This is a genomic window from Xanthobacter sp. 91, from assembly GCF_000702385.1.
In the GTDB taxonomy this organism is placed as follows: Bacteria; Pseudomonadota; Alphaproteobacteria; order Rhizobiales; family Xanthobacteraceae; genus Xanthobacter; species Xanthobacter aminoxidans.
This window is the reverse complement of record NZ_JNIB01000001.1, coordinates 4,281,873-4,338,929: the sequence shown is the minus strand read 5'-3', so window position 1 is coordinate 4,338,929 and position 57,057 is coordinate 4,281,873. Positions and strand designations below refer to the sequence as shown.

The window sequence follows — 57,057 nt, the reverse complement described above, 5'->3', positions numbered from 1 at the left end:
GCAGAACGCGTCCACCTCCACGGTGCGCCTCGCAGGCTCTTCCGGCGCCAACCCCTTCGCCTGCATCGCCGCCGGCATCGCCTGCCTGTGGGGCCCCGCCCACGGCGGCGCCAACGAGGCGGCCCTCAAGATGCTGGCCGAGATCGGCTCCGTGGACCGCATCCCCGAATACATCAAGCGCTCGAAGGACAAGAACGATCCTTTCCGCCTGATGGGCTTCGGCCACCGGGTCTACAAGAACTACGACCCGCGCGCCAAGATCATGCAGCAGACCTGCCACGAAGTGCTGACCGAGCTCGGCATCAAGGACGATCCGCTGCTCGACGTGGCCGTGGAGCTGGAGCGCATCGCGCTTCACGACGACTACTTCATCGAGAAGAAGCTCTACCCGAACATCGACTTCTATTCGGGCATCACCCTCAAGGCGATGGGCTTCCCCACCACCATGTTCACCGTGCTGTTCGCCCTCGCCCGCACCGTGGGCTGGATCGGCCAGTGGAAGGAGATGATCGAGGACCCGAGCCAGCGCATCGGCCGTCCCCGCCAGCTCTACACCGGCGCCGCCCAGCGCGACTACGTGGCCATGTCCAAGCGCAAGTGATCTCCAAGCGCAAGTGAGCGCTGGAGATCGTCTGAAAAAGGAAAACGCGGCCTTCGGGCCGCGTTTTTCGTTTGAGGATCAGTGTGGCTGCACCAGCGCTTCAGCCCGGTGACGGCAGGGTGCCGGGGCGGCCGTCCCGCGCGAGGCGCAGTACCACCTTGGCCGCGCGCGCGCTGGGGCTTGGGCCGGCGATGCCGAAGATGTCGTCGAAGCTGGCGAACGCCGCCTCCTGCCGCTGCCGCGCCGGGCTGTCCTCCAGAAGACTGCCGAGGGCACCGACGAGCGCCGGCACCGTGCAATATTCCTGCAGGAACTCCGGCACCACATTCTCCCCCGCCACCAGATTGGCCAGGATCACCGTCGTGCCCTTCAGCACCCGCCGGCCGATCTGCGCCTCCAGCCAGCCGATGCGGTAGGCGGCAACGTGGGGAATGCCCGCCAGCGCCAGTTCCAGCGTCACCGTGCCGGAGGCGGCGAGCGCGGCGTGGGCGGAACGGAAGGCTTCCAGCTTCTCCGCCTCGTTCGTCACGATGCGCGGCTTCAGCGGCCAGCTGGCGATGGTCTCGCGCACCAGCCCCTCCAGCCGCGGCAGGGTGGGCAGCACCAGTTCCATCTCGTGGGCGCGACCGACCTCGGCCAGCGCCGCGCCGAAATCCGCGCCGATGCGCGAAATCTCCCGCCGCCGGCTGCCCGGCAACACCAGCACCAGCGGCGGCTTCGCCCGCCGCCGCTCGGCTTCCGCGGGCGACGGCCGCAATTCGTCCAGCCGCTGCAGCAGGGGATGGCCCACATAGAAGGTGGGCGGCCCACCCAGCTTGCGATGGACCTCGGGCTCGAACGGCAGCAGGGCCAGCAGCGCGTCCACATAGGGCCGCATGGCCGCCGCCCGCCCGGACCGCCAGATCCACACGGTGGGCGAGACATATTTGACGATGGGAATGTTCGGGTTGCGCGCCCGCACCCGCGCCGCCACGCGGTGGGTGAAGTCCGGCGCATCCACCAGCACCAGCACATCCGGCGGGTCGGCCAGCACAGCCTCCACCGTCTCCTTCAGACGCCTGAGGATGGTGGGGAGCTTCCCGACCACGGCGGCGATGCCGATGGCGGTCAGGTCCTCCATGGGATAGAGGCTTTCGAGCCCGCACGCGCCCATGCGCCGGCCGCCGACCCCCCGGAAGGATGCGCCCGGCGCGGCCTCAACCAGCGCTTCCATCAGCGCGCCGCCCAGCTGGTCCCCGGACTCCTCACCCGCGACGATGAAGACCTTCGGGGAGCGCGTGCCGTTCTGCGGGGTCACGCGGTGTGCCCTCCGATGCCGGCGACGAACAGGCCGGCCGCGTCTGCGGCCTCCACCAGCGCCTGCGCATCCGGCACGATGGCCCCGCCCGCCTCGAAAGCGATGCCGGCAAGGCCGACCTCCGCCGCGCGCGTCACGGTCTGCGGGCCGAGGGAGGGCAGATCCACCCGGCGGTCCTGCCCCGGCTTCGGCGCCTTCACCAGCACGCCCTTGCCGGCGGCGAAGCGCAGACGGCCGGAACGGCGCATCTCGCCGTAGCGCGCCAGCATCTGGTCGGTGCCCTCCGCGGCCTCGACCGCTGCCACCAGCCCGTCCACAACGATCACCCCCTGCCCCACGTCGAATGGGCCGAGGGCGCGGATGACATCCAGACCACGCGCGATATCCGCCTGCTGGGTCTCGCTGGGTGTGCGCGCGCCCAGCACGCCCTGCGGCAGCAGCAGGCGCGGGGCTACCTCGTGCGCGCCGACCAGGGTGAAGCCCTGTTCCGAAACCAGGCCCAGAACGCCCGAGAGGAGGTGATTGTCGCCGCCGCGGAACAGGCGTGCGATGCGCGGCAGCAACCGCAGCATGGTGAAATCGAAGCCGAGGTCGCGCAAACGCGGGCGGGTGAGCGCCCCCACCATCACCACCTCGCGCACCCCGCGCGCTCGCGCCCAGGCTGTGACGGAGCCAAGCGAGCCAAGCCGGAACCAGCGGTGCGGATAGCGCTCCAGCGCCGGATCGGCAAACCCCTGGATGAGGAGCAGCACGACCTCGCGGCCCTCTGCCCAGGCCGCTTCCGCAACCGCAGCAGGAAAGGCGCCGCTGCCGGCGACAATGCCGAGCGGGGTCCGCTTCTGCGCCGCACAGGGGCCGGACGCATCCGGGCGGCGCGCCGCCCCGGCACGCCCCTGCCCGTCTTCCCCCGGCAGGCCCACGGCTCAATCCTCCTTGATGACGCCCCGCGCGGGATGGCAGATCGGGCGCTTGCGGTCGGCATCGATGAAGGCCACCACGGCCGCCGCGAACGCCGATTCCCCGACCATCTGCCGCACCTTGTCGAGGCGCTGGTCGAACGTGCCCTCGCCAAAGAAGAGGTCGCGATAGACCGCGCGCGCCGCGTGCAGGTCGGACTTGGTGAAGCCGCGCCGCTTCATGCCCACCACGTTGAGGCCGACCAGCTTGCCGGCCTGCCCGAGCACGTTGGCGAAGGGGATCACGTCCTCGCGCACGCCGGTGAGGCCGGAAATCATGCACTGGGCGCCGATGCGGGTGAACTGGTGCACCGCGCACTGGCCGCCGAGGAAGGTGAAGTCCCCGACGCTCACATGGCCGCCGAGCACGGCATTGTTGGCGAAGATGACGCCGTTGCCGACCGTGCAGTCGTGGCCCACATGGGAGCCCGTCATCATCATCACGCCGTTGCCGATGCGCGTGATGCCGCCGCCGCCCACCGTGCCCGTGCTGGCGCTGGCGTGCTCGCGGAGCATGCAATCCGTGCCGATGACGAGCTTCGTCGGCTCGCCCTTGTAATGCACCGACTGGGGCGCGGAGCCGAGCGAGGCGAAGGGGAAGACCTGCGTGCGCGCACCGATGGTGGTGACGCCCTGGATGACCACATGGGCGTGCAGCTTCACGCCCGCTTCGAGCACCACATCGGGACCGAGGATGGCATAGGGACCGATCTCGACATCATCCGCGAGCCCCGCCGGGTTCTCCACCCGGGCGGTGGGATCGATCTTCGCCACTAGCTGTTCTCCACGATCATCGCGCCGACTTTGGCCTCGGCCACCAGCTCGCCGCGCACCTTGGCCTCGCCTCGGTACCACCACATGTTGCGGCGGCGGCTGATGCGGGTCATGTGGTATTCGAGCACATCTCCCGGCACCACGGGCCGGCGGAACTTCGCCTCGTCGATGGTCATGAAATAGACCAGCGAGGGCTTCTCCTTGTTTTCCTTGCCCAGCACGCAGACGACGCCCGCGGTCTGCGCCATGCCCTCGATGATGAGCACACCCGGCATCACCGGATTGCCCGGGAAGTGGCCAAGGAAGTGCGGCTCGTTGGCGGTGACGTTCTTGACGCCGATGCAGGAGAGATCGCCGTCGATCTGCTCCACGCGATCCACCATCAGGATGGGATAGCGGTGCGGCAGGCAGGCGAGCACCCTCTGGATGTCCGCGCTGCCGAGCACCTTAGGGGCTTCGGCCTGGGCCGCGCCGGCTTCGCCGGCTGCGCGCGTGGTGTCGTTCATTCCTGCGGTCCTTCCCCTTCCTCGTCGTCCTTGCCCCGGCGGGCGCCGGCGGCGGCGATGCGCCTGAGCGTCGCCACCTCGCGGAACCACTCACGCACAGGCTTAGCCGGCGAACCGCCCCAGCGCACGCCGGGGGGCACGTCACCCTTCACGTTGCTGGAAGCAGCGATCTGCGCGCCGGTGCCGATGGTGACATGGCCGACCACTCCCACCTGCCCGCCGAGCATCACGAAATCACCGAGCGTGGTGGAGCCCGAGATGCCGGTCTGGGACACCACGATGCAATGGCGGCCGATCACCACGTTGTGGGCAATCTGCACCAGATTGTCGATCTTGGTGCCCTCGCCGATCACCGTGTCGGTGATGGCGCCGCGATCGATGGTGGTGTTGGCGCCGATCTCGGCATTGTCCTGGACCACAACCCGGCCGAGCTGGGGCACCTTCACGTGGCCCGCAGGGCTCGGCTGGTAGCCGAAGCCGTCGGAGCCGATGCGCGCGCCGGCATGGATGATGACGCCGTTGCCCAGATAGGCGTGGATGACGCTGGCACCGGGTCCGATGGCGCAATTGCGGCCGATGCGCACGTTCGGACCGACAATGGCGCCGGCGCAGATGACGGTGCCCGCGCCGATCTCGGCGCCGGGGCCGATGACGGCGCCCGGATCGACCGTCACCCCATCCTCCAGCCGCGCCTTCGGATGCACCTGAGCGCCGGGCGCGACACCCTCATGGCCGAAGATCGGCAGCGGGCGGAGCGCGGCCGGAAACATGCGCCGCGACACGGCAAGGAAGGCGGCGGCCGGACGCGGGGCAATCAGCAGGGGCAGGCCGGCCGGCGCCTTGGGGGCAAAGCGATCGGAGGTGATGAGCGCGCCGGCGCGCACGCTGCCGAGCTTCTCCGCGAACAGGAAGGAATCGCAGAAGGCGAGTTCGTCCGGGCCGGCGGTTTCCAGCGTGCCGAGGCCGCTGATGCGCCGGGCACCGAGCTCAGCCTCCTCCGCGGGGCTCGAAGCGGCAAGCCGCGCTCCTGAGAGGGCTGCCACTTCCGCGAGGGTCAGCGGCTCCGGAAGCGGGAAGAAGAGGTCGTGACTCATGACGGATACGCCCAGACGCCGGAGGACGGAACAGGAGGTTTCACGTACGCGCCAAGGAGGCCTCCGGGCAAGCCCCAAGCACGCGCAAATCCCAGCCGCAGGTCGGCCTCAACCCCAGCGGGGGCGGCCGAGAGCAAGACATTCCATCGGGCCGGTGCCCAACTGCCGGCACCGCCCGGCAGTGCGGCATTCGCCCTTACGGATGATCGTGGGGTTGGCTCGCGCGGGATCAGCAAGGCGGAACGACGACCACGGCACCGTGACGCGGAAGACAGCGCGAGAAGGAAGGTCTCGCAGGAGAGGCGGTGCTGCAGGAGCTTGCTCGCGTGGCGGAAATGCGCCTCTCCCATAACGACACTGCCTCCCCGATGCAACGCACCGGAGAGGCAGGGAAGAGGTCTCATTCCGTTGGAGCTTCGGAAGCGAACGCCGCCGCAGCTCTTCCGTAGAGCCAGATCAGAAGCGGGTACCACCGGAGAAGCGGAACGCCTGGGTCTGGTCAAACTGGGCCTGCGAAAGCACCCAGGCATAATCGAAGCGCAGCGGGCCGAAGGGCGACTGCCAGATCAAGCTGACACCGACCGAGGAGCGGATCGCGTCGTCGTCATAGACGCAGACGTTGTTGTAGCCCCAAGTCTTGCCAATGCTCGGGCAGTTCACCAGGTTCGGCTTGCCGTAGAAGTTGCTGCCGTCCCAGTTGTACACACCAGGGAACTTCGTCGGGCCGCCGTAGTCGAACAGCGAGCCAGCGTCCGCGAAGATCGCGCCCTTCATGCCGATATCCTTGGGAAGGAAGGCGAAGGGGAACTGGATTTCCGCGGAGACACCCCAGTAGGTCGTGCCGCCGAGCGCGTTCAGCTGGTTGTTGTAGCAATTGTAGGAGAGCGGCGTGCCGGCGTTCGATGCCGCGCAGGGCGCGATATCGCGGGGGCCGATACCGGACGGCGCGAAACCGCGGACGAGGTTCGGACCCATGTAGAAGTTGTCCAGCACGTCCAGGTCCTGATTGCCCCAGGACGAGACATAGCCAGCCTGTGCGCGCAGGATGAGCACGCTGTCGTACGGCAGCGGGGTGTAGTGCCGGAAGTCACCCGTGGTGCGGATGAAGTTCACGTCGCCGCCCACGCCCGCCAGGTCCTGCTTCAGCTCGGCGTAGATGCCCTGGGTCGGGCTCTGATTGTTGTCGAGCGAATTGAACGACAGCGTGTAGCCCAGCGCCGAGGTGATGGTCGCGCCCTGAGCAGCTGCATCACGAATGGCCCAGGAGATGGACGTGGCGCAGTAGCTGTAGGGCAGGGTGCCGACATCGCCATAGTTGCTGCAGAGGTTGATCGAGCGCTGATAGAGGTTGTAGCGCAGGGCCAGCGTGATCTCGTCGGTGATGGGCAGGCCGAAGCGCAGGCCGCCACCGACCATGTTGGTGCCGTAAGGCGTGTAGCTCGTGGTCTCGGTGTTCTTCCAGTAGAGGTCGAAACCGGCCGCGAGGCGATAGCCGAGGAAGTAGGGCTCGGTGAAGGAGAATTCCGCACCCTGCGAGTACTGGCCCAGCGTGCCGGAGACCTTCACGTACTGGCCGCGGCCGAGGAAGTTCTTCTCGCCCAGCGAGACCTCGCCGATGATGCCGTCCGCAGTCGAGTAGCCGCCGGAGATGGAGAACTCGCCCGTGGGCTGGTCTTCCACGTCCACCGCGAGGATCACGCGATCAGGCGCGGAGCCGGGCTCGGTGGTGATCTTCACGTTCTTGAAGTAGCCGAGGTTGCGCAGCCGGCGCTCGGCCCGATCGACCAGCACGCGGTTGTAGGCATCGCCCTCGCCGATATCGAACTCACGCCGGATGACGTAGTCGCGGGTGCGGGTGTTGCCGCGGATCTCGATGCGCTCGATGTAGACCCGCGGGCCCTCCTCAAGCACGAACGCAACGTTGATGAGCTTGGCCTGGAAGTCGCGATCACCGCGCGGACGCACCTGGGCGAAGGCGTAGCCAGACTTGGACGCCTCAATCGTCAGGTTCTCGACCGACTTCTCGACGAGTTCGGCGTTGTAGATCTGGCCATCCTGCGCACGCACCACGCGCTTCAGGGAGTCCGCGGAGAGATCGCGGATGTTCGAGATCACGTCGACCTTACCGAAGCGGTACTGGTCGCCCTCCTCCAACGTGAACGTGAGGACATAGCCGCCGCCGGCGGGATCGAGCTCGGCGGTCGCGCCGATGATGCGGAAGTCGGCATAGCCGTTCTTCAGGTAGAAGCGGCGCAGCAACTCCTGGTCTGAGTTCACCCGGTCCGGATCATAGGCGTCGGTGGACTTCAGGAACGACAGCCAGTTGGTCTGGGTCGTGGAGATGACGTCCTTCAGCTTCCAGTCCGAGAAGGCCTTGTTGCCGACGAACTTGATGTCCTTGATGCCGGTCTTGTCGCCTTCCTTGATCTCGAAGACCAGATCGACACGGCCGTTGCCGCGGTCGATGGTGACCGGGTTCACGCGCACGTCGCTGCGGCCCGACCGGCGATAGATCTCGATGATGCGCTGGGTGTCAGCCTGAACGACCGACTTGTTGAACGGCCCACGGGGCTTGGACTGAACCTCGCCCTCCAGCACCTCGTCCTTGATCTTCTTGTTGCCCTCGAAGACGACGCGGTTGATCACTTCGTTCTCGGCCACCCGCACCACGATGCGGCCGCCGGACTGATTGATCTGCACGTCGGAGAACAGGCCCGTGGCGTAGAGCGCCTTCCAGGCCTCGTCGATCTTGGCGGCCGTATAGGGACCGGAGCCGAAATAGGAGCGGATGGTATCCGCATCCACACGGCGGTTGCCCTCAACCACGATGGAGCTGGACTGGGCTGCGGCGGGGGACGCCACGACGAGAGAACCGGCCACCGAACCCGCCGCAACGCAGGCGGCGAGACCAAAGGCGGCGGCCAGATTTCTCAGGACCCGGAGCTTAGCAGTCATATGGTGCGCAACCTTGAAATTTCGTTGTTCTCGAACCCGCCGCCTTCCCCGGACAAACGCACCGGGCACAGGGACGGATTCTCACCCTGCGTTGCCGCTTGTACAGGCTTTTACCGCAGGTGCAAACCAAGCCGCGGCTGAAGACTGCCCTTTTCCGGGGACCGTTGCGCGCTCGCCACGACCCCGGTGCGACAAATCAAAATCCCTTACATTGCAGCAATATGCAGCACGTCGTTCCAGGTGGCGAAGATCATCAGCATGAGCACCAGCGCAAGGCCGATACGGAAGCCGATATCCTGCGTCCGCGCACTCAGCGGGCGGCCACGGATCGCCTCGAAAGCGTAGAACAGAAGGTGTCCGCCATCCAACAGCGGGATGGGAAAGAGGTTAAGCAATCCGATAGACACGGACAGCACCGCCGCCAGGGAAAGGAGTGCTCCGATACCAAATGTCGCGACCTGCCCGGAGACCTGGGCGATGCGGATGGGTCCGCCGAGCTGATCGGCCGACTCGCGCCCGGCCACGAGGCCGCCGAGGTAATCGAAGGTGCGGGCCACCACGAACCAGGTTTCCTGCACGCCCATGCCGATGGCCTCGACCGGGCCGAACCGCTGAGTCGTCACGTCGCCCGCCGCCAGCGAGCGCGAGATTCCCAAAAGGCCGGTGCGATGACTGTTGCCGAAGGGATCCTTGACCTCCTTCAGCTCGGGCGTGGCCGTGAGCGTGACCTGCCGATCGCCGCGCTCGACGGTGAAGGCGAGCGGCTGGCCGGCGTGGGAGCCGACGATGCGCTGCATGTCGGAGAAGCTGTCCACCTTGGCGCCGTCGATCTCAAGAACGAGATCGCCGGGCTTGAACCCGGCCATTTCCGCGGCGCTGCCGGGGTTGATCTGGTCCACGCGCGGCGCCGTCACCTGCTTGCCGAACACCATGAAGACGATGGCGAAGATGGCGATCGCCAGCAGGAAGTTGGCGACGGGACCGGCGGCGACGATGGCCGCGCGCCAGGCGACCGGCTTGTAGAAGAAGCTTTCGTTGCGCTCGGCCGCGGTCATCTGGGAGAGGCGCGCGGCATCGGGCGTGGACGCCGCGTCTTCATCGCCGAAGAAACGCACATATCCGCCGAGGGGCACCGCGGCGATGCGCCAGCGGGTGCCGTGCCGGTCGTTGAAGCCGACGATCTCCGGTCCGAAGCCCAGCGAGAAGGTGACCACCCGGACGCCGGCGCGGCGCGCCACCCAGAAATGGCCGAGCTCGTGGAAGAACACCACCAGCGTCAGGACGAACAGGAAAGGGATGACGTAACCGAGAAGAGTGGAGGACAGCGTGCCAAGGTTCGCACCGAGACCGGAAATCACGTCCATCATCGTTCCTCTTCTCCCGGGCGCCCGCAGGCGGGCTAACCCTACACACTTATCCCGCGCTCGCCAGCCTCGGGACACCGGCCCCGCGCGGCCGAAGACCGCTCTTAGGACGCCTTTGCGGCAAACTTGGGCAGGAGTCCGGAGGCCGTGCGGCGCGCAAGCTGGTCTGCCTCCAGCGCATCGGCGATGCTCGAAGGTGCCGGACCACCATTGATGCGGTCGAGGGTCGCCCCGACGATATCGGTGATGCCGTAAAAGCCGATCCGCCCGTCCAGATAGGCCGCGACGGCGATTTCGTTCGCCGCATTGAGGACGGTGGCGGCCATGCCGCCCTGCTTCAGCACCTCGCGGGCGAGGGCCAGCGCCGGGAATCGAGTGACGTCGGGCGCTTCGAAGCTGAGGCGGCCGAGGGCCACGAGGTCGAGCTTGCGGCAGGAGGTGGCCACCCGCTCGGGATAGGCGAGGCAATGGGCGATGGGCACGCACATGTCGGGCAATGCCAGCCCTGCCGTAACAGAACCGTCGATGAAGGAGACGAGGCCGTGCACGACCGACTCGGCATGCACCACCGCGTCGAGCTGGTCGGCGGTGACGGAGAACAGGTGCTGGGCCTCGATCAGCTCCAGCCCCTTGTTCATGAGCGTCGCGGAATCGATGGTGACCTTGGCGCCCATGTTCCAGTTGGGATGCTTCAGCGCGTCCTGCGGCACGGCGCGGGCGATCTCCTCCCGGCTCTTGAGGCGGAAGGGACCGCCGGATGCCGTGAGCGTGATCTTCTCCACCGCCTTGTGGGGACCGGCCGCCAGCGCCTGGAAGATGGCGTTGTGCTCCGAATCCACCGGGAGGATTTCGGTTTCCAGCCGCGCCGCCTCGGCCATGAAGAAGGCGCCGGCGGCGACGAGGCATTCCTTGTTGGCAAGCGCGATGCGCCGGCCGGGCGCGAACGCGGCGACCGTCGGGGCAAGGCCGGCACAACCGACGATGGCGCTCACCACCACGTCGGTATCCCGCCGCGCGGCTTCCAGTACCGCCTCGGGGCCCGCGCCGCACGCGATGCCGCTGCCGGAAAGGGCATCCTTCAGCGCCGCGCCACCGGCGGGGTCCGCCAGCGCCGCGAAGCGGGCGCCCAGGGCTCGCGCGGTCTCGGCAAGGGCTGCGGCGTCGCGTCCGCCGGCCACGGCCTCGACCCGGTAGAGGTCCGGCGCATCCGCGAGGACCTTGCGGACACTATGGCCAATGGAGCCCGTGGCCCCGAGCACGGAGAGACGTTTCATGGGGAGCGTCCTACCACAAAAGCAGGCCAGTCGCCGGGTCGCCCGCATTGCGGAGCACCGCGACGACGACCGCCACCAGCGCGGCGGCCGCGAAGCCGTCCAGCCGGTCGAGCAGGCCGCCATGGCCGGGAATGAGCCGGCTCGCATCCTTCACGCCGAACAGGCGCTTGAACGCCGATTCCGCGAGGTCGCCGGCCTGGCTGACGATGCTGAGCAGGAGGGAAAGGCCGGTGAGCGGCAGCAAGGCCGGCGCGCCGGAGGCGTAGGCGACCGCGAGGCCGCAGACGGTGCCGAGCAGCGTTCCGCCGATGGCCCCCGACCACGTCTTGTTCGGCGACACCCGCGGCCACAGCTTCGGGCCCCCCAGCGCACGGCCGGTGAAATAGGCGAAGATGTCCGTCGCCCAGACGATAGCGTACAGATAGAGCACAGCGGAAAGGCCCAGCGGCGAGGTGCCGCGCAAGACCACCACCGGAAGGGCCGCGCTGGCCGCCGCGAGCACCCCGAGCATGGCCCACGCGCTCTGCCGCGGCACGGCAAGGCTGCAGGCTGCAGCCCCCAGCACGGCGACGCTGAAGGCCCAGGTGGGCTCGGCCATTACCGCCAGCACACCGCCGGCAACGATGCCGAGGCCGCCAAGGCCGAGATAGACCGGGCGATGATCGAGGCGCGCGATCACCGCCCATTCATTGAGAACGAGAAGGCCGGCCGCCACCCACAGCACGGCGAAGGGGATGCCGCCATACCAAGCGGTGGCGAGCACCACCGGCACGAGCACGAGGGCGGAAAGGGTGCGATGTCCGAGATCGGAGCCGAAATGCACGTGGGTCAGGGTCCGGGGCGAGGCGTCACGCCGCCGAACCGCCGGTCACGCCGGGCATATTCGTCGATGGCCGCGATGAGGGCGGCCTTGTCGAAGTCAGGCCAGTAGATGGGCAGGAACACGAATTCCGAATAGGCGGCCTGCCACAGCAGGAAATTCGACAGCCGCTGCTCGCCGGAGGTGCGCACGATGAGGTCGGGATCAGGGATGCCAGCGGTTTCGAGCCGCTGGGAGATCATCTCCACGTCCACGTCCTCGGGCTTCACCCGCCCGGCCGCCACATCCGCCGCGATGCGCGCCACGGCCGAGGCAATCTCCTGCCGCGCGCCGTAGTTGAAGGCGACGACCAGCGTCAGCCCGGTGTTGGTAGAGGTCAGCGCCTCGGCATCGTCCAGAAGCTGGCGGATGTCGGGGGCAAGGCCCGCCCGCTCGCCGATCACCTTCACCCGCACGTTGGCGGAATTGAGCTCGGCGAGATCGTGCCGCAGGAAGAACTTCAGCAGGCGCATCAGCTCCGTCACCTCGGTGACGGGACGCGACCAGTTCTCCGAGGAGAAGCTGTAGATGGTGAGGAAGCGGATGCCGATTTCACGAGCGGCGCGCACGCATCGGCGCAGCGCTTCGACGCCCCGGCGATGCCCTTCCACACGCGGCAGCTTGCGGGAGGTGGCCCAGCGGCCGTTGCCATCCATGATGACGCCGACGTGCACCGGGACGCACCGGGGCGCCGCGGCGGGCGTCGGCTGACCGGCCGCCACGGGGGCGGCCGGCGACGTCCGGCCGGGAACAGCGGCTTCGCTCGCGGCGCGCAGGGTCATGGCTTGCTCAGGGCTCACACCTTCGTCCTCAAACCGCGTTGGCTCTCAAACCGTCGCGGCCGACCGGCTCCGGTCAACCGCGTCCCTGGCCTCCCGCCGCCGCTGTCCCCGCTCAGACGGACAGGATTTCCTTTTCCTTCTGGGCGAGCGTCTGATCGATCTCGGCGATGGTCTCGTCGGTCGCCTTCTGGACGTCCTTGGACAGGCGGTCGAGTTCATCGGAACCCATCTCGCTGTCCTTTTCCAGCTTCTTCAGCAGGTCCATCCCGTCGCGACGCACATGACGTACCGCGACCCGGGCGGCCTCGGCATACTTGTGCGCAACCTTGACGAGTTCCTGCCGGCGCTCCTGGTTGAGTTCGGGGATGCGCAGGCGCAGCACCTGGCCTTCCGTCGCCGGATTGAGGCCGAGATTCGAATCGCGGATCGCCTTCTCGACGGCGTTCACCATGCCGCGGTCCCACACCTGCACGGAGAGCATGCGGGCCTCGGGCACGGACACGGTGGCAACCTGGTTCAGCGGCATCCGCGCGCCATAGGCCTCGATCGTGATCGGCTCGAGAAGGCTGGCCGAGGCACGGCCGGTGCGCAGGCCGCCCAGCTCGTCCCTGAGCACGCCGACCGCGCCATGCATGCGGCGCTTGAGATCGGCCATGTCGAAGGTCCCGGTGGTCATGACTATCCTCTGTCTTCAAGATCGCGGGCACGCTTCATTCGCACGGAAACGTTTCTGATTCCATGCGAACGCGCGGTTCCTGGCGGGAAAGGCGCGGCGGGAGGAGCCCTGGTCGAGGTTGCGGCTTGCCCGGACATGACAGGACGACACGGCAATTCGGTGGCCATGCCGCACGCGGCGCGACCAGGGCGATGCCCGGGCCCCAGCCTTCTGCCTGCATCCGTCGACAGCGCCCCCTGTCCTTCCGGAAAACTCAAGCCGCGATCCGTCTCGCCGGATCAGGGCGCGACGACCGTGACGCGCCCTTCTCCCATCGCCGCCGTGGCGATGGCGCCCGGCTCGCGGATGGAGAACACGATTATCGGCAACGCCGCTTCGCGGGCAAGCGCGAACGCGGCCGCATCCATCACCTTGAGGTCGCGGGACAGCGCCTCGTCGTGGGTGATGCGGTCGTAGCGGGTAGCCGACGGATCGAGCTTGGGATCGGCGGAATAGACGCCGTCCACATTGGTCGCCTTCAGCACCGCGTCGCAGTCGAGCTCGGCCGCGCGGAGCACGGCGCCGGTGTCGGTGGTGAAATAGGGATTTCCCGTTCCGCCGGTCAGCACCACGATGCGGCCGCGCCGCAGGTGCCGCATGGCCGGCTGGCGGGCGTAGGGCTCGCACACCGTCGGCATGGGAATGGCGGAAAGCGTGCGCGCGGGCGCGCCGGCGGCTTCGATGGCCCGTTCCAGCGCGAGGCCGTTCATGACGGTCGCCAGCATTCCCATATGGTCCGCGGTGGCGCGATCGAGATTCTCGTCCGCCACCCGCGCGCCGCGCAGGATGTTGCCGCCGCCGACGACCACCGCCACCTCGCACCCCGCCGCACGGGCGGCGACGAGGTCACGGGCGATGCGGGCGACGGTGGGGGGATGCAGGCCGAAGGGCTCGGCGCCCATCAGGGCCTCGCCCGAGACCTTCACCAGAATGCGGGGATAAGGCAGTCCCGGCGCCGCGAAGGGCGCCGGGGGTTCCGGATAGTCCGAGTCGTCGGAGATGGCGGTCATGGGAGCCCCCTCCCCGCCTGCGATCAGGACTGGCCGGCGGCGGCGGCCACCTCGGCCGCGAAGTCGGTCTCTTCCTTCTCGATGCCCTCGCCGAGCGCGTAGCGCACGAACGCGGTGAGCTTGACCGGAGCGCCGACCTGGCCCTCGGCCTCCTTCAGCACCTGCGCGACGGACTTGGAGCCGTCATGCACGAAGGGCTGGTCGAGGAGGGTGTTCTCCTTGAAGAAGCTCTTCATGCCGCTTTCGGCGATCTTGTCCTGCACGTTGGCGGGCTTGCCCTGGTGCTTCTCGAGCAGGATGGCCTTCTCGCGGGCGATGGTGGCCTCGTCGATGCCGGAGGCGTCGAGCGCCAGCGGGTTGAGGGCCGCCACGTGCATGGCGATCTGCCGGCCGAGGGTGGAGAGCTTCTCCACGTCGCCCTCGGACTCGAGCGCCACGAGCACGCCGATGCGGCCCTGGCCCTCGACCACGGCGCCGTGGACGTAGGACGCGATTACGCCCTTGGAGACCGTGAGCTTCACCGAACGGCGGAGCGTCATGTTCTCGCCGATGGTGGCGATGAGCGCCGTGAGGCGGTCGGCGACGGTGACGTCCTCGCCCGGGAACTTGGCGGCGGCGACGGCCTCCAGGGAGCCATCCGTGTTGAGGGCGACCTTGGCCACCTCACGCACGAACGCCTGGAAGTCGGGGTTGCGCGCCACGAAGTCGGTCTCGGCATTCACCTCGACGGCGGCGGCGTAGTGGCCGGAGGACTCGACCGCGACCAGACCCTCGGCGGCCACGCGGCCGGCCTTCTTGGCGGCCTTGGCGAGACCCTTCTTGCGCAGCCAGTCGATGGCAGCCTCGACGTCGCCGTTCGTCTCGGTGAGCGCGGACTTGCAGTCCATCATGCCTGCGCCGGTCTTGTCGCGCAGTTCCTTCACGAGCCCGGCGGTGATCGCAGCCATGTTCAATCCCTTCTTCTCGCGCCACGGCCGGCCACGGTGCGCCCGAGCCGGCCGTGGGGGCGCGGTGCGCCCCATTACTCTCGATTCGTTTTCAGATCTGCGACAAGGACGGTGACGGGTATCACTCGACCTCGGCAGACATCTCCTTGGCCTGGGCGATCCAGCCGTCCACGCGGCCAGGCAGACCCACTTCCTCGCCGATGCGGTGCGCATCGACGGCGTCGAGGCCGGCAATCTGGCCGAAGTGGAACACGCCGAGATCGTTGAGCTTCTGCTCGATCTCGGGGCTCACGCCGGTGAGCTTCTTCAGGTCGTCGGCAACGCCGCGCGGACCCGACAGGGGCTCGAAGGACGACCACACGCTGGTCTCGACCGGCAGGTCCTCGACAAGCGGAGCCTCTTCGGCGCCCACGTCGTAGCCGAGATCGCTGTGGCCGCGGCCGATGCCGTCGATGGCGGCGCGGGCGATCAGGTCGCAATAGAGCTGGATGGCGCGGCCGGCGTCATCGTTGCCCGGGACCGGATAGGCGATGCCGTCGGGATCGCAATTGGTGTCGAGGATGGCCGCCACCGGGATGCCGAGGCGCTGGGCCTCCTTCACGGCGATGTCTTCCTTGTTCGTGTCGATCACGAACAGCAGGTCCGGCAGGCCGCCCATGTCGCGGATGCCGCCGAGCGCCTTGTCCAGCTTCTCCTTTTCACGGGAGAGCGTCAGGCGCTCCTTCTTGGTGTAGCCGGAAGACGCCTCGGGGGCGGCCAGCATCTCCTCCAGCTTCTTCAGCCGGGCGATGGAGTTGGAGATGGTCTTCCAGTTGGTGAGCATGCCGCCGAGCCAGCGGGAGTTCACATAATACTGGGCGGAGCGGCGGGCGGCGTCCGCCACCTGCTCCTGCGCCTGGCGCTTGGTGCCGACGAACAGCACGCGGCCGCCCTGGGCCACGGTGTCGGACACGGCCTGCAGGGCGCGATGAAGCGCCGGCACGGTCTGCGACAGGTCGAGAATGTGGATGTTGTTGCGAACGCCGAAGATGTACGGAGCCATCTTGGGGTTCCAACGGTGGGCCTGATGGCCGAAGTGCACGCCAGCTTCGAGGAGCTGACGCATCGAATAATCGGGAAGAGCCACTTTGGTATTCTCCGGTTGAGCCTCCGCGGACGTACCTTCGCCAATGGCGATAGGCACCGGATGGCCGATATGGCCTGTGTCCGCGTGCGGAATGGGTCGGGCACATACACGAGGTGGGGCTGATAGGCAAGGGTGGCGCCCCGCGGGGGTGTGCCCTGCCCTCTCGTCGCCGTGCTCCCGCGCGCCGGCGAGGGGGCACCTGAATACGGTAGCGGCGGCAGCGGGACGCGGGGGGGCGCCCGCCCCTTTTTACCCTCCGGCGGCGCGCTGGCGCTCTTCTTCCACCAGTTCCTTCTTGGAGAGCTTGCCCACGACGCTCTTGGGCAGGCTCTCGCGAATCTCGACGGCCTTGGGCATCTCGATCTTGGAAATCTGGGCGGAGAGGAAGTCCATCAGCTCGGCCGGAGTCGCCTGCGCGTCCTTGCGCAGGGTGACGAAGGCCTTGGGCGCCTGGCCGCGATAGCTGTCGGGAATGCCGATGGCCACCGCCTCGGCCACCGCCGGATGGAGGTAGAGCGCCTCCTCGATCATCCGGGGATAGACGTTGTAGCCGCCGCAGAGAATCACGTCCTTGATGCGGTCCACGAGGAACAGGTAGCCGTCCTCGTCGAGATAACCGACATCGCCGGTGCGCAGCGCCCCGTCCACGAAGACGGCGGTGGTTTCGTCCGGGCGATTCCAGTAGCCGGCCATCACCTGCGGACCGCGCACGCACACCTCGCCTTTCTGGCCCACCGGCATCATGCGGGCTGAATCGGCGAGGTCGCGAATCTCGATCACCGTCTCGGGCAGAGCGGTGCCCACCGAGCCGTCCTTGACGAGACCGAGCGGCGGATTGGCGCTCACCACCGGCGAGCTTTCGGAGAGGCCGTAGCCTTCCACCAGCGGGCAGCCGGTGAGTTCCTGGAATCGCGTGCGCACATCGAGCGGCAGCGGCGCGCCGCCGGAGATGGAGAGCGTGAGGGAGGAGAGGTCGCGCTTCTCGATGTCCCTCACATTGTTGATGGCGGCATAGATGGTCGGCACGCCGGGGAACATGGTGGGCTTCTCGCGCTCGATGTCGTCGAGCAGCGACATGAGGTTGAAGCGCGGCACCAGGATGATCTCGGCGCCGAGGCAGATCGGGATCAGCATCACCGTCTGCATGGCGAAGACGTGGAACAGGGGCAGCACGCCCAGCACCCTTTTCACCCCGATCCGCTCGCACTCCGCATGCTGGACCAGCTGGCGGGCATTGGCCGAGACGTTGGCGTGGGTGAGCATGGCGCCCTTGGGCACGCCCGTGGTGCCGCCGGTATATTGCAGCACCGCGAGGTCTTTGGCCGGGTCCACCTTCACCGGTTCGGGGCGGTCGCCGTGCTTGAGGAGGGAAGCGTAGTCCACATGCATCCCGTCGCCGGTGCTGTAGACCGCCTTCTCCTTGCGCTTGAACAGGTTGAAGAGCAGTCCCTTGGGAAACGGCAAGATGCCGGACATGGGGCAGACGACGATGGATTTCAGCCCCGCCTCATGGGCCACCGCGAGGACACGGGAGTGGATCAGCTTGAGGTCGGGGACCACCATGATGGTCGTGCCGGAATCGCGGATCTGGTGCCTCAGCTCGCGCTCCACATAGAGCGGGCTGAAGTTCACCACCGTGCCGCCGGCCTTCATCACCGCGAAGAAGAAAATGACGGAATAGGGCGTGTTGGGCAGGCACAGGCCCACATGGGTGCCCTTGCGCACGCCCATGGCCTGAAGCCCCGCCGCCACCTTGTCCACCGTGGCGCCGACCTCGGCATAGGTCCACTTGCGGCCGAGGAAGCTCAGGGCCGGCTTCGCGCCATGCGCCGCGACGCTGCCTTCCAGAAGCTCGGGCACGGGCGAGATGGCGATGGCCGCCGCATCGGTGCGATGGAGCATGATGTCCCTCCTGCGCCGGCGCTCTTCTGTTTTCTTGGGCAAGCCGGCGGCGTCATCTCCGACGTTGGATCAGCAACGCCGTGATTCAAGAATGCTGGCGCGCGATTGCGCCAGAAAGGCGGTTTGTGCCGGATCGACTGAAGCGATCCCCGGCGGCGCGAACGCCGCCGGGGATCGCGCAAGGCCCTACTTGGTGATGAGGGCCGCCGCCTGCGGCGCGTCGAACTTGTAGCGCAGGCCTACCGAGACGATGTCCACGTAGCCGTTGCTCACCTGGCCGACCAGCGTTCCGCGCAGGGCGTTGGCCGGATCGGCCGGCGTAAGCATGATCGGGCTCGTCTCGCCGAAGATGTGGGTGTAGGCGAAGTCCGCCGAGAACTGCGACGTGAAGTTGTAGGTCAAGCCGCCCGAGAGCCAGAAACGGTTGGTGTCAGGCAGGCGCGGAGAGCGGGTGGCATCGGGCACGGGCGTCAGCTCGTAGCCAATGCCGGCGCGCAGGGCGAGCTTGGGGTCCCACTGATACTCGACGCCGCCGGAGAAGAACCAGCCGTCGTTCCACTGGAGGTCGAGCGTGCTGACCGGCAGGCCGAAGGCCTTCACCGTCAGCTCCTGGACCGTCGACCAATTGGTCCACTCCACCGTGCCGAGCACAGTCCATTGGGCATTGAGCTTGGAGCGGAACGAGGCGGTGATCTGATCGGGCAGCGTCAGGCCGGCCGTCGCATTGACGCTCTTGACGGGGACGATATTGGCGACGGACACGTCCAGCATGCCGTTGAGGGTCTGCGAGATCTGCGACTTGTAGCCGATGCCAAGCGTGGTTCCGGGCGCCAGCGTGAACAGCACGCCGAGATTGATGCCGTAGCCGATATCGTCGCCGTTGACCTGGGCATAGAGATTGTTGGACGGCGGCGCGAAGCCCGCGAACTGCGCGTTGGTGAGCTTGGCGTTGATGTAATTGATGTTGAGGCCACCGCCGATGGTCATCCAGTCGGTGAGCTTGTAGGCCACCGAGAGCTGGGCGTTCATGTCGAAGATGCTGCTGGTGCAGCCGTAATACCGGCCGGACCAGCTGCACGGCGCGTCGGTGACGAGGCCGAAGGGCGAGGTCAATCCGAAGCCGATCGCCCACTTGTCCCAGGCATAGGTGGCGAAGAAGGTCGGCAGCGTGCCGTTGTCCACGATATCGCTGACGCCGGCATTCCCGAGGCTGGCGCCGGTGATGGGCGCAGTCGCCGAAAACACGTCAATGGAGGCGTGCGGCGCAATATAGGTGACATTGCCTTCCACGTTCAGCCCCGGATTGAAGCTGATGGCCGCGGGGTTCCAGGTCATGGCGGCGAGGCCGTCGCCGCCGGCCGCCGTGCCGGCGAAGGATGTGCCCTGATAGTAGGAGCTCTGCTCGCGCAGCCCGAATCCGCCGGCATGGGCGGCGCCGTTCGCCAAGACGGCGGGAATCGCAACGGCGGAAATGGCAAGCACCGGAGCCACGCGGCGTGGCCAATCGCGATTGGCCCTGGCCCACTTGTGCATCGTCATGAAGACCCCCTCCTAGGCTGAATTCCTCCGGGCCCGGCACGCTGCGGTGCACTATACGTTTTATCGGTGCCCTATACGTCACCCAGCATGCCGCTCGCGAATGATCCGTCAACCGGCTTCCTGCAGCGTAGTGGGCCAAGACGCTGGGGAAATCGGCAAGCGTTGCGCCGATGCAACAGTGGCGAAACGGAAGCGCTGCTGTCCAGAAAACTCGCCGGCCGCGGGGACCCTATCCACCGGCTTGTGGCGCGCCCTGGCTCCACCGCTTGTGAAGACGCCACCACCGCGTCATCTGCCAAACGGGTCTTGCGGAGAAGGTCAAAGCATGTATCTTCGGGGCGACTGGGTGACGTATAGGTGAACCGGTGGCATCCTCTGGCAAACGTGGCGGCGCGTCCGCTTTGACCGACACGTTCTTCACCGTCACGCAGCTGGCGCGGGACCTCTCGGTCACGCCGCGCACCATCCGATTCTACGAGGACAAGGGGCTCATCACCCCGCGTCGCGCCGGCACCATGCGCGTCTACACCAAGCGCGACCGCGCCCGCATGGCGCTGATCCTGCGCGGCAAGCGCCTCGGCTTCTCGCTGCGCGAGATCAAGGACTATCTCGACCTCTACGACCTCGACCCGAGCCAGAGCGAGCAGATTCGCCTGCTGCTGAAGCAGGTCCAGGACCGCCTCGAGATGCTGGAGGACCAGCGCCTCGCCCTCGAGGAAACCATTATCGAGCTGAAGGACATCGAGGAGCAGGCCATGGCTGCCCTCGCCAGCGAGACCGGCGACCAGAAGGCCGCCGGCTAGGCCGACGCCGGCCGGCCCACGGGGCCGGGTCGAGCGCAGGCCATTCCGAGTTTTTCGTGGGGCTTTCCCGGGCGGATTTTTCATTCGCGTGGATCGCCCCATCACGCCCCAACCGCCGCACCAAGCGGTGGCGCAAATGATCGAAACCCGCCGCTCAAAAAGTGGCGGCCGACAACAATGGACAGGCAGGAGATCCCAATGAACGCGCCGATGCGCAACGTCGTGATTGCAGGCTATGCCCGCTCGCCCTTCACCCTCGCCAGGAAGGGTGATCTGGCGCGCGTGCGCCCGGATGATCTCGCGGCCCAGGTGGTGGCCGATCTCGTGGCCCGCACCGGCGTGAAGGTGGAGGACATCGAGGACCTGATCGTAGGCTGCGCCTTCCCCGAGGCCGAGCAGGGCTTCAACGTCGCCCGCCTCATCGGCATGATCGCGGGGCTCCCGGAGAGCGTCGCCGGCGTCACGCTGAACCGCTTCTGCGGCTCCTCCATGCAATCGGTCCACAACGCGGCTGGGCAGATCCAGCTCGGCGCGGGCGAGGTGTTCATCTGCGCCGGCATCGAGAGCATGAGCCGCGTGCCCATGACCGGCTTCAACCCCATGCCCAATCCCGCGCTCTACAAGTCCATGCCCCAGGCCTACATGGGCATGGGCGAGACCGCCGAGAACGTCGCGGCCAAGTGGCAGATCACCCGCGCCGACCAGGACGCCTTCGCCCTCAAGAGCCACCAGAAGGCGACGAAGGCCGAGGCGGAAGGCCGCTTCAAGGACGAGATCGTCGCCATCAAGGCCAACGGCAAGGTCAACAAGACCGTGGATCAGGACGGCTGCATCCGCCGCGACGCGACGGCCGAGGCCCTCGCCGCCCTCAAGCCCTCCTTCGACGAGCATGGCACGGTGACGGCTGGCACCGCCTCTCCCCTCACCGACGGCGCCTCCGCCGTGCTGGTGTGCACCGAGGACTACGCGCTGAAGAACGGCCTTACCCCCCTCGCCCGCATCCGCAGCGTGGCGGTGGCCGGTTGCGCGCCGGAGATCATGGGCATCGGTCCCGTCGCCGCGACCAAGAAGGCGCTGGCCCGCGCCGGCATCGACGTGTCCGAGATCGAGGTGGTGGAGCTGAACGAGGCGTTTGCCTCCCAGGCCCTCGCCTGCCAGCGGGAGCTCGGCATCAAGGACGAGGTGCTGAACCTCGACGGCGGCGCCATCGCGCTGGGCCATCCCCTCGGCGCCACCGGCGCGCGCATCGTCGGCAAGGCGGCCTCGCTCCTGAAGCGGGAAGGCGCCAAATATGCCCTCGCCACCCAGTGCATCGGCGGCGGACAGGGCATCGCCACCATCCTCGAGCGCGTCTGAGGAGGGCAGGATGTCCTTTGAAATCAAAAAGGTCGCCGTCATCGGCGCCGGCGTCATGGGTGCCGGCATCGCCGCCCATGTGGCCAATGCGGGCGTGGAAGTGCTGCTCCTCGACATTGTTCCCGAGGGGGCGGCCAACCGCAACGTCGTCGCCGAAAAGGCGGTGGAGAAGCTGCTGAAGGCCGATCCCGCGCCCTTCATGTCCAAGGCCGCGGCGAAGCTGGTGAAGCCGGGCAACATCGAGGACAACCTCGCCGACATCGCCGATTGCGACCTCATCATCGAGGCCATCATCGAGCGGCTCGACCTCAAGCAGGCGCTCTACGCGAAGATCGAGGCGGCGCGCCGGCCCGGCTCGGCGGTGTCGTCCAACACCTCGACCATTCCGCTGGCGGACCTCACGGCGGGGCTGCCCGAGAGCTTCCGCCGCGACTTCCTCATCACCCATTTCTTCAATCCGCCCCGCTACATGCGGCTGCTGGAGATCGTCTCCGGGCCGGAGACGAATGCGGACACGGTGGCCGCCGTCGCCCGCTTCGCCGACGTGAAGCTCGGCAAGACGGTGGTGATGTGCAAGGACACCCCCGGCTTCATCGCCAACCGGCTCGGCACCTACTGGCTGCAGCTGGCGGTGGGCGAGGCCTTCGCGCTGGGCATGAAGGTCGAGGATGCGGACGCGGTGATGGGCCGGCCCTTCGGCTTCCCCAAGACCGGCGTGTTCGGCCTCATCGACCTCGTCGGCCTCGATTTGATGCCCCACGTCCAGGGTTCGCTGAAGCGCGCGCTTCCGGCCGCGGACCCTTTCCACGCTACGCTGCGCGACGAGCCGCTGATCGAGAAGATGATCTCGACCGGCTACACCGGCCGCAAGGGCAAGGGCGGCTTCTATCGCCTCAACCGCGAGGGCGGGCAGAAGCTGAAGGAGGCCATCGACCTCTCCACCGGCGCCTATCGTCCGCAGGCGAAGGCCCAGGTGGCGGAGCTGGAGGACGGCGGCGGCCGGGATCTCTTCGCCCTCCTCTCCGCCCCCGGCGAAGGCGGGCGCTATGCCCGCGCGGTGATGGTGCGCACCCTCGCCTATGCCGCGCGCCTCGTGCCCGAGGCGGCCGATGACATCGTCGCCATCGATGATGCCATGCGCTTGGGATATAATTGGAAATCCGGCCCGTTCGAGCTGATCGACAAGATCGGCGCGGCCCGCCTGATCGAGCTGTTGAAGGCGGACGGGGAAGAGGTGCCGCCGCTGCTGGCGCTTGCCGCCGACAAACCCTTCTACCGGGTGGAAAACGGCCAACGTCAATACCTTACGCTGGATGGCACCTATCACGACATCGTCCGCCCCGAGGGCGTGCTGCTGCTCGCTGACATCAAGCTGAAGTCCCAGCCGCTGGCCAAGAACGGCTCGGCCGCCCTGTGGGATATCGGCGACGGCGTCGTGTGCCTGGAATTCACCTCCAAGAGCAATTCGCTGGACGAGGGCATCATCACGATGCTCGCCAAGGCGCTGAAGCTGGTGAAGGACAAGTACAAGGCGCTCGTCATCTATAACGAGGGCTCGAACTTCTCCGTCGGCGCCAATCTCGGCCTCGCCCTGTTTGCCTGTAACATCGGTGCCTTCGGCGAAGTCGAGAAGCTGGTAGCCACGGGGCAGAAGACCTATCAGGACGTGAAGTACGCGCCCTTTCCCGTGGTCGCCGCGCCGTCCGGCCTGGCACTCGGCGGCGGGTGCGAGATTCTGCTGCATGTCGGTGCGGTTCAGGCCCATGCCGAGAGCTATATCGGGCTTGTCGAATGCGGAGTCGGGGTGCTGCCGGCCTGGGGTGGCTGCACCGCCATGCTGGAGCGCTGGGCGGCCGATCCGAAATTCCCGAAGGGGCCCATGCCGGCCCCCTCGAAGGTGTTCGAGACCGTCTCCACCGCCACCGTCGCCAAGTCCGCCGCCGAGGCGAAGGAGCTGAAGTTCCTGCGCGAGGGCGACGGCATCACCATGAACCGCGACCGGCTCCTTGCTGATGCCAAGGCCAAGGCCTTGGCGATGGTGGAAGGATACGCGCCGCCCAAGCCCGTGGAGTTCTTCCTGCCCGGTCCCTCCGGCAAGGCGGCCATGGACATGGCGGTGGAAGGTTTCGCCAAGAAGGGCCTCGCGACCCGGCACGACAAGGTGGTGTCCGCTGCCCTCGCCGAGGTGCTCACCGGCGGCGACGCGGACCACATCGCCCCGGTCCCGGCCGCGCGGGTGCTGGAGCTGGAGCGGGAAGGCTTCATGAAGCTCATCCGCACCACCGCCACGCTGGACCGCATCGAACACGTGCTCGAAACCGGCCGGCCGCTCAGAAACTGAGGGGCGCCGCGGCCTAACCGAAGATCAAGCCGTCATGGCCGGGCTTGTCCCGGCCATCCACATGGAGAGGCAGGGCGCCACGTTCCGCAGGGAGCGCAAACGGCCCGACGTGGATGCCCGGGACAAGCCCGGGCATGACGGCACCAAGGGAATCAGACGCCCCCTCCCCCACGAGGGACGGAGGCGAGCCAAAAACGGGAGCCAACGCCATGCAGGTCTATACCCCCCCGCTGCGCGACATGCGCTTCGTCCTCCACGAGCTGCACGGCAGCGAGGAGCTGAGCAAGCTCAAGGGACTGGAGGAGCTTTCGCCCGACCTCATCGATGCGGTGCTGGAAGAGGCGGGCAAGTTCGTCACTGAAGTGCTCGCGCCGCTCAACCAGTCTGGCGACCTTGAGGGCTGCACCTATGAGAATGGCGTGGTGCGCACGCCCAAGGGCTTCAAGGAAGCCTACACCGCCTTCCGCGAGGGCGGCTGGAATGGCATCGCCTGCGATCCGAAGTATGGTGGCCAGGGCCTGCCGGCGAGCGTGAACAAGCTGGTGGAGGAGATGCTCTGCTCGGGCAACCTCGCCTTCGGCATCTGCCCCGGCCTCACCCACGGCGCCTATCAGGCGCTGAAGGCCTATGCCTCCGAGGAGCTGAAGGACCGCTTCCTGCCCAAGATGGTGGATGGCGTGTGGTCCGGCTCCATGTGCCTCACCGAGCCCCAGTGCGGCACCGACCTCGGCCTCGTGCGCACCAAGGCCGAACCGCAGGCGGACGGCTCCTACAAGATCACCGGCAACAAGATCTTCATTTCCGCCGGCGAGCAGGACATGACGGAGAACATCGTCCACCTCGTGCTCGCCCGCCTGCCGGACGCGCCCAAGGGAATCAAGGGCATCTCCCTGTTCCTGGTGCCGAAGTTCCTGCCGAAGGAGGATGGCTCCGTCGGCCCGCGCAACGGCGTGCTGTGCACCGGCATCGAGCACAAGATGGGCATCCACGGCTCGTCCACCTGCCAGATGTCGTTCGACGAGGCCACCGGGTGGATCGTCGGCGAGCCCCACAAGGGCATGCGCGCCATGTTCGCCATGATGAATTCGGAGCGTCTCTCCGTGGGCACGCAGGGCCTCGGCCTCGGCGAAGCCGCCTATCAGGCCGCCGTCGTCTACGCCAAGGAGCGCCTGCAGGGCCGCGCACTCTCCGGCGCCAAGCATCCGGACAAGCCGGCCGACCCCATCATCGTGCATCCCGACGTGCGCCGCACGCTGATGACCATGCGCGCCTACAACGAAGGCTGCCGGGCCCTCGCCGGCTGGGTCGCCCGCGCGCTGGACCTGATGGAGCGGGCCGAGGACCCGGAGGAGCGCAAGCGCGCCGAGGACTTCACGGCGCTGATGACGCCCATCGTGAAGGCGCTGTTCACCGACCTCGGCTTCGAGGCCACCTCCATGGGCATGCAGGTCTATGGCGGCCACGGCTACATCCGCGACCATGGCATGGAGCAATATGTGCGCGATGCCCGCATCGCCATGATCTACGAGGGCACCAACGGCGTGCAGGCGCTGGACCTCGTGGGCCGCAAGCTGCCGGCGCACATGGGCCGTTATTTGCGCTCCTTCTTCCATCCCGTGCTGAACTACATGGATGCGAAGCTGGACGACGAGAATCTCGGCCCGCTGATTACCCCCCTCTCCAAGGCCTTCGGCGCGCTCCAGCTCGCCACCGCCCACATCGCCGAGAAGGGCCTGAAGGACCCGGAGGAGGCCGGCGCCGCCGCCACCGAATATCTGCGGCTGTTCGGCCTCGTGGCGCTGGGCTACATGTGGGTGCGCATGGCGGAAGTGGCCTATGAGAAGCGCGTCTCCAACCCGGACGACGCCGCCTTCTACGATGCCAAGATCGTCACCGCGCGCTTCTTCATGGAGAAGCTGCTGCCGGACGTGGCGGCCCTGTGGGGTTCCATCAAGGCCGGCAAAGGCGCCATGATGGCGCTGGACGAGGCGATGTTCTGAGTGTCGCGCCTCTTCGGTGGAGTCACCGTCATGGCCGGGCTTGTCCCGGCCATCCACGTGGCGAGGCCGGGGACTGCCTGCGGGTTTGGGCTCCAGCGGCTCGACGTGGATGCCCGGAACCCGCATGTTTGCGGGTTCCGCTCTTGGGGACGGAAATCGGCAACAGCCGACTTCCGGCACAAGGCCGGGCATGACGGCGGCAAGAGTCCGCAATAATATTTACAAGGATCACCGATGGCCGATCTCTCCTCCCTCGTCGAAGCCATACGCGACCGCGCCGAAGCCCTCTCCGAGCTGGGCTACAAGGTGCGCTTCGACCTCAGCGATACCGGCGAGGCCATCCTGCTCGATGCCACCGGCGGCAGTGTCGAGGTGGGCGAGGGCACGGGTGAGGCGGATGCGGTGCTGAAGCTCTCCACCGACACGCTGGACAAGCTCATCACCGGTCGCATCGGCCCGATGATGGCCTTTTCCACCGGCCGCCTGAAGGTGGAAGGCTCCCAGGGCGTCGCCCTGAAGCTCGCCGGCCTGCTCGACAAGGACTGAGCCGGGCCCGGCGGCCCACAGCCTTTTCTCCCGTCAGTCGTTCGCCGTCGCGGTGGTCGCCCCACCGGCGGCGAGTGCCTGCATCAGCGTCTGGCGCAACGCCTTGTCCTCGGCGGCATGGCGCGCGCCGGTGACGGAGAGGTGGTCCCCGTCCACATAGAAGAAGCGCGTGCCCTCCCCGGCCGTGCAGCGGTCGTCCCGGCAGAAGATGTCCGCCATGCGGAAGGCCGCGACGCCGGGATGCCGGCTGGCCGTGGCCGCGAGGACGTCGTTGCCGAAGCCGACGATGTCCAGCGCGCTCGCGCGCGGCTGGCTCATGCAGGCCTCAGTGCCGCCCGTCCCGTTGAACTCGCGCGTCGCGACACATCCGGCAGGGGCGGGCTTATATTCCGGCGACTGGCCCAGCACGATCACCTGCGGGCCGATCTGGCGCAGCTCGGCGACGGTGCGCTCCACCATGTGGGCGAACACCTGCTTGCTGGTGGCCCGGTCGCGCGTCATGCCGCCCGGAATCTCGCTGCTGACGAGGGAGAAGCCCGCGTTCGACCGCGTCGTCCAGATCGACCAGCGCCCCACCAGCACCACCACCTTGGGCTTGACGCGGCGGATCTCATCCATCACGGCGGCGACGTAACTGGCGCAGACGTTGCCGTTGTTGTGCTCCTGCCGGGCGACGCCGCCCACGAGCGGCGGGCACCCCGCCATGGTCTGGAGCCGCGCCGTCAGACCCATTTTTTCCACGACTTCCGCGAGGCCGAGGAAGGTCGCGCCCGCATGGGAATCGCCCCACACCAGCACGTCGTAGCTGCCCTTGGCCGCGCCAGGCCCTGTCGCGCACAAGGCGATGGGCTGCATCTGGTCGGGGGTCCAGAAGCGCGCGTTGTTGTTGCACCGGCGCTGGAAGGCGCTGCGGTCGTCGGCCGCCGCCTCGGCCGCCGCGCCGAGCGGCGAGATGGGGAATACCCCCCGGCCGACCTTCTGGAGCGCCAGGGCGACACCCACCGTGAGCAGGATGGCGCAGGCCCCGGCGCCGATGCGCATCAGCCGTCTCCCGCCCAGCGCGCTGCCGCGCCGCAGCGGCGCCTCCACATATTTCAGCGACAGGCCGGAGATGACGCCGGCCACCAGGATGACGATGCCGGATTCGATATAGGTGGTGTGCCGCCCCTTCCAGATGGCGATGAGCACCAGCATGGGCCAGTGCCACAGATAGAGCGCGTAGGAGATGCGGCCCACATAGACCATGCCCTTCAGGCTGAGCACGCGGGCGACGACGCCGTTCGGCGCGAAGCCGCCGGACATGATGATCGCCACCGCGCCCAGCACGGGCGGCAGGGCCCACAGGCCGGGGAAGACGGTTTCCTTGCCGAAGGCGAACACCGGGACGACGATGGCGAGCGCCCCGGCGATGCCGAGCCATGAGGCGGCCTTTTCCGGCAGGCGCGGCAGCGTGACCATGGCGAGGAGCGATCCCGCCAGCAGCTCCCACGCCCGGCTCTGCAGCAGGAAGAAGGCGGCCGACTGCTCGGTCTCCACGATGCTCTCGGCATAGGCGAGCGAAGCGAGAGCGATGAGGGCGAGCACGCCGACCGCGAGCCTGCGCCCGCCCAGCTTCATCAGCACGAACAGGACGAGCGGGAAGAAGATGTAGAACTGCTCCTCCACCGCCAGCGACCACAGGTGCAGCAGTGGCACCTCGTCGGCTGCGGGGCCGAAATAGTTGAGCAGGCTCTCGAAATGGATGTTGGCGAAGAACAGGGCCGAGGGCACCAGCGTGCCCACATAGCCCTGCATCTGCCGCGGCATCAGGATGAGCGCGGCGAACAGCGTCGTCACCGCCATCATCAGGAACAGCGCGGGGAAGATGCGGCGGATGCGGCGGTCGTAGAAATCCACCAGCGAATAGGTGCCCGCCGTCATCTCCTGATGGAGGATGGACGTGATGAGAAAGCCGGAGATGACGAAGAAGACGTCGACGCCGATATAGCCCCCGGTAAAGGGCGGAATGCGTGCATGGAACAGAACCACGCTGCCGACGGCGATGGCCCGAAGGCCGTCGATGTCGGACCGGTAGGCCAGACTCATCCTGGTGTCCTTGATCGGCGCGCCCGACGCGCACGCCCCCGCGGGGACCGCTTACCGACAAAATCCGGCTGGGGCAAATCGCGCGGAAGCCCGCCGCGCCGCCCGTCCGGGGCTGACGCAACGTTCGCCGCCGCTCCGCGCGGCCACGCTCCAGCTCACGAAAAGCGAAGCCGCAGGGGGTAGGCAGCAACCGGCGGGACGGCCGCTCGCCCCGGTCAGTCCTTGACCGTCGCCGGGGCCAGCGCGGCGCTGGTGTTGCCGCCCTCGCCCAGCGCCCTGAGCAGGGCCGCGCGCAGCGCCGGGTCCTGGCTCATGTGGTGGGCGCCGGTGGCCGAGAGGTGGTCGGCGTCCACATAGAAGAACTTCTCGCCGTCGCCGGCACGGCAGGTCCCGTCGCGGCAGAACACGTCCGACAGCAGGAAGGTGGTGGTGCCGGGGAAGCTCGTCGCCGCCTTGGCGATCATCTCGTTGCCGATGCCGAGCACCTTGTCCGCCGCCGCGCTCGGCAACTCGAGGCAGTTGCCGAGCTTGCTGCGATTGTAGAACTCCTTCTCGGCGACGCAGCGGCCGGGGGAGCGGCCGAATTCCGGCGTCTGCCCCACCAGCACCACGTGGATGCCGAGGTCGGAAAGCTCCTTCAGGGTGCGGTCCAGCATGTGGGCGAACACCTTCTGGCTCACCTCGCGCGATCGCACGCCGCCGCCCGGCACCTCGTCGGAGGTGAGGGTGAAGGCGGGGCCGGCCTTGCTGGTCCACATGGCCCAGCGGCCCACCAGCACGGCGACCTTGGGCTTGATGCGGCGGATTTCCTGAAGCACCTCGGCGTTGAAGGCGGTGCAGGTCCAGCTCGGCATGTCGTCGCGATGGGCCTGTCCGCCGATCAGGGGCGGGCAGCCGGCCATGGTCTGAAGTCGGGCCGTGTGGCCGAGGGTGGCCACCTGCTCGGCGATGCCGATGAAGGAGGCGCCGGCGTGGGAATCGCCCCACACCACCACGTCATATTCGCCCTTGGCCGCGCCCGGCCCCACCGAGCAGGCCGAGGCCGGGTTCAGCGCGGCGGCGCTGAAGCCCTTGGGCGAGTTGTTGCAGGAGCGGCTGAAGGGGCTCCTGTCCTCCATGGCCGCCTCGGCGCGCGCGCCCAGAGGGGAGATGGGGTAGAAGCCGCCGCCCAGCCGCTCGAACAGCACGCCCACGGCCAGCGTCATGGCCATGGCCATGATGCCCGCCGCGAAGCGGCCCCGGCGCTTGCCGCCCAGCGAGCCGGCGTGGCGCAGCGGCGTCTCCACGTATTTCAGCGACAGCGAGGCAAAGATGAAGGCGATGATGAGCATACCGCCGGCTTCGAAATAGGTCAGCGCGCGACCCATATAGGTCTTGCCGAACACCAGCAGCGGCCAGTGCCAGAGATAGAGCGCATAGGAGATGCGCCCGACATAGACCACCTTCGGACGGCTGAGCAGGAAGTTGGCGTAGCCGGCGGGGTTGATGGTGCCGGCATAGATCACCGCCGCCGTGCCGAACACGATGGGCGCGGCGGAGAGGCCCGGGAAGGTCATGTCGTGGCTGTAGGCGAAGACCGGGACCACGATGGAAAGGAGCCCCGCCACGCCGATCCAGTTCGCCGTCTTCTCCGACACCTTCGGCATGTGCACCAGCGCGAGCAGCGCGCCGACCAGCAGTTCCCAGGCGCGGCTCTGCAGCAGGAAGAAGGAGGCGGTGGGCTGGGTGCGCGCGCTCAACTCGGCATAGACACCGGAGACGATGGCGATGATGAGGAAGCCGAGGATCGCCATCCGCCGCGGGCCGAGCGCAATCCGCCCGCCGGTCTTGAGGAAGGCGAACATGAGCAGCGGGAAGAAGATGTAATACTGCTCCTCCACCGCCAGCGACCACAGATGGAGCAGCGGCGTCTCGTCGGCCTGGGGGCCGAAATAGTTCATCAGGCCCTGGAAGTGGATGTTGGCGTAGAACAGGGCTGAGGGAACGATGGATTGCGCGAACAGCACCATCTGCCGCGGCATCAGCAGGAAAGCAGCAATGAAGGTCGTCACCGGCAGCACGACGAACAGCGCCGGGAAGATGCGCCGGATGCGGCGGTCATAGAAATCGACGAGCGAGAACTCGCCCTTCATCATGTCATTATAGAGAATTGAGGTAATCAGGTAGCCGGACAGGACGAAGAAGATATCGACGCCGATGAAGCCGCCGCGAAACGGGGGAATGTGGGCGTGAAACAGCAGCGCCACCACGACCGCGACGGCGCGCAAGCCATCGATATCCGGCCGATACTTCAGATTCATGCCCGCCCCCGGATCATGGCGCGCGGCCGCCCGCGCGCAAACCTCGCCTCAGGCGGGATAACAAAGCGGCGACGTTGGGGCAATTCCTCGCAAGGCGAGGAATGGTCACGGTTCCTTAATCATTTTGTCATGGGGCGCAGGTGCAACACCCGGAGGTAGCACCTACAGGCATACTCGTGGTGGTCGCAGAAGCCCCCCTACTCCGCCGCCATCCGCTCCGGCGGCACGGGATGCGCGGGAGGGGCCTTCTCCTCGTGCCGGCCGGAAACGGCGTGGTGCACGATGGCGTCCAGCCGGTCGAGATAGAGATAGACCACCGGCGTGATGAAAAGCGTGAGCAGCTGCGACACCAGAAGGCCGCCCACCACCGCGACACCCAAAGGCTGGCGCAGCTCGGAGCCGGCGCCCGCGCCGAGCGCGATGGGCAGCACGCCGAAGATGGCGGCGAGCGTGGTCATCATGATGGGCCGGAACCGCAGCAGCGCCGCCTCGCGGATGGCGTCCTGCGCCGCCGCCCCGGCGCGCCGACGTTCCAGCGCCACGTCGATCATCATGATGGCGTTCTTCTTCACGATGCCCACCAGCATGATGATGCCGATGATGGCGATCACCGACAGCTCCATGCCTGCCGCCATCAGGGTCAGGAGCGCGCCGATGCCGGCGGAGGGCAGGCCCGAGAGGATGGTGATGGGGTGGATGAAGCTCTCATAGAGCACGCCCAGCACGATGTAGATCACCACCACGGCGGCCAGGATCAGCAGCGGCTGATTGGAGAGCGAATCCTGGAACACCTGCGCGGTGCCCTGGAAGCCGGTGATGACACTGTCCGGCACCCGCGCCTCGGCGGCCGCCGCATTGATCTCCTCCACCGCCTGCCCCAGCGAGGTGCCCGGCGCGAGGTTGAAGGAGATGGTGACGGACGGCTGCTGCTGCTGGTGCTGCACCGAGAGCGGGCCCACCGTGCGCTTGATGTTCGCCACCGTCTCCAGCGGCACCACATTGCCGGAAGTGGTGCGCAGATAGACGCGGCCGAGGTCGCTCGGGTCCCGCTGGAATATAGGCTGCACCTCGGCGATGATCGCGAACTGGTTGGTGGGCGTGTACAGCGTCGCGATCTGGCGGGTGCCGAACTGGGTGTAGAGCGCATCCCGCAGCTGCTGCTCGGTGATGCCGAGGGCCGCCGCCTTGTCCTTGTCCAGATCGATGGTGAGCTGGGGATTGGTGATCTGGAGGTCGGAAGTCACGTCGCGCAGGCCGGGAAGCTGCGCGAGGCGCTGCTCCATCTGCTGGGCAAAGGTGTAGAGCGTCTCGGTATCCGGGCTCTGCAGCGTGTACTGGTACTGGCTCTTGGAGGCGACACCGCCCACGTTGATGTTCTGCACCGGCTGGAAGAAGACGTTGACGCCGGGCACCTGCGCGACGCGCTTCCTCAGGCTCTGGATCACGTCATTGGCCGAGCCCACGCGCTCGCCCGGCCCGCTGCCCTTGGGCTTCAGGGCGATGAACAGGCGGCCGGTATTGGTGGTGCGGCTGCTGCCGGTGGCGCCGGCGGTGGAGACGATATAGTCCACGGCAGGATCGGCGCGCACCACGTCCGCCACCTGCTTCTGGCGCTCAACCATGGCGGCGAAGGAGCTGTCGGTGGCCGCTTCAACCGTGCCGGTGATGAAGCCGTTGTCCTCCTGCGGGAAGAAGCCCTTGGGGATGACGATGTAGAGATAGACCGACAGGCCGATGGTGGCGAACGTCACCACCAGCATGAAGGGCTTGTGCCGCAGCACGAAATCGAGGCTCACCCGATAGGCGTTCAGCCAGCTGTCGAACATCCGCTCGGTAACGCGAAAGAACCAGCCGGGCTTCTTCGTGTGGTCCACCGGCTTCATCACGCGGGCGCACAGCATGGGCGTGAGCGTGAGGGAGACGAAGCCGGAGACGAGGATGGCCACCGAAATGGTCACCGCGAACTCGCGGAACACCCGGCCCACCACGCCGCCCATGAACAGCACGGGGATGAACACCGCCACCAGCGACAGCGTCATGGAGATGATGGTGAAACCGATCTCGCGCGAGCCGCGCAGGGCGGCGCGGAACGGGCTCTCCCCCGCCTCCACGTGGCGATAGATGTTCTCCAGCACGACGATGGCGTCGTCCACCACGAAGCCGACGCACAGGGTGAGCGCCAGCAGCGTCATGTTGTTGATGGAATAGCCGAAGCCCCACATGGCCGCGAAGGTGGCGATGATGGACAAAGGCAGTGCCAGCGAGGGGATGATCGTCGCGCGCACATTTCGCAGGAACAGGAAGATCACCAGCACCACGAGGACGATGGCCTCGAACAGGGTCTTCTGCACATCCGCCACCGCATCGCGGACGGAGACGGAACGGTCGTTCAGCACCTCGATGCCCACCGAGCCGGGTAGCTGGGCGCGGAACTGGGGCAGGCGGTCGCGCACCTCATTCACCACCTGCACGGTGTTGGCGTCAGGCTGGCGGACCACGGCCAGCACCACCGAGCGGCGATCGTTAAACCAGCTGGCGACGCGCTCGTTCTCCACGCCGTCCGAGACGACGGCGATCTCTTCGAGCCGCACCACCGAGCCATCGCGCGCCTTCACCACCACCCGGCGGAACTGGGAGGCGTCCGCCTTGGGCGTGCCCATGTCGATGGTCTGCGCCTGCTTGGGCCCGGATACGATGCCGAGCGGGGTGTTGGAGGCCGCCGCCTCCACGGAGCGCTGGATGTCATCCGGAGAGATGTTGCGCGCGCCGGCGGCGGCGGGATCGACGCGGATGCGCACCGCATATTTCTGCGAGCCGTAGATCTGCACCTGCGCCACGCCGGGCAACTGGGAGATCTGCTGGCCGATCAGCGTGTCGGCATATTCGTTCACCGCCGACAGCGGCAGGGTGTCCGAGGAGATGGCGAGCAGGATCACCGGCGCGTCGGCCGGGTTCACCTTCCGGAAGCTCGGCGGAGTGGTCATCTCGTCGGGCAGCTGGCGCTGGGCGACGGAGAGGGCGGACTGCACGTCGAGGGCCGCCGCGTCGATGCTGCGGTTCAGGTCGAACTGCACCGTGATGGAGGTGGAGCCCTGGGTGGACGATGAGGTGAGCGAGGAGATGCCGGCGATGGTTGCGAGCTGGCGCTCGATGGGCGTCGCCACCGAGGTGGACATGGTCTCCGGGCTCGCACCCGGCAGGCTGGCGGAGATGTTGATGGTGGGGAAGTCCACCCGCGGCAGCGCCGCGACGGGAAGCTGGCGATAGGCGAACAGGCCCGCCACCACGAGCGACAGCATCAGGAGCGTCGTCATCACCGGGCGGCGGATGCACAGTTCGGAGAACATGGGCTCAGCTCCCGGTGGCGGGTGCGGCGGCGCGGGTGCGCACGTTCACGCGGCCGCCCTCGCGCAGGGAGAGCTGACCGTCCGTCACCACCGTCTCGCCGCCATCGAGCCCCTTCGCAATGACGGTGCGCCCGTCCACCGTGCGCGCGACGGTGACAGGCCGCACATGGGCGATGCCATCGTCCACGATGAAGACGAACGGGCCGTCCTGCCCGTTCTGCACCGCCTCGCTGGGCACCGCGACCACGTTGTCCTCGATGCGCAGCGTCACCGTCACCGCGCCAAGGGCACCGGGCCAAAGGCGCTCGTCGGCATTGGGGAAGATGGCGCGGGCGGTCAGGGTGCCGGTCTGCGGCTCGATGGTGTTGTCGATGACCGCCACGGTGCCGCCGGAGATGGTCTCGCCCGTGCCCTGGAAGGTGAAGGACACCTTGGCATCCTTCGCCGCGCGGAGACCGGCGATGTAGCGTTCGGGCAGGCCGAAGGCGACATAGATGGGCGCGAGCTGGCGGACCGTCGCCAGCGTGTCGTCCACCCGGATCACCGTGCCGGGGCGCACCGCGGAGACACCGATGCGGCCGGTGGCGGGGGAGCGGATCTCGTAATAGCCGCGCTGCACCTTGAGCGCCGTCAGGTTGGCCTCGTCCTGCGCCACCGTCGCCTTCTGCACGTCGGCGGTGGTGCGGGCATCGTCCACCTGCACCTGCGAGACAGCGTTGCGGGTGGCGAGGCCCGCGTAGCGCTCCACGTCGCGCAGGTTCTTTTCCAGCTGAACCTTGTCGCGGTTGAGGGTCGCCTCGGCCTGGAGGATCTGCGCGTCGATCACCCGCGGGTCGAGCTGATAGAGGAGGTCGCCCTCCTTCACGGTCGCGCCGTCGGCGAAGCCCACCTTCTCCACGGCAGCGGCGACGCGCGAGCGCACCGGCACCGTGACCATGGATTCCACCGTGCCCAGCGCCTCGACCCGCACCGGCAGGGAGGTGCGCTCCGCCTTGCCGGCGAGCACCGCGATCACGCGCGGCTGCGGCGCCGCCTTCTGGGCGCCCGTGCCGAGCCACGGCTTCTTGTCCCAGACCCACGCACCGCCGCCGAGGACGGCCAGAAACAGGACTGCGAGGACAACCTTGCGGCCGGCCGATCCGCCGCTCTTCGCGCTACCCGGTGCATTCTCGGCTGGCATGAACGTCCTCGATACTCCGCAGCGTCAGACCCGTTCGCGCCGCGATGCAACAACAATTCAGCGCTCTGGTCCAATTAAGCTTTTGTCACGCCTTGCGCGATGAACGAGAGAGTAATGACGCATTCGTGAACAGCCAAGACCACGCTTGATTGCCGCGCTTGACTTGACCCTGGGTCAGAACTTGCGCGTGAGGTCGGCCAGATGCGCCAGCGCCCGGTCGATGGTCGCATCGTGCTTGGCGAAGCAGAAGCGCACCACGCTCTTCACCGCATCCTCCGCGTAGAAGGCGGAAACCGGGATCGCCGCGACCTTCCGGGTCTTCACCAGATCGAGGCAGAAGGCCTCGTCGTCGAAGGCGTTGGCGTGGGCAGCAAGGTCGATGGAGAGGAAATAGGTGCCGCGCGAGGGCAGCACCTCGAAGCCCAGCCCCTTCAGCCCCGCCGCGAGGCGGTCGCGGGAGCGCTGGAGGCCGGCGCGCATGGTGGTGAAATAATCGTCCGGCTTGCCGAGCCCATAGGCCACCGCCGCCTGCAGGTTCGGCGGCGTGGTGAAGGTGAGGAACTGGTGCGCCTTGGACAGCACCTTCATGAGATGGGGCGCGGCGAAGACGAGGCCGACCTTCCAGCCGGTCATGCCGAAAATCTTGCCGGCGGAGGAGATCTTCACCGTGCGCTCGCGCATCCCCGGGAGCGCCATCAGCGGCTCGAACGTAAGGCCGTCGAACACCACGTGCTCCCACACCTCGTCGCACACCGCATAGGCGTTGAAGCGCACGCAATAGTCGGCGAGGAGCTGCATCTGGGCGCGGTCGTAGACGACGCCGGTGGGGTTCTGGGGATTGTTGAACAGGACGAGCTTGGTGCGCTCGGAGAACACCTGGTCGAGCTTTTCCGGCGTCATGGCCCAGGAGGGCGGCTCCAGCCGCACGAGGCGGGGGATGCCCCCTGCCCTCTGTACCAGCGGCAGATAGGCGTCATAGAGCGGCTGGAACAGCACCACCTCGTCGCCCGGCTCGATGAGCGAGAAGAGCGCGCCGGCCAGCGCCTCGGTGGCCCCCGAGGTCACCATGACCTCCGCGTCGGGATCGAGTTCCAGCCCCTGCCAGTGGCGATAGTGCGCGGCGGCGGCGCGGCGCAGCTCGGGCAGGCCCATCATGGGCGGATACTGGTTCCAGCCGTCCACCACCGCCTCGGCCGCCTTGCGGCGTACGTCCTCGGGGCCGGGATCGTCCGGGAAGCCCTGGCCGAGGTTCACCGCCTCATGGGTGCGGGCGAGGCCTGACATCACCTCGAAGATGGTGGTGGGCAGCCCGGCATAGATGGGATTGAGCGGACGGGGCGTAAATTGCGGGTGGGACATGGGAAATTCGCGATTTAAAGGGAGCGGACAACGGATCTGGCCCGCGCCCTTTAGACCCTTCCGTCTTCCTGCGGAAGTCCGGTTGAGACCGCCGCCTCGCCCGGCATCAGCGGTTTCAGGGCCGCAAGCAATGCCTCCGGCGTCACCTGCCCCATGGGCATCAGCACCTTGGCAGCCTCGGTGCGGCGGCCGGGGCGCATCACCAGCACCACCGTCTCGGCTCCGCCGCAGGCCGGATCACCGCAGGAAATCTCGGAGACAGAGACGGTCGCCTCCTCCTCCAGCGACAGGGTGGTGCGCACCAGGTCCGCGAGGGTCCGCGAGGCATCGAGGGCGGGCCCGGCCTCGCCGCGGCGGCGCATGAACAGTCGCATCCAGTGGATCTCCGTGTACGGACGACTTCAACGGCGGACCTGTTTCGCCCGCGCTCGCGGCATGAACATGACGGCTGCGCGACTTTGGTGGCGCGACTTGGCCCCTATTCGTCGTCCTCGTCCTGCTCCGGGGGAAAGCCGAGCAGGCGGCGGACACGGGCGATGGAGCGCTTCAGCCGGCCCGCCTCCAGCCGCAGCACGGCATAGCTCACCCGCCCGTCCGTCACGCCGCGCACCTCGATCACCGCATGCCCATAGGCGATGCGCATGCCCGGTGCCGGCTGGTCGTCGGAGCGGTCGGCAAAGGCGTCGGCGATGGTGAGGCCCAATTCGCTGTCGGGAACGGCGAGGCCGTAGAAGCTGGCGAGATCGCCGAGCCGCACCTCGCCGACGAAGGGGAAGGCGGCGCTGTCGTCGAGCGGGGTGGTCTCCTCGGGACGGAACATGCGGTCGAGCTGGTGGACGCGCTTGGGCGGCGCCAGCAGGTAGCCGTAATCGCCGGCCTTGAGCGTGCCGGCCGCCTCCGGCGTCAGCGTCTCGTTGGCCCGCACCACCATGACGAGGCGGGCCCAGGAGGGCAGCTGCGCCTGCCCCACCGCTGGCGTGCCGGCCATGACGGGATAGGCCACCAGCTCCATTTCCGTCTGCCCCGGCAGGTCGATCTCGAAGCGCCGCACGCCGGGATCGGGATCGGACAGCGCCACGTCGAGCCGCCGCGCCGCATAGCCCATGGTCCATCCGTGCAGGATCAGCGAGACGACCACCACCGCGAAGGCGACGTTGAAATAGACCTCGGCCATGGGCAGGTGCGCCAGCATGGGGATGGTCGCGAGGAAGATGGAGACCGCGCCGCGCAGGCCCGCCCAGGAGACGAACAGCTTCTCCTTCAGCGAGAAATGGAACGGCGCGAGGCAGGCGAACACCGCCGCCGGCCGCCCGACAAGAATGAGGAACGCCGCCACCCCCAGCGCCGGCAGCGCGTACTGCATGATCTTGTTGGGGGATACCAGCATGCCCAGCATCACGAACATCACGATCTGGCAGAGCCAGGTGATGGTATCGAGAAACGAGGTGATGGAGGCGATGGCGCGCACCGGCCGGTTTCCCACCACCAGCCCGGCGAGATAGACGGCGAGGAAGCCCGAGCCGTGCAGCAGCGAGGTGAGCGCGAACAGCAGCACCGCCACGCCCACCACCATCACCGGATGGAGGCCGCCCGGCAGGTCCACGCGATTGAGCATCGCCACCAGCGCATAGCCGCCGGCGACGCCAAGCACCGCGCCCACCACCATCTCGCGCAAGGCGCCGAATACCACTGCAAGGCCAGGGTCGGCCATCTGGCTGGTCAGCAGCTCCACCAGCAGCACGGTCAGGAACACCGCGGCGGGATCGTTGGTGGCCGACTCGATCTCGATCACCGAGCCCACCCGCCGGCCGAGGTGCAGCCCCTGCGCCCGCACGAGGAACAGCACGGCCGCGGCGTCGGTGGAGGCGACGATGGCGCCCACCAGCAACGCCTCCATCCAGCCAAGGCCGAGCAGCGGCGCGGCCACCAGAGCCACCAGCACGGCGGTGAAGGCGACGCCCACCGTCGAAAGGCCCACGGCGGGTAGGATGGCGCCGCGCATGGAGGCGACGCGCATCCTGAGGCCGCCGTCGAACAGGATCACCGCCAGCGCGGCGGACCCCACCATGTAGGTAGCCCAGTAGTCGTCGAAATGGATGCCGCCCGGCCCGCCCTCGCCGGCCGCGACGCCCACGGCGAGGAACACCAGCAGGATGGGCGCGCCGAAACGGGCGGCGAGCAGGCTGGAAAGCGTTCCAACAACAACCAGCGCCGCAACCACGAGGAGGACAATATTAGAGACGACAACCGATCCCATGTGCTTCGAAAAGCCCCACCCCCTCGAATCCAGAACGCCACAGTAGCGCGACGATCGTCTAAGGCGTAAGGTTCCTAGTGTCGCGGTGCCGAATTACCAATTCTGTACTACGGACGGACCGATCCGGGGGCGGAAAGGGACGAGAATGACATCCAGCGGCACCCCCAACGCCTATCTGGTCATGGCGATGGTAAACGAGGAGGGGAACCTCCTCCTGCAGAGCGAAACGATCTGTTTCGATCGCGACCTTGCCTTCTCCATCGCGGATGATGAAGGCGACCATTGCACCTGGGTCGGGGTCTATGCCCTCGATGCCGACGGCCGGAGCATCCAGAACGGCGCCCTCTATTCCAGCGGCTCCCTGCACGCCTTCGGCACGTCCAGCCGTGGCTACGGCATGGGCAGCGCGCAATCGGGCATGACGCTCTCTTAAATCGCTTCGATCAGCCGCCGGATCGATCCGCGGCGAGTCGCCCGTTGATGAAGGCCACCGCCTCGAACGGCGAGGCCACGCGCACAAGGCGCACGCGCCGGCTGCCGCACAAGTCGCAGCGCAAGGTGTTTCCCCGGATTTCGCTGGTGTCCTCAAGCCGCCCCTCCTCGGACCGTGAGGAGAGGATGGAACGGCGGTGGCAGCGGTCGCATTCGGCGCAGATCATGAGCATAGGATAACCGCCGATCACGGTCACATGATGGCCGCATTTGCGAATGCCCTCACAGCAGCGCGCGGACCTCGAAGAAACGCCGCACCTGCTGCTCGGCGAAGGCCACGTCCTCCGGCCGTCCCGCCTCGGCGGCGCCGATCAGCGCCTTCAGCGCGCTGTCCAGCTCCGGGCCTTGCTCGCCCTCTGAGAAGCGCTGGAGCAGCACGCGGCCGCAATCGCCGAGCGTCGCCATCCACGAGCCGTCGTGGAGCCAGATGGGGCGGAGGAGTTGGGTTTCCCAGAAGCGTGCCATGGTGGAGGACTAACGAGGCCGGAGGCCGTTTGTTTCCCGGCTCAGACCGCTTCCAGCACCGCAACGGCGAACCACCCGCGCGGATCGGTCCAGAGCGCCCCCTGCCGCCATCCGGCCGCCTGCGCCATGCCCATCAAACGCGGCGCGGCGTATTTGTAGGAATTCTCCGTGTGGATGGTTTCACCCGGGACAAAGGTGAAGCGCGCGCCGTCGAGCCGCACCGTCTGTGCCGCACGGCTCTCCAGATGCATCTCGATCCGGCTCTCCGCTTCATTGAACAAGGCGCGGTGGTGGAAGGCGGCGAGGTCGAAATCGGCGCCCAGCTCGCGGTTGATGCGCGTCAGCAGATTGAGGTTGAAGGCGGCGGTGATGCCCTGATGGTCGTCATAGGCGGCTTCCAGCACCGCCCGCTCCTTCGGCAGGTCGAAGCCGAGCACCAGCGCCGCCCCCTCCCCCAGTGACTGCCGCGCATGGGTCAGGAACACGCCCGCCTCGCTCGGCGTGAAATTGCCGATGGTCGAGCCGGGAAAGAAGCCGATGCGCCGCCCGCCCTCGCCGAGATCCGGCAGCGCCAGCGGCCGGGTGAAATCGCCCTCCACCGGCGTCATGGCCACGGAGGGATAGTCCCGCGCCAGAGCGGCGACGGCGGCGCGCATGTGCGGGCCGGAAATGTCGATGGGCACATAGGCGGCCGGCCGCTCCAGCGCATCGAGCAGGAGGCGCACCTTGACGCTCGATCCCGAGCCGAACTCCACAAGGCTCGCGCCCGGCCCGGCGATGGCGGCGATATCGCCGGCATGGGCCTTGAGCACACCGAGTTCGGTGCGGGTGGGATAGTATTCCGGCAGGCGGCAGATGAGATCGAAAAGCCGCGAGCCGGCCTCGTCATAGAAATACTTGGGCGAAAGCTGCTTGGGGCTGGCGGACAGTCCCTCGATCACGTCGGCGCGGAAGGCCGCGCTCTCGGGCGTCTCGTGGCTCTGCTCGGCACGGAGAAGGGTCGAAGCGCGCATCAGGCATCCTCGGCAAGGCGCAGGCCGGCAAAGGCCCAGCGCTGGTGGGGATAGAAGAAATTGCGGTAGGTGGCCCGTGCGTGACCCTCGGGCGTGGCGCAGCAGCCGCCCCGCAGCACCATCTGCGACGACATGAACTTGCCGTTGTATTCGCCGAGCGCGCCGGGCGCGGGGCGGTAGCCGGGGTAGGCCACATAGGGACTCTGGGTCCATTCCCAGACATCGCCGAACATTTGGGCGGGCAGATCGTCGGACGCGGCGGGAAGCGAGCGCAGCGCGCCGCTGTCGAGGAAGTTGCCGGCGACGGGAAGGTCGCGCGCGGCCACTTCCCACTCCGCTTCCGTGGGCAGGCGCTTGCCGGCCCAGCGGGCAAAGGCGTCGGCTTCGTAATAGCTCACATGCACCACCGGCGCGGCGGGATCGAGCGGGTTCAGGCCATTGAGCGTGAAAGCCTGCCAGTCCCCGTCGTGGCTGTCCCAATAGAGCGGCGCCTCATACTCCCCCGCCTTCACTCGCGCCCAGCCATCCGCCAGCCACAGGTCCGGACGGCGATAGGCGCCGTCCGCGATGAAGGCGAGCCACTCGCCGTTGGTCACGGCGCGGGAGGCGAGGCGGAAGGGGCGCAGCAGCACCTCGTGGCGCGGGCCCTCATTGTCGTAGGAAAAGCCCTCCCCCGCATGGCCGATCTCGAAGATACCGCCGGGATAATCGATGAAGGCGAGCGGCCGGGCCTCGGCGGTCATCGCCGGGCGACCGGGCCGATAGGCGGGGCGGAGGGGATTGGCGGCGAACAGGTTCAGGATGTCCATCAGGATCAGCTCCTGATGCTGCTGCTCATGGTTGATGCCGATCTCCACCAGCGGCGCGAGGCGGGCGAAGGTCTCCTCGTCGGCATCGGCCAGAAGGTCGGTCATGGCGTCGGTGACATGCCGGCGATAGTCGGCCACCTCGTCCACGGTCGGGCGGGTTATGAGCCCGCGCGCGAAGCGGGCGTGGCGCGGGCCGGCGGCCTCATAATAGGAATTGAACAGGAAGGCGAAGTCCGCGTTGGCGACTTCGTAGCCCGGCAGGTGCGGCACCAGCAGGAAGGTCTCGAAGAACCACGAGACATGGGCGAGGTGCCATTTGGTGGGGCTGCAATCCGGCATGGATTGCACGGTCTGGTCCTCGGGATGGAGATCCCGCGCCAGCGCTTCGGTCTGTCCCCGCACCTTGAGAAAGCGAGCGATGGCGGCATCCCGCACGTCCGTATCGCTGGCGTCCGATGGGGATGGACGCGCTGCCGCGTGCGGGTTCCAGGGTTTGTTCATCGTTCCTCGCCCAACCTTGCGGCCCGATCCGCCTCCCGCTTAAACGCCGGGAGTGGGCCTGCGGTTTCTACGGGCATGTTCGGCTTCCGGACGCCAAACGTTACATCCCGCCTCGCGCGGGCCCGCGCACGATGTCGCGAGGCTGATGTCGGGGCGGTACCTTTCAGCCGGCAGCGAGGCCGATGAGCGCGTCGATGGAGCGGCGCGACGCGTTCGACGGCCGGAACATCGCCAGCGTGCGGACGCGACCGTGCGTGCCGTCGAGAGGCCGCGTCTCCACCTCCCCCGCCCGGCGCCAGCGCTCCACCGCCGCTTCAGGCAGGAGCGTGCGTCCGAGCCCGGCGGCGACGCAGCCCATGATGCCGTCCAGCGTCCCAAGCTCCAACACAGGCAGGTCGCCGAACGTCTCGGCGAAGCGCGCGCGGTAGCAGCAGCCCGCCCGGAACACCACGGCCGCCGCCTCCGAAACGCCGCCGACGGGCAGCACCTCCACCAATTCCTCCTCGAACAGCGGCACGTTGGCGAAGCGCGCTTCCGCCGCCTCCTCCGCCACGAAGGCGAGATCGATGTCGCCCCGCCCGAGGGCCGCAACCAGCTCGCCGCTGGTGCCGGTGGTGATGGACAGGCGTAGGTCCGGCAGCTTCGCCCGCACCGCCTTCAGCAGCGGCGGCAGGCGGACGGCGGCGGTCGTTTCCATGGTGCCAAGGCGCAGTGGGGGAAAGGCCTCTGCGGCGGAGCGCAGCCGCTTCTCGGCCTCTTCACACAGGCGGACGATGCGCGCGCCATAGTCCAGCGCCAGCACGCCCGCGGCGGTGGGCACCATGCGCCCGTCGATGCGCTCCACCAGCTTCTGGCCGAGCCGGTCCTCCAGCTTGCGCAGGCGGGTGGTGACGTTGGACTGCACGCAGCCGAGGCGCCCGGCGGCGCGGGTGACGCTGCCGGTCTCGGCCACCGCTTCGAGGAAGCGAAAATCGCGCAGGTCCATCATCAGAAGTGAACGATAATATCAGAATGTTTCAATTTCAATGATTGATGGAAGCGCGATAATGGCGGCCACCCTGCGGGAGAACCGACGCCATGACAGACACCCTCGATGACGAAGCCGCCGCCCGCTGGCCGGACCGGCGCATCCTCGATCTGTTCGGCATCGCCCATCCGATCCTGCTCGGCCCCCTGGCCGGTCCCGGCTCGCCGGAACTGGCGATCGCCGTGGGTTCGGCCGGCGGCCTCGCGTCCCTGCCCTGCGCCATGTATGGGCCGGACGATCTGAAGGCGGCGGTGGCGAAGATCCGCGCGGGGCTGCCGGGCAAGCCGCTTAACCTCAACTTCTTCTGCCACACCCCGCCGCAGGACGACCCGGCGCGGGCGCTGCGCTGGCGGGCGCGCCTCGCCGACTATTATGTCGAGGCCGGGCTGGACCCCGCCGCCACAACACCCTCCCCCACCCGCGCGCCGTTCGACGCCACCTTCTGCGCGGTGGTGGAGGAGGTGCGCCCCGAGGTGGTGAGCTTCCATTTCGGCCTGCCGGCGCCAAACCTCGTGGACCGGGTGAAGGCAACGGGGGCGAAGATCATCTCCTCCGCCACCACGGTGGCCGAAGCCCGCTGGCTGGAGGACCACGGCTGCGACGCCATCATCGCCATGGGCTTCGAGGCCGGCGGCCATCGCGCCCTCTTCCTCGGCGGCGACTATTCGCAGACACCCATCAGCTGGCAGGACGTGGCGCGACAGGTGGGCACCTTCTCCCTCGTGCCGCAGGTGGCGGATGCGGTGAAGGTGCCGGTGATCGCCGCCGGCGGCATCGCCGATGCGCGAGGCATCGTGGCGGCGCTGGCGCTGGGGGCGTCCGCCGTGCAGATCGGCACCGCCTTCCTGTTCTCGCCGGAAGCGAAGGTGCCCGCCGTCCACCGCGCCGCGCTGGAGGCGGCGACGGACGAGAGCACCGCGCTCACCAACATCTTCACCGGCCGCCCGGCGCGCGGCATCATGAACCGCGTGATGCGCGAGATCGGCCCCATCGCGCCGGAGGCGTCGGCCTTCCCCACTTCCGGCGGCGCCCTCGCGCCGCTGCGCGCCAAGGCCGAAGCCGAGGGCCGGGACGATTTCACCAACCTCTGGTGCGGCCAGTCCGCCGCCCTGAGCCCGCGCCTGCCGGCAGCGGACCTCACCCGCAAGCTCGCCGCGGAGGCGCTGGCGCGGCTCGCCTGAGCCGCGCCACGCGGACACCATCTCCCGCACCGCAGCGAAATTGGCCTCCCGTTTGCACCTCCTCCCTCAGCGTTCCTGTGCGGATGGTTTGGAGGATGCGATGTCGGACGATGCCCTGAGCCCGGTGATCGTGGCCAAGAAGACGATCGAGGCCGAAAACATGGCCTCTTTCGAGCTGATCCCCGCCGAGGGCGGCGAGTTGCCCGCCTTCACCGCCGGCTCCCATGTGGATGTGAGCATCCCCGGCGGCCTCGTGCGGCAGTATTCGCTCATCAACAGCGAGAGCGAGCGCCATCGCTACGTGATCGGCGTGTGGAAGGACGCCAACAGCCGCGGTGGCTCCAAGGCCCTGTTCCAGCAGGTGAACGAGGGTGACCGCCTCGCCGTCGGCACCCCGCGCAACCGCTTCGCCGTGCCGCGCGACACCAAGCGCGCGCTGCTGTTCGCCCGCGGCATCGGCGCGACGCCCATCCTCTCCATCGCCGATCATCTCAAGGCGAAGAACATCCCGTTCGAGTTCCATTACCTCTTCGCGGGCGGCTCGCCGGGCGCGTTCAAGTCCACCATCGAGGCGTCCGCCTTCGCCGCCAATACGAGCTTCTATTTCGAGGCCGCCGAGCCGCGCCTCAACGCCGCGAACCTGCTCGCGGACCGGCCGGACGACACGCACCTGTTCCTGTGCGGCGTGGACTGGTGGCTCGACCCCATCATCGCCAGCGCCCAGCAGAAGGGCTTCGGCGTCAACCGCATCCATGTGGAGCGCTTCACCGGCAAGGCGCCGCCCCCGCTGCTCGACAAGGTTTTCGACGTGAAGATCGCCTCCACCGGCAAGGTCATCAAGATCCCCGGCGACCGCTCCGTCTCCACCGCCATGGAAGAAGCCGGCGTGAAGATCCCCACCTCCTGCGAGCAGGGCGCGTGCGGCACCTGCAAGGTGAAGGTGCTGGAGGGCGAGGTGGACCACCGCGACAAGCGCCTCAAGCCCGAGGAGAAGGAACAGGGCTGGTTCCTGGCCTGCGTCTCGCGTGCCAAAGGCGACCTGCTGGTGTTGGATTTGTGACAATTCCGCTTCGCGCTTGCTGCCCCCGGGCGACGGAAGGACGAGACCCATGGTGACCGAGGAAGATGTCTGGCGCACCGCCTTCATCATCGCCGAGCAATACGGGCCGGAGGGCGTCGCCTTCGCCCACCGCATGGCCGAGAGCTTCGAGATGGGCGGCAAGGTGGAGGCGCATCGCACCTGGGTCTCCATCATGACCAAAGTGGAGGAGCTGGTGCAGGACGAGGACACCCCGTCCCGCGCCAACTGACGACAAGCAGCAGGCCTGCGCCGCGGCAAACCCGGCGCAAGCCGGCACCGACGCTCGGTTTCACCCTTCGCACAATGCCGCTGTGGCCAGCGGCTTTCCCCGTCCACAATGCCGCTGTGGCCAGCGGCTTTCGCCCCCTTGAAATTGCGGAGCACCCCGCGTAGGTTCCGCCCTCTCTTCGGCGCCCCGGTGCGCCGGAGCCGTGCAGGTGTAGCTCAGTTGGTTAGAGCGCCGGTCTGTGGAACCGGAGGTCGGTGGTTCGAGCCCACCCACCTGTACCATCGCAAGCCCATCCAGATGACGGCGTGAAGGACGGATGCCCGTGCGGGCGTCCGAGGTCATGCGGCGGCGCGATGACAGATGAAGCCATTGACTGACGCCAGGGAACCAAAGCGTTGCCTTGGGCGTCCTCCTCGCGGCTCTCTGCCGGCCAAACCCACAGGGGAAGGACATGCGCTTCGCCGTGCGATCAAGCCTCGACTACGAGGTGAAGTCTCCAACCGTGTTTATCCTGAATGTCGAAGCTGCCGCGCTGCACCGCCAGCGCATCATCGTCGAAAGCCTCAACCTCAATCCGAACTTCCCCATCGAGCGCTTCGCCGATGACGAGGGCGGAAGCCGGTTTATCCGCGTGAATGCGGAGCCCGGCCCGTTCCATGTCGACTATCACGGCATTGTCGAAATGGACATGATCGAGAAGGCGCCGGAGACCATTCCCGAAATGCCGGTCGGCGAACTGCCGCTCGACATCATGCACTATCTCTACCCGAGCCGGTTCTGCCAGTCGGACCTGCTCGGCCGCTTCGCGCGCCGCGAGTTCGGCGAGCTGGAGCCGGGCCACACCCGCGTCACCGCCATCTGCAACTGGATCCATGATCACGTCGACTATGTGAGCGGCTCCAGCGATTCCCAGACATCGGCCTATGACACGATGGTGCTGCGCGCGGGCGTGTGCCGGGATTTCGCGCATCTCGGCATCACCTTCTGTCGCGCCCTCAACATCCCCGCGCGCTTCGCCAGCGGCTATGCTTGGCAGCTCGATCCGCCGGATTTCCACGCGGTGTTCGAGGCGTATCTGGGGGGCGAGTGGTATCTGTTCGATCCGACGCGCCAGTCGGCCCTGCAGGGTCTCGTGCGCATCGGCGTTGGTCGTGATGCGTCAGACGCCGCCTTTTCGACCATGTATGGCGAGGCCGAGTTCAAGGGCATGTCGGTGAGCATCGACGCCATCGACGAAAGCGCCGCGGACAAAGAACCCACGACGCAGGCCGTCGCCGTCGGATAACGTCTCGATAGGCTCGCCCCTCGCGACATGGTCAGTCCGACGCCGCACGGGTCTTCACTCCGGGACGGCGCGCGACCGCAATGGGCGTGGTGAAGTCTGCCGCGAAGAAAGCTGTTGCGTGAAATGTATGCTTGATCCTACATTCATATAAAGCCGGCCTGAAGCACGCTTCGGACGGGTTCCAGCGCCAATGTTCGCGCCAGGGTTACGCCCCATGTCCGAGACGTTGACCAGCGTTGCTGCACTGGACGCCGAAGGGCCTTTCCCGCCCCTCGATCGCGCCTCCCCTTTGCCGCTCTACGCCCAGATCAAGCAGCGGCTCATCGGCCTGATCCTCAAGTGGGACCAGGGCGACCGGCGCTTCTTTTCGGATGAGCAGCTCTGCGCCATGTTCTCGGTCAGCCGGGACACCGCGCGGCAGGCGGTGGCGGAGCTGGTGCAGGAGGGCCTGCTCACCCGCAGCCGCGGCCTCGGCACGTTCGTCTCCGTGCGCAAGCTGGAAGAGCGCTTCAATCCGGGCATGGATTTCCTGAACCAGTGGGCCGCCACCGGCATGCCCATGCAGGCGACCGTGCTGGCCTTCGAGCGCATCGCGGCGGACGAGACCATCGCCGCGAGCCTTGAGACCGAAGTCGGCGCGCCGGTCCTATTCATCAAGCGCCTGCGTGCGGCGGCGCGCGTGCCGCTCGCCATCGACTATCGCTATCTGCCGGCCGACCTCACCGCCGACTGGACGGAAGAGGCGGTGCATGGCTCGCCGCTCCACCGCCTGTGGCAGAGCGTCGATCTCAAGGCGGGCGACTTCACCATCGAGGCCGGCGTCGCCGGGCCGGAGGAGGTGGAGTATCTGCACCTCTCCAAGGGCGCGCCGGTGCTGATCCGCACCCTGAGCTATCGCGACGCCACCGGGCGCCTCGCTTTGTCCGGCCACACGGTGCATCGCGCCGATCTCGTGCGCTATTCGCTGAGCGTTCCCCTTTCGCGCGACGGCGCGCCGCCGGCCGAAATGGACCGCAGCGGCGTCCACGACGACTGACCGCCGCGCCTGCCGCCGTTTCCGCTCCGGGCATGGCGTCCGGGGCACCGTGAACAAGGCGCGAATAAGCGCCCTTCCAGAGGAGGCCAGAAGTGCAGTTCGGACGACGCAGCTTCCTGAAGATGGTGCCCGCCGCCGCCCTCGCGGCAACCGGCACCGGGACCGTGGCAGGCCTCTGGAGCAGCGCCGCCCGCGCCGCCGAGCCGCTGCGCGTGGGCTCCATCCTTTCCGTGACCGGGCCGGCGGCCTTCCTCGGCGAGGACATGAAGGCGGGCCTCGAACTCGCGGTGGACGAGTTCAATGCCGCCGGCGGCATGGGCGGCCGCAAGATCGAGTGGACCTATTACGACGCCGAGAGCCAGACCCAGAAGGGCATCACTGCCACGCGCCGGCTCATCAGCCAGGACAAGGTGGAAGTGATCCTGAGCGGCGGCAACATGAGCGGCATCGCCCTCGCGATGGCGCCCATCACCAACGCCGCCAAGGTACCCTTCATCTCGTCGGAGGGCGCGCTCGCCATCGTCACGCCGGTGGCGGAGCGCCAGTATGTGTTCAAGAGCACGGTGGACGACGGCGACGTGCTGGAGCGCATCGCCGACTATCTCGACAAGAAGAAGATCAAGAAGGTGGCGCTCATCGCCGATACGTCGGGCTTCGGCCAGGGCGCGGTGGGGCAGATGAAGATCGTCGGGCCGAAGCGCGGCCTCGACGTGATGTACGAATCCTTCGCCCCCTCCGACACCGACATGATGCCCCAGTTGACCCGCATCCGCGATGCCGGCGCGGAGGCCATCATCTGCTGGACGGTGACGCCCGCCGGCGTCGTCTTCCTCAAGCAGGCGCAGCAATTGGGCCTCGACAAGAAGACGCTGATCCACAGCTACGGCTTCGTCTCGGCGGACTACATGAAGCTCGCCGGCGACGCCGCGAACACGCTCCTCCTCGCCAGCCTCAAGCTGCCCGTGGGCGACCAGCTGCCGGACAGCGATCCGCTCAAGGCCGGCATCCTCAAGCTGATGAAGGCCTATGAGGCCCGCTTCAAGCGTCCCGCCAGCATCTATGCGGCGGAATCCTACGACGCGGCGCTGCTCGCCCGCGAGGCGCTGAAGAAGGTGGGAGGCGATGTCTCCAAGCTCACCCAGGGCATGGAGCAGATCAAGGATTTCCCCGGCATCTCCGGCGTCTTCACCTTCTCGGCGGAGCGCCATTCGGGGCTCTCGAAGCAGGACATCGTGCTGGTCAACTGGCGGGACGGCCGCTTCAACCTCGCCGACTACGCCTGACGGGAAACACCAACGGGAGGAAACAGCCATGGCCCTTTCGCGAGACATGTCCGCCGAGCAGGCGTTCGAGGTGGTCCAGACGCTGCTGGACGCCCCCGAGGACCGCTTTCCGCTGACCTTCAATTCCGACCTGCCGCGCATCCGCGAGCTGTTCCACGCGGCGACGCGGAACCAGTGGGACCCCAAGACCGACGTGGACTGGGACCAGCTCGATCCGTCCAAGTACACGGAAGAGCAGCGCTACGCCGCACGGCTCTACTGGAGCCGGCGGGCGTGGAGCGAGTACGGCGCCATCTCCGAAAGCCCGGCGCTGCAGGTGCGCTTCGGGGTGGAGAACCGCCCCTCGGACATGCAGCTCTTCTTCACCATCCGCTCGCAGGAGGAGGCGCGCCACGCCGAAGCGTGCCACGCCATGGCGGAGAAGCTCGGCGGCTATATCGAGAAGCCGGTGCAGCAGCTGTTCGAGGGTTCGGTTTCCACCCACGGCGTGCGCCGCGCCGCGCTCAACGCGGACGTGCCGCTGGAGGGCATCATCGCCGCCCTCGTCTGCACGGCGGAGGAGATCGCCTTCGACGTGTTCAAGCACCTGAACGACGTCACCCATGATCCCGTCGCCAAGCAGATCGTGCGCTACATCATGCGCGACGAGAGCCGACACTGCGCCTTCGGCTGGTACTTCCTCGAAGCCATCTGCGAGCAGCTCACCCCCGAGCAGAAGAAGATGATCGAGGATGCGGTCATCACCATGATGGAGAAGGTGGAGCTGAACGGCTACCACAGCGCGTGGCTGGCGCCGGAAAACCCGGCCTCCAACGCCGAGGTGGAAGCCGATCGCATCACCTACGAGGCCGGCCTCGGCTCCACCGTGGAAGAGGTGGAGAAGCCGGTGTTCATCGCCACCGTGCAGCGCATCCGCGAGCAGATGCGCGCCCTCGGCATCGAACTACCCCCGTTCACGCATCCCAAGCTCGGGACCATCTGACATGCCGCTCCACGCCACGCGGGCCGAGCCCTCCCTGCCGCCGGTGCGGCTGCTGGTCGAGCGGCGCTTTCCGCTCGAGATGAACGTCACGCTGCCGGACATCCGCACCCTCTACGACACGGGCAAGGCCGGCCGCTGGAACCCGCACCGCGACGTGGACTGGAGCGCGCTCAAGCCGGAGAGCTATCCGGACGACGTGCGCGCCGCCGCCCGCCGCACCTGGAGCCGGCGGGTCTGGACCGAGGCCACCGGCCTCACCGAGACCCCGGCCCTCATCGTGCGCTTCTGCATGGAAGTGGGCCGGGAGATCGACCCGAAATTCTACCTCACCACCCGCAACACCGAAGAGGCGTGGCACGTCGAGTGCTACGACCGGATCGCCGAAGCCTTCGGCGGCCGCCTCGCCCGCCCCGCCGCCAAGGCCTATGAGGCGGTGTTCAATCGCCACCTGCATCGGCGGGTGATGGATGCGGGCCAGCTGCTCGACGCCTATGTGGCCGCCCATGCCGCCTTCGAGGACGGGCTGGAACTGGAACTGGCCAAGGCCTGGCGCGCGGCGGCGACCAACCCGGCCGTGCAGTCCGTGCTCGATTTTGTCATCGCCGACAAGGAGCGCCACGCCGCCTTCGGCTGGCTCTATCTCGCCGCCAAGGCGGAGGGCTGGAGCAAGGAAGAGCGCGAGACCATCGCGGCCGAGCTGTCCGACTATGTGCGGGACGTGGTGCTGAAGGGCTATCACTGCCCCTGGCTCGCACCCGAGCACGCCGCGACCGAGGCGGAAGCCGACGCGATCACGGCCGAGGCCGGCCTCGGCGGCGCGCCGCGCGGGGCGGAGGAGGATGCGCTCGCCACTTTCGCCGGCAATGCCCGTGCCCGCCTCGCGGAACTCGGGGTGATGGTGCCCCTGTTCGAGACCAACCGCATGCGCAGTTTCTGATCCCTCGGACGTCTCGTTCCGAGGAAACGGGCGGGCCTTGTGCCTGACCCGGACCTGTCCCGGCCGTCCGCGCCCATCGGGGGGAAGCCCTGATCCTTCCGGAGCGCGGCGGCCGGGACTTTCATCCCCTCCCCGGAGGGATAATCACCCAGAGAGCTGCCAAAGGCCGCCTTTCACAGCCATGCAGACCACAACCGCCCTCCTCCAGGTCCTGTCGTCCGGCATCGGCACGGGCGCCGTCTATGCGCTGGTGGCGCTCGGCTTCAACGTGGTCTTCAAGAGCACGGGCGCGATGAATTTCGCGCAGGGCGAATGGGTGGTGATGGGCGGCATGGTCACGGCCCTCCTCATCGGCACCTTTTCCAGCGTGGGTCTCGCGGTGGTGGCGGCGGTGGTGCTGGTAGGCGTGGTGGGCCTCCTCTCCGAGCGGCTCACGGTGCAGCCTTTGAAGCGGCCGGATGCCCTCGTCATCACCCTCGTCACCATCGGCCTCTCCATCGTCAGCCGCAGCCTCGTGATGCTGGTGCTGGGCAAGAAACCGGTGGGCTATGCCGGCTTCTCCGGCAACACCGCGCTCTCCTTCGGCGGGGTGAGCATCCAGAGCCAGACGCTGTGGATCATCGCCATCACCCTCGCCTTCCTCGTGGTGATGCATGCCTTCTTCGAGCGCACCATCCTCGGCAAGGCGCTGCGCGCGGCAGCGGCGGACCGGGAAGCGGCGGCCATCGTCGGGGTGAACGTGGGAAGCACCGTGCTGCTCTCCTTCGGCATCGCTGCGCTCGCGGGGGCGCTGGCGGGCGCCATCGTCACGCCGCTCACCCTCGCCTCCTACGACCAGGGCGCCATGTTCGGCTTCAAGGGGTTCAGCGCCGCCATGCTGGGCGGGCTCGGCAGCCTGCCGGGCGCCGTGGTGGGCGGGCTGGCGCTGGGGCTCCTGGAGGCGTTCGGCAGCTTCTACATTTCGTCCGACTTCAAGGATGCCATCGCCTTCGCCGTGCTGCTGCTTATCCTGTTCGTCCGCCCCTCCGGCCTGCTCGGCCGCGCCGACATCGTGAAGGTGTGAGGCCATGACGAGCATCGAGGCGAAGACCGGACCGATGACCCACAGCCGCCTGCCCCGGCGCGGCCTGTCCCGCCACGCCCGCCTCGCTTTGGTCTGGCTGGTGCTGGCGGTGGTGCCCTTCGTGGTGCCGAACGCCTACTGGATCTCGCTCGCCAACCTCGCCCTCATCAATCTGGTGCTGATCGCCTCCCTCAACCTGCTGATGGGCTATGGCGGCCAGATCTCCCTCGCCCACGCCGGATTCTTCGGCCTCGGCGCCTATGCCAGCGGCATCCTCAACGTGCGCTACGGCGTGCCGCCCTGGGCCGGGCTGCCGGCGGCCGCCGTGGTCGCAGGGCTCGGCGCGCTCCTCATCGGCATTCCGGCGCTGCGGCTGCGCGGGCACTACCTCGCCATGGCGACGCTGGGGTGGAACGCCATCCTCGTCGTCTTCTTCACCCAATTGGTGGGGCTCACCGGCGGGCCCAACGGCCTCCTCGGTGTCGAGCCCTTCTCGTTCTTCGGCCATGCGCTGGACACCGAGGCGAAGGCCTTCCCGCTGGCGTGGGCGGTGGCCTTCTTCGTGATGCTGGCCATCTCCAATCTCCTCGCCTCGCGCATCGGCCGCAGCATCCGCGCGGTGGCGACCAACGAGCTGGGCGCGCAGTCGCTCGGTATCGACAGCTTCCGCACCAAGCTCGCCGTCTTCGTGCTCAGCGCCGGCATGGCCGGCATCGCCGGCAGCCTCTATGTCCACATCAACCAGTATGCCTCGCCGGAGACCTTCGGCATCGCGCCCTCCATCATGCTCCTCGTGATGGTCGCCATCGGCGGGGCGGGCACCTTCTACGGGCCGATGCTGGGCGCGCTGATCTACACGGCCGTGCCGCAGATCCTGCTCGATTATGAGGATGCCGAGCTGATGCTGTTCGGTCTCGGCCTTCTGGTGGTGCTGATCCTCTTCCCGCGCGGCCTCGCGGGCGTTCCCGCGGCTCTGGCCGGCCTTGTGCGCAGGAGGCGGGCATGAACACGCCGCACAGCACCGGCGATCTTCTGGAGGTCGAAGGCCTCACCTGCCGCTTCGCCGGCGTCACCGCCGTGGACGATCTCTCCTTCCGCGTGAAGGCCGGGGAGATCAAGGCGGTGATCGGCCCCAACGGCGCCGGCAAGTCCACGCTGTTCAACATGATCGCCGGTGTCACCCGCCCCACCGACGGCACTATCAAGTTCGACGGCGCACGCATCGACCGCCTGCCGACCCACGCGCGCGCCCGGCGCGGCATCGCCCGCACCTTCCAGAATTTGCAGATCTTCCGCGAGATGAGCGTGCTGGAAAACGTGATGGTCGGTCGCCATCTGCGCGGCCGCGCCACCACTTTGTCCGCCCTCCTCCACATCCCGGCCGTGAGCGCCGAGGAGCGGGCGATGGAGGCCACCGCCATGGCCTTGCTGGAGCGCTTCGGCCTCGCCGCCAAGGCCCATGCGCCGGCGGGATCGCTGGCCTTCGGGCAGATGAAGGTGCTGGAGCTGGCCCGCGCCCTCGCCTCCGAGCCCCGCCTGCTGCTGCTGGACGAGCCCGCCGCCGGCCTGCCCCACGCCGAGGCGGACAAGATGGCCGAGACCATCCGCGACCTGAACCGCGACGGCATGACCGTGCTGCTGGTGGAGCACAACATGCGCATGGTCATGTCGCTCTCCCACGACATTCTGGTGCTCAACAACGGCCGGCGCATCGCCGAGGGCACGGCGGAAGACGTCCGTCGCCATCCGGAGGTGCTCTCCGCCTATCTCGGCGAGGAGGCAGCCGATGCTTGAGGTGGAAGGCCTCGTCGCCGGCTATGGCGGCACCGAAGTTCTGCACGCGGTTTCCCTGAAGGTGGCGCGCGGGCAGTCCGTCTGCCTCATCGGCGCCAACGGCGCGGGCAAGACCACGCTGCTGCGCACCCTCGCCGGCCTCATCCGACCCACGGCGGGGCGCATCTTCTTCGACGGGGCGGACATCACCAATCTCTCCACCTCGGCGCGGCTCTCGCGCGGGCTGGCGCTGGTGCCGGAGGGGCGCCGGGTATTCGCGCCCATGACGGTAGAGGAGAATCTGGAAATGGGCGCCTTCCGCCGGCTGTGGCCGCGCCGGGCGCAGGGCGTTTCTGCCGACCGCGACATGGTGTTCACGCTCTTCCCGCGCCTCGCCGAGCGGCGGCGGCAGGCGGCGGGGCTGCTCTCCGGCGGCGAGCAGCAGATGCTCGCCATCGGCCGCGCCCTCATGGGCCGCCCGCGCCTGCTCCTTTTGGACGAGCCCTCCATGGGCCTCGCCCCAAAGGTGGTGCAGGAGATCTTCGCCACCATCCGCCGCCTGAATGCCGAGGGCATGTCCCTCCTCATCGCCGAGCAGAATGCGAGCATGGCCCTGCGCAGCGCTGCCCATGGCTATGTCCTCGCCGAGGGGGCCGTCGTGCGCGAGGGCGCGGGCGCCGACCTGCTCCATGACGACGGCGTGCGCGCCGCCTATCTCGGCCTGTGAGTTTTCGGAAATCCCATGCCGCATACCCTCATCGATCCCGCGCTCGAAGCCGAATACGCCCTGCGCCGTCGGCATCCCGAGCGCGAGAGCGTCTATGACGGCCATCGCCGCCTCGGCGCGGCGCTGCGTGCGACCGGCGGCTGGCGGCTCGACCAGCGCTATGGCCCGGGGCCGCGCTGTTTACTGGATGTGTTCCCGGCGGGCGAAGGGGCGCCGGTGCTGTTCTTCATCCATGGCGGCTACTGGCGGGCGCTGGACAAGTCCGACGTCTCCTTCATCGCCGGCCCCTGCCTGGCCTCAGGTGTGACGCTGGTGGCGCCGGGCTATGACCTCGTGCCGGGCGTGCGCGTCGCCGACATCGTGGACGAGATGCGGCTCGCCCTGCGCTGGGTGGTGGAGAACCTCGCCCCCTCCCGCATCGTGGTCGCCGGCCATTCGGCGGGCGGGCAGCTCGCCGCCATGCTGGCGCTCGATCAGGCCGAACGGGGCGATGGCCCCATCTGCGCCCTCGCCGGGCTGTCCGGCGTGTATGACCTGCGCCCCCTGCGGCACACCTCCATCAATGCCGACCTCCGCCTCCCCGCGCCGGAAGCGGCGGCAATGAGCCCGCTGCTGCGCCTCGGCGACCTTCCCCCTAGCGCCCGACTGATGCCTCTCCTCTGCGCCGTGGGCGGGGACGAGACGGACGGCTTCAAGCGCTGGAGCCGCGATTTCGCCGAGCTGTGGGGCGCGCGCGGTGGCGCCGTGCAGCGCATGGAGCCGGCGCGTCGCAACCATTTCACCCTGCTCGATCCCCTGGCCGATGGCGCCGATCCGCTCACCCGCGCGATCCTCGCCCTCGCCCGCCCTCCGGAGGCCTGAATGCCCGCCCTTTCCGCCGTGCTCGCCACTTCTGCCGACGCCGCCCTGCCCTACAGCCCCGCCGTGCTGGCGAGCGGCCCGGTGCGCACGCTCTATATCTCGGGACAGGTGGGTATCGATGCCTCCGGGCAGGTGCCGGCGGGTTTCGAGGGGCAGGTGCGCGCCGCCTTCGCCAATCTGGAGGCGGTGCTCGCGGCGGCCGGCATGGGGCTCGGCGACCTCGCCAAGGTCACCGCCTATCTCACCGATCCCGCCGACTATGCCGGCTACGGGGCGCTACGTACGGAGCTGCTCAAGGGCCACAAGCCGGCCTCGACCCTGGTCATCGCCGCAGCGCTTGCCCGCCCCGAATGGCGGTTCGAGATCGAGGCCGTGGCCGTCGCCGCGGCCTGACCGTCAGGCCGAAATCCCCTGCCGAAGGGCCAGGAGCGTCAGCGCGATATCCGACTGGACGCCGAGCTTGGCGCGGATCTGGGAGCGGATGTTGGCCACCGTCTTGGGGCTGAGGTTCAAGGTCTCGGCGATGTCGTCCGTGCCCTTGTCGGCGAGGAGCAGCCGCAGCACCTCGAACTCGCGCGGGCTCAGCACCTCGGCGACAGATGGGGTCTCCTTGAGGCGGGAAAGCGCGAGCTCGTGGTCGATATCCGGGCTCAGCGCCATGCGGCCGGCGAGCACGTCGCGCACCGCGCCGATCAGCACCTCGGGCGGGCTGCTCTTGGTGACGTAGCCCAGCGCCCCGGCGCGGATGGCCTGCACGGCGAAGGCGGCATTCTGGTGCATGGTGAAGACGAGGATGCGCGCCGTCCCGTCCCATTGCCGGATGCGCCGGATGGCCTCCACGCCGCCGAAGCCGGGCAGGGACAGATCCATCACCACCAGATCAGGCCGCGCCTGCTTGAACAGCCGGTAGGCCTCGGCCCCCTCCCCCGCCTCCGCGACCACGGCGAGGCCGGGCTGGCGGTCCAGAAGGGCGCGGTAGCCTTCGCGCACCACGGCGTGGTCGTCCACCAGCATGATGCGCTGGGTCATGATGCTGC

51 protein-coding genes and 1 tRNA gene (2 of these 52 running past the window's edge) are annotated in these 57,057 nt (G+C 67.9%); 22 read left to right on the top strand and 30 right to left on the bottom strand.

Annotated features, from left to right (window positions below; translation table 11 throughout):
- Positions 1–601 carry the 3' end of a citrate synthase gene (gene gltA / locus A37E_RS0120250; RefSeq protein WP_024279289.1) on the top strand. 710 nt of this gene lie to the left of the window's left edge, so only the last 601 of its 1,311 coding nucleotides appear in the window; its start codon lies off the left edge, out of view; it ends in the stop codon at positions 599–601.
- Positions 602–701: 100 nt separating this feature from the next.
- Here gltA and lpxB read toward each other — a convergent pair whose 3' ends face one another.
- The 16 genes from lpxB to A37E_RS0120170 form a co-directional block, all read right to left on the bottom strand.
- On the bottom strand, positions 702–1,898 hold the full coding sequence (gene lpxB, locus A37E_RS0120245; protein ID WP_029558287.1) for a lipid-A-disaccharide synthase: 1,197 nt from the start codon (positions 1,896–1,898) through the stop codon (positions 702–704).
- Positions 1,895–2,818 carry a UDP-2,3-diacylglucosamine diphosphatase LpxI gene (lpxI, locus tag A37E_RS0120240; protein ID WP_029558286.1) on the bottom strand — a complete coding sequence of 308 codons (924 nt, stop codon included), beginning with the start codon at positions 2,816–2,818 and terminating at the stop codon, positions 1,895–1,897. The genes lpxB and lpxI overlap by 4 nt, the downstream gene beginning before the upstream one ends.
- A 3-nt stretch (positions 2,819–2,821) precedes the next feature.
- Complete coding sequence (gene lpxA / locus A37E_RS0120235) at positions 2,822–3,628, bottom strand: acyl-ACP--UDP-N-acetylglucosamine O-acyltransferase (protein WP_029558285.1); 807 nt, start codon at positions 3,626–3,628, stop codon at positions 2,822–2,824.
- Positions 3,628–4,134: a 3-hydroxyacyl-ACP dehydratase FabZ gene (fabZ, locus tag A37E_RS0120230; protein WP_051679217.1), complete on the bottom strand. Its 507-nt coding sequence runs from the start codon at positions 4,132–4,134 to the stop codon at positions 3,628–3,630. Before fabZ ends, lpxA begins: the two co-directional genes overlap by 1 nt.
- The gene (gene lpxD / locus A37E_RS0120225; protein WP_029558283.1) at positions 4,131–5,228 is read right to left on the bottom strand and encodes a UDP-3-O-(3-hydroxymyristoyl)glucosamine N-acyltransferase; all 1,098 of its coding nucleotides are present in this window, start codon (positions 5,226–5,228) and stop codon (positions 4,131–4,133) included. The genes fabZ and lpxD overlap by 4 nt, the downstream gene beginning before the upstream one ends.
- 456 nt (positions 5,229–5,684) lie before the next feature.
- Complete coding sequence (bamA, locus tag A37E_RS0120220; RefSeq protein ID WP_029558282.1) at positions 5,685–8,183, bottom strand: outer membrane protein assembly factor BamA; 2,499 nt, start codon at positions 8,181–8,183, stop codon at positions 5,685–5,687.
- A 206-nt stretch (positions 8,184–8,389) separates the two neighbouring features.
- Positions 8,390–9,547 carry an RIP metalloprotease RseP gene (rseP, locus tag A37E_RS0120215; protein WP_038193453.1) on the bottom strand — a complete coding sequence of 386 codons (1,158 nt, stop codon included), beginning with the start codon at positions 9,545–9,547 and terminating at the stop codon, positions 8,390–8,392.
- Positions 9,548–9,651: 104 nt separating this feature from the next.
- Entirely contained in the window at positions 9,652–10,821 is a 1,170-nt protein-coding gene (gene dxr / locus A37E_RS0120210; RefSeq protein WP_029558280.1) for a 1-deoxy-D-xylulose-5-phosphate reductoisomerase, read from the bottom strand.
- Between the two features lie 10 nt (positions 10,822–10,831).
- Positions 10,832–11,644, bottom strand: coding sequence for a phosphatidate cytidylyltransferase (locus A37E_RS0120205; RefSeq protein ID WP_051679216.1), 813 nt, complete (start codon positions 11,642–11,644; stop codon positions 10,832–10,834).
- Between the two features lie 5 nt (positions 11,645–11,649).
- Positions 11,650–12,462 (bottom strand): isoprenyl transferase, encoded by an 813-nt coding sequence (locus tag A37E_RS0120200; protein WP_029558278.1) that lies wholly within the window; start codon positions 12,460–12,462, stop codon positions 11,650–11,652.
- Positions 12,463–12,574: 112 nt separating this feature from the next.
- On the bottom strand, positions 12,575–13,138 hold the full coding sequence (gene frr / locus A37E_RS0120195) for a ribosome recycling factor (protein WP_024279300.1): 564 nt from the start codon (positions 13,136–13,138) through the stop codon (positions 12,575–12,577).
- 278 nt (positions 13,139–13,416) lie between these two features.
- Positions 13,417–14,187: a UMP kinase gene (gene pyrH / locus A37E_RS0120190; RefSeq protein ID WP_024279301.1), complete on the bottom strand. Its 771-nt coding sequence runs from the start codon at positions 14,185–14,187 to the stop codon at positions 13,417–13,419.
- A gap of 23 nt (positions 14,188–14,210) precedes the next feature.
- Positions 14,211–15,134 carry a translation elongation factor Ts gene (gene tsf, locus A37E_RS0120185; protein WP_024279302.1) on the bottom strand — a complete coding sequence of 308 codons (924 nt, stop codon included), beginning with the start codon at positions 15,132–15,134 and terminating at the stop codon, positions 14,211–14,213.
- A 121-nt stretch (positions 15,135–15,255) separates the two neighbouring features.
- Complete coding sequence (locus A37E_RS0120180; RefSeq protein ID WP_038193451.1) at positions 15,256–16,260, bottom strand: 30S ribosomal protein S2; 1,005 nt, start codon at positions 16,258–16,260, stop codon at positions 15,256–15,258.
- A gap of 249 nt (positions 16,261–16,509) precedes the next feature.
- The gene (locus tag A37E_RS0120175) at positions 16,510–18,162 is read right to left on the bottom strand and encodes a long-chain fatty acid--CoA ligase (RefSeq protein WP_038193449.1); all 1,653 of its coding nucleotides are present in this window, start codon (positions 18,160–18,162) and stop codon (positions 16,510–16,512) included.
- Between the two features lie 186 nt (positions 18,163–18,348).
- The gene (locus A37E_RS0120170) at positions 18,349–19,701 is read right to left on the bottom strand and encodes an outer membrane protein transport protein (RefSeq protein ID WP_029558274.1); all 1,353 of its coding nucleotides are present in this window, start codon (positions 19,699–19,701) and stop codon (positions 18,349–18,351) included.
- 401 nt (positions 19,702–20,102) lie between these two features.
- Here A37E_RS0120170 and A37E_RS0120165 point away from each other — a divergent pair, with 401 nt between their 5' ends.
- The 5 genes from A37E_RS0120165 (at position 20,103) to A37E_RS0120145 (ending at position 26,747) form a co-directional block, all read left to right on the top strand.
- The gene (locus tag A37E_RS0120165; RefSeq protein ID WP_029558273.1) at positions 20,103–20,504 is read left to right on the top strand and encodes a MerR family DNA-binding transcriptional regulator; all 402 of its coding nucleotides are present in this window, start codon (positions 20,103–20,105) and stop codon (positions 20,502–20,504) included.
- 210 nt (positions 20,505–20,714) lie between these two features.
- Positions 20,715–21,860 (top strand): thiolase family protein, encoded by a 1,146-nt coding sequence (locus A37E_RS0120160; RefSeq protein WP_029558272.1) that lies wholly within the window; start codon positions 20,715–20,717, stop codon positions 21,858–21,860.
- A 10-nt stretch (positions 21,861–21,870) separates the two neighbouring features.
- Positions 21,871–24,201, top strand: a complete 2,331-nt coding sequence (locus A37E_RS0120155; protein ID WP_029558271.1) for a 3-hydroxyacyl-CoA dehydrogenase/enoyl-CoA hydratase family protein — start codon at positions 21,871–21,873, stop codon at positions 24,199–24,201.
- A gap of 209 nt (positions 24,202–24,410) precedes the next feature.
- Positions 24,411–26,201, top strand: coding sequence for an acyl-CoA dehydrogenase C-terminal domain-containing protein (locus A37E_RS0120150; RefSeq protein WP_029558270.1), 1,791 nt, complete (start codon positions 24,411–24,413; stop codon positions 26,199–26,201).
- A gap of 234 nt (positions 26,202–26,435) precedes the next feature.
- Complete coding sequence (locus A37E_RS0120145; RefSeq protein ID WP_029558269.1) at positions 26,436–26,747, top strand: SCP2 sterol-binding domain-containing protein; 312 nt, start codon at positions 26,436–26,438, stop codon at positions 26,745–26,747.
- 33 nt (positions 26,748–26,780) lie between these two features.
- Here A37E_RS0120145 and A37E_RS26130 read toward each other — a convergent pair whose 3' ends face one another.
- The 7 genes from A37E_RS26130 to A37E_RS0120110 form a co-directional block, all read right to left on the bottom strand.
- A complete protein-coding gene (locus A37E_RS26130) occupies positions 26,781–28,832 on the bottom strand; it encodes an acyltransferase family protein (protein ID WP_051679214.1) in 2,052 nt (683 codons plus the stop codon).
- A gap of 215 nt (positions 28,833–29,047) precedes the next feature.
- Complete coding sequence (locus tag A37E_RS0120135; RefSeq protein ID WP_029558267.1) at positions 29,048–31,132, bottom strand: acyltransferase family protein; 2,085 nt, start codon at positions 31,130–31,132, stop codon at positions 29,048–29,050.
- 197 nt (positions 31,133–31,329) lie between these two features.
- Entirely contained in the window at positions 31,330–34,479 is a 3,150-nt protein-coding gene (locus tag A37E_RS0120130) for an efflux RND transporter permease subunit (protein WP_081837702.1), read from the bottom strand.
- 4 nt (positions 34,480–34,483) lie between these two features.
- Positions 34,484–35,659 (bottom strand): efflux RND transporter periplasmic adaptor subunit, encoded by a 1,176-nt coding sequence (locus tag A37E_RS0120125; protein ID WP_051679213.1) that lies wholly within the window; start codon positions 35,657–35,659, stop codon positions 34,484–34,486.
- Between the two features lie 174 nt (positions 35,660–35,833).
- Positions 35,834–37,018 (bottom strand): aminotransferase, encoded by a 1,185-nt coding sequence (locus A37E_RS0120120; RefSeq protein WP_029558264.1) that lies wholly within the window; start codon positions 37,016–37,018, stop codon positions 35,834–35,836.
- 50 nt (positions 37,019–37,068) lie between these two features.
- Positions 37,069–37,392 carry a hypothetical protein gene (locus tag A37E_RS0120115; protein ID WP_024279318.1) on the bottom strand — a complete coding sequence of 108 codons (324 nt, stop codon included), beginning with the start codon at positions 37,390–37,392 and terminating at the stop codon, positions 37,069–37,071.
- A gap of 104 nt (positions 37,393–37,496) precedes the next feature.
- Positions 37,497–39,275: a potassium/proton antiporter gene (locus A37E_RS0120110; protein ID WP_029558263.1), complete on the bottom strand. Its 1,779-nt coding sequence runs from the start codon at positions 39,273–39,275 to the stop codon at positions 37,497–37,499.
- Between the two features lie 145 nt (positions 39,276–39,420).
- Here A37E_RS0120110 and A37E_RS0120105 point away from each other — a divergent pair, with 145 nt between their 5' ends.
- Positions 39,421–39,708 (top strand): hypothetical protein, encoded by a 288-nt coding sequence (locus A37E_RS0120105; RefSeq protein WP_029558262.1) that lies wholly within the window; start codon positions 39,421–39,423, stop codon positions 39,706–39,708.
- Between the two features lie 10 nt (positions 39,709–39,718).
- Here the strand turns inward: A37E_RS0120105 and A37E_RS0120100 are convergent, their stop codons facing one another.
- From A37E_RS0120100 to A37E_RS0120080, 5 genes are all read right to left on the bottom strand, one after another.
- The gene (locus tag A37E_RS0120100) at positions 39,719–39,940 is read right to left on the bottom strand and encodes a hypothetical protein (protein WP_029558261.1); all 222 of its coding nucleotides are present in this window, start codon (positions 39,938–39,940) and stop codon (positions 39,719–39,721) included.
- A 49-nt stretch (positions 39,941–39,989) separates the two neighbouring features.
- Positions 39,990–40,232 carry a hypothetical protein gene (locus A37E_RS0120095; protein ID WP_024279322.1) on the bottom strand — a complete coding sequence of 81 codons (243 nt, stop codon included), beginning with the start codon at positions 40,230–40,232 and terminating at the stop codon, positions 39,990–39,992.
- A gap of 41 nt (positions 40,233–40,273) precedes the next feature.
- The gene (gene egtD / locus A37E_RS0120090; RefSeq protein ID WP_029558260.1) at positions 40,274–41,245 is read right to left on the bottom strand and encodes an L-histidine N(alpha)-methyltransferase; all 972 of its coding nucleotides are present in this window, start codon (positions 41,243–41,245) and stop codon (positions 40,274–40,276) included.
- The gene (egtB, locus tag A37E_RS0120085; protein WP_029558259.1) at positions 41,245–42,555 is read right to left on the bottom strand and encodes an ergothioneine biosynthesis protein EgtB; all 1,311 of its coding nucleotides are present in this window, start codon (positions 42,553–42,555) and stop codon (positions 41,245–41,247) included. Before egtB ends, egtD begins: the two co-directional genes overlap by 1 nt.
- A 163-nt stretch (positions 42,556–42,718) precedes the next feature.
- A complete protein-coding gene (locus A37E_RS0120080; protein ID WP_051679211.1) occupies positions 42,719–43,543 on the bottom strand; it encodes a LysR family transcriptional regulator in 825 nt (274 codons plus the stop codon).
- Between the two features lie 89 nt (positions 43,544–43,632).
- Here A37E_RS0120080 and A37E_RS0120075 point away from each other — a divergent pair, with 89 nt between their 5' ends.
- From A37E_RS0120075 to A37E_RS0119995, 15 genes are all read left to right on the top strand, one after another.
- A complete protein-coding gene (locus tag A37E_RS0120075; RefSeq protein ID WP_029558257.1) occupies positions 43,633–44,763 on the top strand; it encodes a nitronate monooxygenase in 1,131 nt (376 codons plus the stop codon).
- A 100-nt stretch (positions 44,764–44,863) separates the two neighbouring features.
- The gene (locus tag A37E_RS0120070) at positions 44,864–45,823 is read left to right on the top strand and encodes a PDR/VanB family oxidoreductase (protein ID WP_029558256.1); all 960 of its coding nucleotides are present in this window, start codon (positions 44,864–44,866) and stop codon (positions 45,821–45,823) included.
- 49 nt (positions 45,824–45,872) lie between these two features.
- Positions 45,873–46,073, top strand: coding sequence for a hypothetical protein (locus A37E_RS0120065; RefSeq protein WP_029558255.1), 201 nt, complete (start codon positions 45,873–45,875; stop codon positions 46,071–46,073).
- Positions 46,074–46,277: 204 nt separating this feature from the next.
- A tRNA-His gene (locus tag A37E_RS0120060) sits at positions 46,278–46,354 on the top strand.
- Positions 46,355–46,524: 170 nt separating this feature from the next.
- On the top strand, positions 46,525–47,358 hold the full coding sequence (locus tag A37E_RS0120055) for a transglutaminase family protein (protein ID WP_029558254.1): 834 nt from the start codon (positions 46,525–46,527) through the stop codon (positions 47,356–47,358).
- A gap of 214 nt (positions 47,359–47,572) precedes the next feature.
- Positions 47,573–48,394 (top strand): GntR family transcriptional regulator, encoded by an 822-nt coding sequence (locus A37E_RS0120050; protein WP_081762645.1) that lies wholly within the window; start codon positions 47,573–47,575, stop codon positions 48,392–48,394.
- A 92-nt stretch (positions 48,395–48,486) separates the two neighbouring features.
- The gene (locus tag A37E_RS0120040) at positions 48,487–49,677 is read left to right on the top strand and encodes an ABC transporter substrate-binding protein (protein WP_051679210.1); all 1,191 of its coding nucleotides are present in this window, start codon (positions 48,487–48,489) and stop codon (positions 49,675–49,677) included.
- A 28-nt stretch (positions 49,678–49,705) separates the two neighbouring features.
- A complete protein-coding gene (locus A37E_RS0120035; RefSeq protein ID WP_038193438.1) occupies positions 49,706–50,659 on the top strand; it encodes a hypothetical protein in 954 nt (317 codons plus the stop codon).
- A 1-nt stretch (position 50,660) separates the two neighbouring features.
- Positions 50,661–51,596, top strand: coding sequence for a hypothetical protein (locus A37E_RS0120030; protein WP_029558251.1), 936 nt, complete (start codon positions 50,661–50,663; stop codon positions 51,594–51,596).
- Between the two features lie 181 nt (positions 51,597–51,777).
- Positions 51,778–52,659 (top strand): branched-chain amino acid ABC transporter permease, encoded by an 882-nt coding sequence (locus A37E_RS0120025; protein WP_029558250.1) that lies wholly within the window; start codon positions 51,778–51,780, stop codon positions 52,657–52,659.
- Positions 52,660–52,663: 4 nt separating this feature from the next.
- Positions 52,664–53,665 (top strand): branched-chain amino acid ABC transporter permease, encoded by a 1,002-nt coding sequence (locus A37E_RS0120020; protein WP_081837700.1) that lies wholly within the window; start codon positions 52,664–52,666, stop codon positions 53,663–53,665.
- Positions 53,662–54,453, top strand: coding sequence for an ABC transporter ATP-binding protein (locus tag A37E_RS0120015; RefSeq protein WP_029558248.1), 792 nt, complete (start codon positions 53,662–53,664; stop codon positions 54,451–54,453). Before A37E_RS0120020 ends, A37E_RS0120015 begins: the two co-directional genes overlap by 4 nt.
- Positions 54,446–55,159: an ABC transporter ATP-binding protein gene (locus A37E_RS0120010; RefSeq protein ID WP_029558247.1), complete on the top strand. Its 714-nt coding sequence runs from the start codon at positions 54,446–54,448 to the stop codon at positions 55,157–55,159. Before A37E_RS0120015 ends, A37E_RS0120010 begins: the two co-directional genes overlap by 8 nt.
- A 15-nt stretch (positions 55,160–55,174) precedes the next feature.
- Positions 55,175–56,020, top strand: a complete 846-nt coding sequence (locus tag A37E_RS0120000; RefSeq protein WP_051679209.1) for an alpha/beta hydrolase — start codon at positions 55,175–55,177, stop codon at positions 56,018–56,020.
- Complete coding sequence (locus A37E_RS0119995) at positions 56,021–56,413, top strand: RidA family protein (protein ID WP_029558245.1); 393 nt, start codon at positions 56,021–56,023, stop codon at positions 56,411–56,413.
- Positions 56,414–56,416: 3 nt separating this feature from the next.
- On the opposite strand, the gene A37E_RS0119990 is transcribed toward A37E_RS0119995, so the two are convergent.
- Entirely contained in the window at positions 56,417–57,049 is a 633-nt protein-coding gene (locus A37E_RS0119990; RefSeq protein ID WP_029558244.1) for a response regulator transcription factor, read from the bottom strand.
- Positions 57,046–57,057, bottom strand: partial view of a sensor histidine kinase gene (locus tag A37E_RS0119985; RefSeq protein WP_029558243.1) — the end only. The gene runs 1,368 nt beyond the window's last position; 12 of the gene's 1,380 nt are visible here — the last part of the coding sequence; the start codon falls outside the window, past its right edge; it ends in the stop codon at positions 57,046–57,048. Before A37E_RS0119985 ends, A37E_RS0119990 begins: the two co-directional genes overlap by 4 nt.

What these genes read in the sequence shown, in the direction of transcription:
- fabZ (WP_051679217.1), bottom strand. Translation starts at nt 4,134, where the DNA reads ATGAACGACACCACGCGCGCAGCCGGCGAAGCCGGCGCGGCCCAGGCC.
- lpxD (WP_029558283.1), bottom strand. Translation starts at nt 5,228, where the DNA reads ATGAGTCACGACCTCTTCTTCCCGCTTCCGGAGCCGCTGACCCTCGCG.
- bamA (WP_029558282.1), bottom strand. Translation starts at nt 8,183, where the DNA reads ATGACTGCTAAGCTCCGGGTCCTGAGAAATCTGGCCGCCGCCTTTGGT.
- rseP (WP_038193453.1), bottom strand. Translation starts at nt 9,547, where the DNA reads ATGGACGTGATTTCCGGTCTCGGTGCGAACCTTGGCACGCTGTCCTCC.
- dxr (WP_029558280.1), bottom strand. Translation starts at nt 10,821, where the DNA reads ATGAAACGTCTCTCCGTGCTCGGGGCCACGGGCTCCATTGGCCATAGT.
- A37E_RS0120200 (WP_029558278.1), bottom strand. Translation starts at nt 12,462, where the DNA reads ATGACCCTGCGCGCCGCGAGCGAAGCCGCTGTTCCCGGCCGGACGTCG.
- frr (WP_024279300.1), bottom strand. Translation starts at nt 13,138, where the DNA reads ATGACCACCGGGACCTTCGACATGGCCGATCTCAAGCGCCGCATGCAT.
- pyrH (WP_024279301.1), bottom strand. Translation starts at nt 14,187, where the DNA reads ATGACCGCCATCTCCGACGACTCGGACTATCCGGAACCCCCGGCGCCC.
- tsf (WP_024279302.1), bottom strand. Translation starts at nt 15,134, where the DNA reads ATGGCTGCGATCACCGCCGGGCTCGTGAAGGAACTGCGCGACAAGACC.
- A37E_RS0120175 (WP_038193449.1), bottom strand. Translation starts at nt 18,162, where the DNA reads ATGCTCCATCGCACCGATGCGGCGGCCATCGCCATCTCGCCCGTGCCC.
- A37E_RS0120170 (WP_029558274.1), bottom strand. Translation starts at nt 19,701, where the DNA reads ATGACGATGCACAAGTGGGCCAGGGCCAATCGCGATTGGCCACGCCGC.
- A37E_RS0120160 (WP_029558272.1), top strand. Translation starts at nt 20,715, where the DNA reads ATGCGCAACGTCGTGATTGCAGGCTATGCCCGCTCGCCCTTCACCCTC.
- A37E_RS0120155 (WP_029558271.1), top strand. Translation starts at nt 21,871, where the DNA reads ATGTCCTTTGAAATCAAAAAGGTCGCCGTCATCGGCGCCGGCGTCATG.
- A37E_RS0120150 (WP_029558270.1), top strand. Translation starts at nt 24,411, where the DNA reads ATGCAGGTCTATACCCCCCCGCTGCGCGACATGCGCTTCGTCCTCCAC.
- A37E_RS0120145 (WP_029558269.1), top strand. Translation starts at nt 26,436, where the DNA reads ATGGCCGATCTCTCCTCCCTCGTCGAAGCCATACGCGACCGCGCCGAA.
- A37E_RS26130 (WP_051679214.1), bottom strand. Translation starts at nt 28,832, where the DNA reads ATGAGTCTGGCCTACCGGTCCGACATCGACGGCCTTCGGGCCATCGCC.
- A37E_RS0120135 (WP_029558267.1), bottom strand. Translation starts at nt 31,132, where the DNA reads ATGAATCTGAAGTATCGGCCGGATATCGATGGCTTGCGCGCCGTCGCG.
- A37E_RS0120130 (WP_081837702.1), bottom strand. Translation starts at nt 34,479, where the DNA reads ATGTTCTCCGAACTGTGCATCCGCCGCCCGGTGATGACGACGCTCCTG.
- A37E_RS0120125 (WP_051679213.1), bottom strand. Translation starts at nt 35,659, where the DNA reads ATGCCAGCCGAGAATGCACCGGGTAGCGCGAAGAGCGGCGGATCGGCC.
- A37E_RS0120120 (WP_029558264.1), bottom strand. Translation starts at nt 37,018, where the DNA reads ATGTCCCACCCGCAATTTACGCCCCGTCCGCTCAATCCCATCTATGCC.
- A37E_RS0120115 (WP_024279318.1), bottom strand. Translation starts at nt 37,392, where the DNA reads ATGCGACTGTTCATGCGCCGCCGCGGCGAGGCCGGGCCCGCCCTCGAT.
- A37E_RS0120110 (WP_029558263.1), bottom strand. Translation starts at nt 39,275, where the DNA reads ATGGGATCGGTTGTCGTCTCTAATATTGTCCTCCTCGTGGTTGCGGCG.
- A37E_RS0120105 (WP_029558262.1), top strand. Translation starts at nt 39,421, where the DNA reads ATGACATCCAGCGGCACCCCCAACGCCTATCTGGTCATGGCGATGGTA.
- A37E_RS0120100 (WP_029558261.1), bottom strand. Translation starts at nt 39,940, where the DNA reads ATGCTCATGATCTGCGCCGAATGCGACCGCTGCCACCGCCGTTCCATC.
- A37E_RS0120095 (WP_024279322.1), bottom strand. Translation starts at nt 40,232, where the DNA reads ATGGCACGCTTCTGGGAAACCCAACTCCTCCGCCCCATCTGGCTCCAC.
- egtD (WP_029558260.1), bottom strand. Translation starts at nt 41,245, where the DNA reads ATGCGCGCTTCGACCCTTCTCCGTGCCGAGCAGAGCCACGAGACGCCC.
- egtB (WP_029558259.1), bottom strand. Translation starts at nt 42,555, where the DNA reads ATGAACAAACCCTGGAACCCGCACGCGGCAGCGCGTCCATCCCCATCG.
- A37E_RS0120080 (WP_051679211.1), bottom strand. Translation starts at nt 43,543, where the DNA reads ATGATGGACCTGCGCGATTTTCGCTTCCTCGAAGCGGTGGCCGAGACC.
- A37E_RS0120075 (WP_029558257.1), top strand. Translation starts at nt 43,633, where the DNA reads ATGACAGACACCCTCGATGACGAAGCCGCCGCCCGCTGGCCGGACCGG.
- A37E_RS0120070 (WP_029558256.1), top strand. Translation starts at nt 44,864, where the DNA reads ATGTCGGACGATGCCCTGAGCCCGGTGATCGTGGCCAAGAAGACGATC.
- A37E_RS0120065 (WP_029558255.1), top strand. Translation starts at nt 45,873, where the DNA reads ATGGTGACCGAGGAAGATGTCTGGCGCACCGCCTTCATCATCGCCGAG.
- A37E_RS0120055 (WP_029558254.1), top strand. Translation starts at nt 46,525, where the DNA reads ATGCGCTTCGCCGTGCGATCAAGCCTCGACTACGAGGTGAAGTCTCCA.
- A37E_RS0120050 (WP_081762645.1), top strand. Translation starts at nt 47,573, where the DNA reads ATGTCCGAGACGTTGACCAGCGTTGCTGCACTGGACGCCGAAGGGCCT.
- A37E_RS0120035 (WP_038193438.1), top strand. Translation starts at nt 49,706, where the DNA reads ATGGCCCTTTCGCGAGACATGTCCGCCGAGCAGGCGTTCGAGGTGGTC.
- A37E_RS0120030 (WP_029558251.1), top strand. Translation starts at nt 50,661, where the DNA reads ATGCCGCTCCACGCCACGCGGGCCGAGCCCTCCCTGCCGCCGGTGCGG.
- A37E_RS0120025 (WP_029558250.1), top strand. Translation starts at nt 51,778, where the DNA reads ATGCAGACCACAACCGCCCTCCTCCAGGTCCTGTCGTCCGGCATCGGC.
- A37E_RS0120020 (WP_081837700.1), top strand. Translation starts at nt 52,664, where the DNA reads ATGACGAGCATCGAGGCGAAGACCGGACCGATGACCCACAGCCGCCTG.
- A37E_RS0120015 (WP_029558248.1), top strand. Translation starts at nt 53,662, where the DNA reads ATGAACACGCCGCACAGCACCGGCGATCTTCTGGAGGTCGAAGGCCTC.
- A37E_RS0120010 (WP_029558247.1), top strand. Translation starts at nt 54,446, where the DNA reads ATGCTTGAGGTGGAAGGCCTCGTCGCCGGCTATGGCGGCACCGAAGTT.
- A37E_RS0120000 (WP_051679209.1), top strand. Translation starts at nt 55,175, where the DNA reads ATGCCGCATACCCTCATCGATCCCGCGCTCGAAGCCGAATACGCCCTG.
- A37E_RS0119995 (WP_029558245.1), top strand. Translation starts at nt 56,021, where the DNA reads ATGCCCGCCCTTTCCGCCGTGCTCGCCACTTCTGCCGACGCCGCCCTG.
- A37E_RS0119990 (WP_029558244.1), bottom strand. Translation starts at nt 57,049, where the DNA reads ATGACCCAGCGCATCATGCTGGTGGACGACCACGCCGTGGTGCGCGAA.